General features: G+C 42.2%; 55 protein-coding genes (2 of these 55 only partly in view). 24 read left to right on the top strand and 31 right to left on the bottom strand.

Features of this window, described 5'->3' with window-relative positions:
* The 3 genes from secA to GVN16_RS04650 form a co-directional block, all read left to right on the top strand.
* A protein-coding gene (gene secA, locus GVN16_RS04640) for a preprotein translocase subunit SecA (RefSeq protein WP_166562685.1) crosses the window boundary here: on the top strand, positions 1-774 show its end. It extends 2,541 nt beyond the left edge of the window; 774 of the gene's 3,315 nt are visible here — the last part of the coding sequence; the start codon falls outside the window, past its left edge; it ends in the stop codon at positions 772-774.
* Between the two features lie 160 nt (positions 775-934).
* Complete coding sequence (nadA, locus tag GVN16_RS04645) at positions 935-1,906, top strand: quinolinate synthase NadA (protein ID WP_166562686.1); 972 nt, start codon at positions 935-937, stop codon at positions 1,904-1,906.
* 133 nt (positions 1,907-2,039) lie between these two features.
* On the top strand, positions 2,040-2,768 hold the full coding sequence (locus tag GVN16_RS04650; RefSeq protein WP_166562687.1) for a 3'-5' exonuclease: 729 nt from the start codon (positions 2,040-2,042) through the stop codon (positions 2,766-2,768).
* 48 nt (positions 2,769-2,816) lie between these two features.
* On the opposite strand, the gene GVN16_RS04655 is transcribed toward GVN16_RS04650, so the two are convergent.
* Genes GVN16_RS04655 through GVN16_RS04665 form a run of 3 tightly spaced genes read right to left on the bottom strand, consistent with a single transcriptional unit; the run spans position 2,817 to position 5,605 of the window.
* The gene (locus GVN16_RS04655; RefSeq protein WP_166562688.1) at positions 2,817-3,686 is read right to left on the bottom strand and encodes an FKBP-type peptidyl-prolyl cis-trans isomerase; all 870 of its coding nucleotides are present in this window, start codon (positions 3,684-3,686) and stop codon (positions 2,817-2,819) included.
* A complete protein-coding gene (locus GVN16_RS04660) occupies positions 3,683-4,528 on the bottom strand; it encodes an FKBP-type peptidyl-prolyl cis-trans isomerase (protein ID WP_166562689.1) in 846 nt (281 codons plus the stop codon). The genes GVN16_RS04655 and GVN16_RS04660 overlap by 4 nt, the downstream gene beginning before the upstream one ends.
* Positions 4,529-4,555: 27 nt before the next feature.
* Positions 4,556-5,605: a bifunctional oligoribonuclease/PAP phosphatase NrnA gene (locus GVN16_RS04665; RefSeq protein WP_166562690.1), complete on the bottom strand. Its 1,050-nt coding sequence runs from the start codon at positions 5,603-5,605 to the stop codon at positions 4,556-4,558.
* Positions 5,606-5,745: 140 nt separating this feature from the next.
* On the opposite strand from GVN16_RS04665, the gene GVN16_RS04670 reads away from it, so the two are divergent.
* Positions 5,746-6,165, top strand: coding sequence for a nucleoside-diphosphate kinase (locus tag GVN16_RS04670; protein WP_166562691.1), 420 nt, complete (start codon positions 5,746-5,748; stop codon positions 6,163-6,165).
* A gap of 112 nt (positions 6,166-6,277) precedes the next feature.
* Positions 6,278-7,867, top strand: a complete 1,590-nt coding sequence (gene treA / locus GVN16_RS04675) for an alpha,alpha-trehalase TreA (RefSeq protein WP_310587413.1) — start codon at positions 6,278-6,280, stop codon at positions 7,865-7,867.
* 73 nt (positions 7,868-7,940) lie between these two features.
* Here the strand turns inward: treA and GVN16_RS04680 are convergent, their stop codons facing one another.
* From GVN16_RS04680 to murF, 3 genes are all read right to left on the bottom strand, one after another.
* On the bottom strand, positions 7,941-8,378 hold the full coding sequence (locus GVN16_RS04680; RefSeq protein WP_166562692.1) for a DUF5606 domain-containing protein: 438 nt from the start codon (positions 8,376-8,378) through the stop codon (positions 7,941-7,943).
* Positions 8,379-8,455: 77 nt separating this feature from the next.
* Positions 8,456-9,160: an SDR family oxidoreductase gene (locus tag GVN16_RS04685; protein ID WP_166562693.1), complete on the bottom strand. Its 705-nt coding sequence runs from the start codon at positions 9,158-9,160 to the stop codon at positions 8,456-8,458.
* A gap of 21 nt (positions 9,161-9,181) precedes the next feature.
* On the bottom strand, positions 9,182-10,465 hold the full coding sequence (gene murF / locus GVN16_RS04690) for a UDP-N-acetylmuramoyl-tripeptide--D-alanyl-D-alanine ligase (RefSeq protein ID WP_166562694.1): 1,284 nt from the start codon (positions 10,463-10,465) through the stop codon (positions 9,182-9,184).
* A 72-nt stretch (positions 10,466-10,537) separates the two neighbouring features.
* Between murF and GVN16_RS26275 the strand changes: the two genes are divergently transcribed.
* On the top strand, positions 10,538-11,035 hold the full coding sequence (locus GVN16_RS26275; protein WP_310587414.1) for a methylated-DNA--[protein]-cysteine S-methyltransferase: 498 nt from the start codon (positions 10,538-10,540) through the stop codon (positions 11,033-11,035).
* 2 nt (positions 11,036-11,037) lie between these two features.
* Here GVN16_RS26275 and GVN16_RS04700 read toward each other — a convergent pair whose 3' ends face one another.
* Positions 11,038-11,883 (bottom strand): AraC family transcriptional regulator, encoded by an 846-nt coding sequence (locus GVN16_RS04700; RefSeq protein ID WP_166563114.1) that lies wholly within the window; start codon positions 11,881-11,883, stop codon positions 11,038-11,040.
* Between the two features lie 42 nt (positions 11,884-11,925).
* Positions 11,926-12,870 (bottom strand): glycosyltransferase family 2 protein, encoded by a 945-nt coding sequence (locus GVN16_RS04705; protein WP_166562695.1) that lies wholly within the window; start codon positions 12,868-12,870, stop codon positions 11,926-11,928.
* 214 nt (positions 12,871-13,084) lie between these two features.
* Between GVN16_RS04705 and GVN16_RS04710 the strand changes: the two genes are divergently transcribed.
* Both GVN16_RS04710 and GVN16_RS04715 read left to right on the top strand, forming a co-directional pair.
* The gene (locus tag GVN16_RS04710) at positions 13,085-14,224 is read left to right on the top strand and encodes an acyl-CoA dehydrogenase (protein ID WP_166562696.1); all 1,140 of its coding nucleotides are present in this window, start codon (positions 13,085-13,087) and stop codon (positions 14,222-14,224) included.
* 325 nt (positions 14,225-14,549) lie between these two features.
* Positions 14,550-15,473, top strand: a complete 924-nt coding sequence (locus GVN16_RS04715; protein WP_166562697.1) for an AraC family transcriptional regulator — start codon at positions 14,550-14,552, stop codon at positions 15,471-15,473.
* Between the two features lie 28 nt (positions 15,474-15,501).
* On the opposite strand, the gene GVN16_RS04720 is transcribed toward GVN16_RS04715, so the two are convergent.
* From GVN16_RS04720 to lpdA, 6 genes are all read right to left on the bottom strand, one after another.
* Positions 15,502-15,906 (bottom strand): hypothetical protein, encoded by a 405-nt coding sequence (locus tag GVN16_RS04720; RefSeq protein WP_166562698.1) that lies wholly within the window; start codon positions 15,904-15,906, stop codon positions 15,502-15,504.
* 85 nt (positions 15,907-15,991) lie between these two features.
* Complete coding sequence (locus GVN16_RS04725) at positions 15,992-17,374, bottom strand: alkaline phosphatase (RefSeq protein WP_166562699.1); 1,383 nt, start codon at positions 17,372-17,374, stop codon at positions 15,992-15,994.
* Between the two features lie 231 nt (positions 17,375-17,605).
* Positions 17,606-18,469: a M48 family metallopeptidase gene (locus tag GVN16_RS04730; RefSeq protein ID WP_166562700.1), complete on the bottom strand. Its 864-nt coding sequence runs from the start codon at positions 18,467-18,469 to the stop codon at positions 17,606-17,608.
* 100 nt (positions 18,470-18,569) lie between these two features.
* The gene (locus GVN16_RS04735; RefSeq protein WP_166562701.1) at positions 18,570-19,871 is read right to left on the bottom strand and encodes a DEAD/DEAH box helicase; all 1,302 of its coding nucleotides are present in this window, start codon (positions 19,869-19,871) and stop codon (positions 18,570-18,572) included.
* Positions 19,872-21,824, bottom strand: a complete 1,953-nt coding sequence (locus GVN16_RS04740) for a hypothetical protein (RefSeq protein ID WP_166562702.1) — start codon at positions 21,822-21,824, stop codon at positions 19,872-19,874.
* Between the two features lie 114 nt (positions 21,825-21,938).
* Positions 21,939-23,330, bottom strand: a complete 1,392-nt coding sequence (lpdA, locus tag GVN16_RS04745; protein WP_166562703.1) for a dihydrolipoyl dehydrogenase — start codon at positions 23,328-23,330, stop codon at positions 21,939-21,941.
* Between the two features lie 256 nt (positions 23,331-23,586).
* Here lpdA and GVN16_RS04750 point away from each other — a divergent pair, with 256 nt between their 5' ends.
* Both GVN16_RS04750 and GVN16_RS04755 read left to right on the top strand, forming a co-directional pair.
* A complete protein-coding gene (locus tag GVN16_RS04750; protein WP_166562704.1) occupies positions 23,587-24,324 on the top strand; it encodes a phenylalanine 4-monooxygenase in 738 nt (245 codons plus the stop codon).
* A gap of 85 nt (positions 24,325-24,409) precedes the next feature.
* Complete coding sequence (locus GVN16_RS04755) at positions 24,410-26,677, top strand: GH92 family glycosyl hydrolase (protein ID WP_166562705.1); 2,268 nt, start codon at positions 24,410-24,412, stop codon at positions 26,675-26,677.
* Positions 26,678-26,749: 72 nt separating this feature from the next.
* Here GVN16_RS04755 and GVN16_RS04760 read toward each other — a convergent pair whose 3' ends face one another.
* Entirely contained in the window at positions 26,750-27,229 is a 480-nt protein-coding gene (locus GVN16_RS04760; protein WP_166562706.1) for a GAF domain-containing protein, read from the bottom strand.
* Positions 27,230-27,334: 105 nt separating this feature from the next.
* Between GVN16_RS04760 and GVN16_RS04765 the strand changes: the two genes are divergently transcribed.
* Positions 27,335-28,270, top strand: a complete 936-nt coding sequence (locus tag GVN16_RS04765; protein WP_166562707.1) for a carbohydrate kinase family protein — start codon at positions 27,335-27,337, stop codon at positions 28,268-28,270.
* A gap of 109 nt (positions 28,271-28,379) precedes the next feature.
* Entirely contained in the window at positions 28,380-29,324 is a 945-nt protein-coding gene (locus tag GVN16_RS04770) for an N-acetylornithine carbamoyltransferase (protein WP_166562708.1), read from the top strand.
* Between the two features lie 81 nt (positions 29,325-29,405).
* Here the strand turns inward: GVN16_RS04770 and GVN16_RS04775 are convergent, their stop codons facing one another.
* From GVN16_RS04775 to GVN16_RS04790, 4 genes are all read right to left on the bottom strand, one after another.
* Positions 29,406-32,858, bottom strand: coding sequence for a pyruvate carboxylase (locus tag GVN16_RS04775; RefSeq protein ID WP_166562709.1), 3,453 nt, complete (start codon positions 32,856-32,858; stop codon positions 29,406-29,408).
* Positions 32,859-33,078: 220 nt separating this feature from the next.
* Positions 33,079-33,726, bottom strand: coding sequence for a NeuD/PglB/VioB family sugar acetyltransferase (locus tag GVN16_RS04780; RefSeq protein WP_166562710.1), 648 nt, complete (start codon positions 33,724-33,726; stop codon positions 33,079-33,081).
* 2 nt (positions 33,727-33,728) lie between these two features.
* Positions 33,729-34,628 carry a hypothetical protein gene (locus tag GVN16_RS04785; RefSeq protein WP_166562711.1) on the bottom strand — a complete coding sequence of 300 codons (900 nt, stop codon included), beginning with the start codon at positions 34,626-34,628 and terminating at the stop codon, positions 33,729-33,731.
* A 1-nt stretch (position 34,629) separates the two neighbouring features.
* Complete coding sequence (locus GVN16_RS04790; protein ID WP_166562712.1) at positions 34,630-35,490, bottom strand: DUF58 domain-containing protein; 861 nt, start codon at positions 35,488-35,490, stop codon at positions 34,630-34,632.
* Between the two features lie 150 nt (positions 35,491-35,640).
* Here GVN16_RS04790 and GVN16_RS04795 point away from each other — a divergent pair, with 150 nt between their 5' ends.
* The 3 genes from GVN16_RS04795 to GVN16_RS04805 all read left to right on the top strand — a co-directional run bounded on the left by GVN16_RS04795 (position 35,641) and on the right by GVN16_RS04805 (position 37,859).
* Positions 35,641-35,958 (top strand): DUF4296 domain-containing protein, encoded by a 318-nt coding sequence (locus tag GVN16_RS04795; protein WP_255490222.1) that lies wholly within the window; start codon positions 35,641-35,643, stop codon positions 35,956-35,958.
* Positions 35,959-35,964: 6 nt separating this feature from the next.
* On the top strand, positions 35,965-36,693 hold the full coding sequence (locus GVN16_RS04800; protein ID WP_166562714.1) for a polyprenol monophosphomannose synthase: 729 nt from the start codon (positions 35,965-35,967) through the stop codon (positions 36,691-36,693).
* 77 nt (positions 36,694-36,770) lie between these two features.
* The gene (locus GVN16_RS04805) at positions 36,771-37,859 is read left to right on the top strand and encodes a Gfo/Idh/MocA family protein (protein ID WP_166562715.1); all 1,089 of its coding nucleotides are present in this window, start codon (positions 36,771-36,773) and stop codon (positions 37,857-37,859) included.
* A gap of 107 nt (positions 37,860-37,966) precedes the next feature.
* Here GVN16_RS04805 and GVN16_RS04810 read toward each other — a convergent pair whose 3' ends face one another.
* The 6 genes from GVN16_RS04810 to GVN16_RS04835 all read right to left on the bottom strand — a co-directional run bounded on the left by GVN16_RS04810 (position 37,967) and on the right by GVN16_RS04835 (position 42,964).
* Positions 37,967-39,421, bottom strand: a complete 1,455-nt coding sequence (locus GVN16_RS04810) for an alpha-L-fucosidase (RefSeq protein WP_166562716.1) — start codon at positions 39,419-39,421, stop codon at positions 37,967-37,969.
* A gap of 370 nt (positions 39,422-39,791) precedes the next feature.
* Entirely contained in the window at positions 39,792-40,340 is a 549-nt protein-coding gene (gene atpH, locus GVN16_RS04815) for an ATP synthase F1 subunit delta (protein ID WP_229244056.1), read from the bottom strand.
* A 41-nt stretch (positions 40,341-40,381) separates the two neighbouring features.
* The gene (gene atpF, locus GVN16_RS04820; RefSeq protein ID WP_166562717.1) at positions 40,382-40,876 is read right to left on the bottom strand and encodes a F0F1 ATP synthase subunit B; all 495 of its coding nucleotides are present in this window, start codon (positions 40,874-40,876) and stop codon (positions 40,382-40,384) included.
* A gap of 95 nt (positions 40,877-40,971) precedes the next feature.
* The gene (gene atpE, locus GVN16_RS04825) at positions 40,972-41,235 is read right to left on the bottom strand and encodes a F0F1 ATP synthase subunit C (protein ID WP_166562718.1); all 264 of its coding nucleotides are present in this window, start codon (positions 41,233-41,235) and stop codon (positions 40,972-40,974) included.
* Between the two features lie 77 nt (positions 41,236-41,312).
* Entirely contained in the window at positions 41,313-42,362 is a 1,050-nt protein-coding gene (atpB, locus tag GVN16_RS04830; RefSeq protein WP_166562719.1) for a F0F1 ATP synthase subunit A, read from the bottom strand.
* Between the two features lie 398 nt (positions 42,363-42,760).
* The gene (locus GVN16_RS04835) at positions 42,761-42,964 is read right to left on the bottom strand and encodes an AtpZ/AtpI family protein (protein ID WP_166562720.1); all 204 of its coding nucleotides are present in this window, start codon (positions 42,962-42,964) and stop codon (positions 42,761-42,763) included.
* A 280-nt stretch (positions 42,965-43,244) separates the two neighbouring features.
* Here GVN16_RS04835 and dnaA point away from each other — a divergent pair, with 280 nt between their 5' ends.
* The gene (gene dnaA, locus GVN16_RS04840; protein ID WP_166563116.1) at positions 43,245-44,666 is read left to right on the top strand and encodes a chromosomal replication initiator protein DnaA; all 1,422 of its coding nucleotides are present in this window, start codon (positions 43,245-43,247) and stop codon (positions 44,664-44,666) included.
* On the opposite strand, the gene GVN16_RS04845 is transcribed toward dnaA, so the two are convergent.
* The 4 genes from GVN16_RS04845 to GVN16_RS04860 are packed head-to-tail and all read right to left on the bottom strand — an operon-like array spanning position 44,667 to position 47,609.
* A complete protein-coding gene (locus GVN16_RS04845) occupies positions 44,667-45,662 on the bottom strand; it encodes a hypothetical protein (RefSeq protein WP_166562721.1) in 996 nt (331 codons plus the stop codon).
* A gap of 1 nt (position 45,663) precedes the next feature.
* Complete coding sequence (gene coaE / locus GVN16_RS04850; RefSeq protein WP_166562722.1) at positions 45,664-46,254, bottom strand: dephospho-CoA kinase; 591 nt, start codon at positions 46,252-46,254, stop codon at positions 45,664-45,666.
* 4 nt (positions 46,255-46,258) lie between these two features.
* Positions 46,259-47,257: a glycosyltransferase family 2 protein gene (locus GVN16_RS04855; RefSeq protein WP_205748785.1), complete on the bottom strand. Its 999-nt coding sequence runs from the start codon at positions 47,255-47,257 to the stop codon at positions 46,259-46,261.
* A gap of 7 nt (positions 47,258-47,264) precedes the next feature.
* Positions 47,265-47,609 carry a YbaB/EbfC family nucleoid-associated protein gene (locus GVN16_RS04860; RefSeq protein ID WP_166562723.1) on the bottom strand — a complete coding sequence of 115 codons (345 nt, stop codon included), beginning with the start codon at positions 47,607-47,609 and terminating at the stop codon, positions 47,265-47,267.
* Positions 47,610-47,732: 123 nt separating this feature from the next.
* Between GVN16_RS04860 and GVN16_RS04865 the strand changes: the two genes are divergently transcribed.
* The 8 genes from GVN16_RS04865 to GVN16_RS04900 all read left to right on the top strand — a co-directional run bounded on the left by GVN16_RS04865 (position 47,733) and on the right by GVN16_RS04900 (position 57,090).
* The gene (locus GVN16_RS04865; protein WP_166562724.1) at positions 47,733-48,956 is read left to right on the top strand and encodes a M20/M25/M40 family metallo-hydrolase; all 1,224 of its coding nucleotides are present in this window, start codon (positions 47,733-47,735) and stop codon (positions 48,954-48,956) included.
* Between the two features lie 106 nt (positions 48,957-49,062).
* Positions 49,063-49,446 (top strand): CoA-binding protein, encoded by a 384-nt coding sequence (locus GVN16_RS04870; protein ID WP_166562725.1) that lies wholly within the window; start codon positions 49,063-49,065, stop codon positions 49,444-49,446.
* 91 nt (positions 49,447-49,537) lie between these two features.
* Positions 49,538-51,964, top strand: coding sequence for an endonuclease MutS2 (locus GVN16_RS04875; RefSeq protein WP_166562726.1), 2,427 nt, complete (start codon positions 49,538-49,540; stop codon positions 51,962-51,964).
* A 175-nt stretch (positions 51,965-52,139) separates the two neighbouring features.
* Positions 52,140-52,352, top strand: coding sequence for a PspC domain-containing protein (locus GVN16_RS04880; protein WP_166562727.1), 213 nt, complete (start codon positions 52,140-52,142; stop codon positions 52,350-52,352).
* A gap of 265 nt (positions 52,353-52,617) precedes the next feature.
* A complete protein-coding gene (locus tag GVN16_RS04885; RefSeq protein ID WP_166562728.1) occupies positions 52,618-53,493 on the top strand; it encodes a hypothetical protein in 876 nt (291 codons plus the stop codon).
* 328 nt (positions 53,494-53,821) lie between these two features.
* Positions 53,822-54,919, top strand: coding sequence for a saccharopine dehydrogenase C-terminal domain-containing protein (locus tag GVN16_RS04890; RefSeq protein ID WP_166562729.1), 1,098 nt, complete (start codon positions 53,822-53,824; stop codon positions 54,917-54,919).
* A gap of 3 nt (positions 54,920-54,922) precedes the next feature.
* Entirely contained in the window at positions 54,923-55,822 is a 900-nt protein-coding gene (locus tag GVN16_RS04895) for a DUF1338 domain-containing protein (RefSeq protein WP_166562730.1), read from the top strand.
* 146 nt (positions 55,823-55,968) lie between these two features.
* The gene (locus tag GVN16_RS04900) at positions 55,969-57,090 is read left to right on the top strand and encodes a YhcG family protein (RefSeq protein ID WP_166562731.1); all 1,122 of its coding nucleotides are present in this window, start codon (positions 55,969-55,971) and stop codon (positions 57,088-57,090) included.
* 4 nt (positions 57,091-57,094) lie between these two features.
* Here the strand turns inward: GVN16_RS04900 and GVN16_RS04905 are convergent, their stop codons facing one another.
* Both GVN16_RS04905 and GVN16_RS04910 read right to left on the bottom strand, forming a co-directional pair.
* Positions 57,095-57,289, bottom strand: a complete 195-nt coding sequence (locus tag GVN16_RS04905) for a PspC domain-containing protein (RefSeq protein ID WP_166562732.1) — start codon at positions 57,287-57,289, stop codon at positions 57,095-57,097.
* A gap of 75 nt (positions 57,290-57,364) precedes the next feature.
* Positions 57,365-57,671: the 3' portion of an iron-sulfur cluster assembly accessory protein gene (locus GVN16_RS04910; protein ID WP_166562733.1), read on the bottom strand. 20 nt of this gene lie beyond the right edge of the window; the window shows 307 of its 327 coding nt (coding positions 21-327); its start codon lies beyond the right edge, outside the window — the gene reads right to left on this strand; the stop codon is at positions 57,365-57,367.

Here is a 57,671-nt window from a genome sequence, read left to right on the forward strand (position 1 = left end):
AATCGCAATTACGATGAGTTTGAAGTAAGAAGCATGCAGAAATTAGGCTTCCAGCCTGAAATCAGCAGGGAAGAATTCAACAAACTGGGCGACAAAGTAACAGAGACACTTTACAACCTGGCTGAGAAGCACTATAAAATCAAGAACGATGCCATCAGGGCCAATATCGTCAATGTGCTTAACAATGTCAAAAACGACAGACAGATACAGTCAGACGAGCCGTTTATGGCAGTTGTAAGCGACGGCAATCAAAGTATTGCGGTATTCTGCGACATCAAAAAAACGCTTGAAACCGAAGGTCGTGAGCTGATCCTCGAAATGGAAAAAAGCATCACTTTAGGACTGATCGACCAGGAATGGAAGGAGCACCTGAGAGACATGGACGACCTGAAGCAATCGGTACAAAATGCCTCTTACGAACAGAAAGACCCTTTACTGATCTATAAATTTGAAGCCGTCGAGTTATTCAGAAACTTCCTGAACAAAGTCAACAGCGATACGGTAAGCTTCCTGGTCAAAGCGGGAATTGCCGAACTGAGATTCCATCAGTCGTCACCGGTGAAAGTCGATAAGCCGAAATTGTCAACCAACCGTGCGGATGAAGATGGGGAGTCTTCAGGAGCAGTGATGCTTGCCCCGGCAAAATCTCAGAAAGTAGCCAATAGAAATGACAAAGTGAATGTCCAGTACAGAGACGGTTCCGTTAAAAAAGATGTCAAATTCAAATATGTTGAAGAAGACGTCCTGAGTGGCAACGCCGTTTTGGTGGATTAATTTTCTATAAATCCTTTAAAAGACCTTCTGGATTTATCCGGAGGGTCTTTTCTGTTCAACACAATTGGCAAGGCTTAATTGTACTGATTCTAAAGTAGCGGAAGGACTGTTTTGAATCAATTTTTGGGGTTATTTTTGTTCATTAAATAACAGAGCTTCTATGTCCGATACCTTAATAACAGAAAAAATAGATTACGTAGCAGAGATTGCACGGCTGAAGAAAGAGAAAAATGCCGTCATTCTTGCTCATTACTACCAGACAGCCGACATACAGGATGTAGCCGACTACATTGGCGACAGTCTGGGTTTATCACAACAGGCAGCTAAAACCGAAGCCGACATCATCGTTTTTGCCGGAGTAAGATTCATGGCAGAAACAGCCAAAATATTGTCTCCAACAAAGAAGGTGGTCTTACCTGATATCAATGCGGGCTGCTCACTGGAAGAATCAGCCCCGGCTGATAAATTCAAAGCATTTAAAGATCAGTATCCTGATGCCCTTGTCATTTCATACGTCAACTGTTCTGCTGAGCTGAAAACCCTCACGGACATTGTATGCACAAGTACCAATGCCGTAAAAATCGTTGAAAGCTTACCGAAAGACCAGCAGATCATCTTTGCTCCTGATAAAAACCTGGGGGCCTACATCAATCGTGTAACGGGAAGAAACATGATCCTGTGGGATGGGGCCTGTATGGTACACGAAACTTTCTCAGGTAAAATGATTCAAGACCTTAAGGTCAAGCATCCGGCGGCCCTGGTCATTGCCCACCCTGAAAGTGAGCAATCTGTCCTTGATCATGCTGATTATATCGGCTCTACCACCGGATTGCTGAAGTATACCATAAGTAATCCTAATAATGAGTTTATTGTCGCTACAGAATCAGGCATTCTTCATCAGATGAGAAAAGCCTCTCCTGGCAAGAAATTCCATGTGGCCCCTACTTCAAGAAACGGACATGCCTGCAAAGCCTGCTCAGACTGCCCGCATATGAAGTTAAACACCATGGCAAAACTCTATTATTGCCTGAAAGACGAAACTCCGGAAATTATTCTGCCGCAATCAATTATTGAGGCGGCTCAAAAGCCTATCGAAAGAATGCTGGAGATTTCTGCTCAATTCGGATTGTAATCCTTTTTGAAAAATAATATTTAAAAAAGCGGCTACGGGCCGCTTTTTTGTTGAATTAATTGAAATAAAAGTTTTCTTGATAAATTCATAATTGTTTGCTTATTTACCGACTGCAAACTTAAACCCGCTCATTATGCAAAACCTAAACCAGCAACTTAAAAACACCTTGTTTATTGACATTGAAACGGTGTCCAGCCATGCTTCATTTACTGAAATGGATGACCGGAAGCAAAAGCTATGGGAGAAAAAATCTTCTACATTTAAAAGCGATACAGATAAAACTCCTCAGGATTTTTTCCAGGAAAAGGCAGCCATTTTTGCCGAATTCGGAAAAGTCATTTGTATAGGCATGGGGGCCTTTTATGAAAATAAGGAGGGTGAACTTTGCTTTAAGGTCAAATCACTGGGTGGCGACGATGAGAAAGCCCTCTTAATCGATTTTAAGAACATCATTGAAGACCATAAATCAAAAAAAGACCTCATCCTTTGTGCCCACAACGGAAAGGAATTCGATTTTCCTTATTTATGCAGGAGAATGCTGGTCAATGGTATAACCCTGCCGCATATTCTGAAAATATCAGGAAAAAAGCCGTGGGAAATTAACCATGTTGATACGATGGAGCTATGGAAATTCGGTGACTATAAGCACTTCACTTCCCTTGATCTGCTTTCTGCCATCTTTGACATACCTTCCAGCAAGTCCGAAATAGACGGTTCTGACGTAAACAGGGTGTATTATGAAGAAAAAGATCTGGAAAAAATACAAAAATACTGCAGGGCGGATGTAGTGGTATTGGCTCAGCTTTTTCTGAAACTCAACGGAGAGGGCCTTATTCCTGAAGAGAGAATATTTCAATCTTAAAAAAAATGCCGGAATTATTTCCGGCATTTTCTGTTAGTATCTGTCCTGTTATTTTACACTGACAATTTCAATATCAAACATAAGTGGCGTATAAGGTGGTATTTTCCCATCCTGAGTACCTGTCGTACCATATCCAAGACTTGATGGGAACACAAACCGGGCTTTCTCTCCTGTTTTCAATTTTTTAACACCTTCTTCAAAACCGGCTACGACCTGGCCAACTCCCATGTTCAGATCAAAAGTTCCTGCATTAAATGATTTCTCCGTTAAAAATTTTCCATCATACTTAAGATTCACAACACTTTTATCTGTAATAGCAGTTCCCGTCGGATTTTCAGCATTTAAACGTATTATTCTCAATCCCGAAGCTGTCTTTTCATTTACAGTCAATTTCTTCTTAAAAACATACTCATCTATCCTGTCATCTTCAGACACCAATTTTACAACTTCGATATCGGCCCTGATCACTGCCCAATTGGGTACCCCTGCCGGTGGACTGTCCTGATAGGCAAGATATCCCGGAATTAGAAACACTCCTTTTTCACCTTCCTTCAAGGTAAAAAGAGCCCTGAGAAAACCTTCGAAACCCTTACTTAGAAAAAAGCTAAATCTTGTAGAATCACTCTGAACCTTCTGTTCAATTACTTTCCCGTCCAAGGTGGACAGTTTATAATTGATATCAAGATCATACGCGACACCCGTAGCTCTTCCACCGGGATTTTCTTGCGTAATCTGATAGTATATTTTAAGATCCGTTTTTATATAAGGTTCACCGCTTTTAGCAACATAAGCATCTATCTCTTTTTCATTGTCTTTGATAGATTTCTCAACGTCACCTTCAATAAACTTACCTAAACAAGAACCAAGAATAAAGGGTAAAGCAAGAAGAATAACCCAGGATTTTTTGTTTTTCATCATTTTCTAATATCAATTAATTCAATTTCAAATACCAAAGATGTATTTGGAGGAATAACTCCACCTGCACCTTGCTCGCCGTAAGCCAGTTTAGAAGGGATCACGAATGTACTTTTACCACCTTTTTTCATGGTAAGAAGTGCTTTGTCCCAACCCGGAATAACCGCTCCTGATCCAACAACAAATGTAAACGGCTCGTTTGGAGCAGACTGATCGAAAGGTTTTCCACCTTCCATAAACTTACCTATATAATTAACTATAACGCTGTCACCGGCTACAGGCGTTGCCCCGGTGCCTATTTTATTTTCAGAATACTGAATTCCATCAGCAGTTTTGATCGGATTTTTCAGATTTTTAGCTGCATATTCATCAACAAATTTGCCTTCGTTGACTTTTTTATCGTTCATTTCTTTTTCGAACTCTTTCATGGTCTGGATTTTTCTCATCTTAACCGTGAATTTCAAATCACTGCCTTTCGTTACGCCCGGAGGAAGCGGCTGCTGAATTTTAGTAAATAATGAGTCGGCACTTACCAGGACAGTGGTACTGTCGCCTTCAGCAATATGGAAAAGGGCGTTTTCAAACGAGCCTTTGAACTGACCTTTCTGAAGAGGCACTTTGAAAGGCTGTCCTTCTTTATATGTATCTTTAAAAACTGAGTCAATCGAAGATTTAATCACTAGATCAAAGGTTAAAATATCACCTTCTTTTCCGACTTTTTTAGAATCACCTTCCTCATGTATCTGAAGACGATCCCCGTTCTCCGTTTTGGTTACTTTGAACTGATCACAAGAAAGCAAGGCTACGGCCGCAAACACACCTAATACTGAATTTACTAATTTCATTGATTATTTATTTTAATGATTCTAAAACTATGATTTTGGTTGGGACAATAATTGATTTTTATAAAATGGTAACAAATTTAAGAACTTTTGCTCAGTTTCTTCTAAATTAAGATCCGACTTTCCTCCGGCAGCATTATGATGTCCTCCCCCGCTGAAATGATCACGGGCCAGCTGACTTACAGAAAACTCATCCACAGACCTGAAAGAGATTTTGATCATCTGGTCTTTTTCTATGAATATGACGGACATCACCGCATCCTTGATAGATAAACCGTAATTGACAATACCTTCTGTCTCCCCGTTTTTTGAATTGTACTGTTTGAGTTCACTTTCAGAAATCTTCATATAAGCTACCCGGTATTCAGGCAGATATACCATCTTTTTGCTCAACACATATCCCAGAAGCCTGAGCCTGTCAAATGAATTGGTATCAAACAGGTCGCGGTTGATTTTGTTGGGTCTTACTCCTTTTCGCAGTAACTCTCCGGCTATCCTGTGCACTTCAGGGCCTGTACTGTCAAATTTAAATGACCCTGTATCGGTCAATATCCCCGTATAGAGACAATTGGCAGCATCAAGACTGATTCTACCGGTAAGGTCAAGGGCTTCGATAAGCTGATAAACCAGCTCGCAGGTAGAAGAGGCCAGCTCATTCCAGAAAACAAAATCAGCAAACTGATCCGGCTCCTGGTGATGGTCAATCAGGACCTTAACGGCAGATGAATTACGGACAAGCTCTTCCATGTCTTTAAGCCTCCCCAATGAAGAAAAATCAAGACAAAAAATGGCATCGGCCTCACTGATCAACTGTCTGGCTTGCTCTTTGGCAGAAGACTCAAAATTCAAAACGTCTTTAACCCCCGGCATCCATCCCAGAAAATCTGTATGGTCTGTAGGGCTTATTACCGTGATCTTGTGAATATCGAATGATTTGAGAAAAAAATACAAACCCAGGGAAGAGCCAAAGGCATCTCCATCAGGATTTTGATGGCTCGTAATTACAAATTTACCAGGATTATTCAGTAATTTATAGAACGCATTTAACCTCTCTTCACTCTCCGTAAAAAATCTTTTCATATACAAAATTTTCGGAGACAAAGTTACGAAGGTTATTTTGTAAACGAATTTTTAATGCACCTAATTTTAGAAAACGCTGATTGTTACATTGATTTTAACTATTTTTGCATACTTTTTTATTAATCAAAACCAAAAGAAAGATGGCGAATAACAGAACTTTCACTATGATAAAACCACATGCCGTTGCTGATAATAACGTAGGTGGAATAATTAAACTAATCGAAGAGGGTGGTTTCAGAATAGTGGCAATCAAAAAACTTCAGTTAACCCCGGGACAGGCAGGAAAATTCTATGAAGTTCATAAGGAAAGGCCTTTTTACGGTGAACTTTGTGAGATGATGTCTGAAGGACCTATTTTCCCGATGATCCTTGAAAAAGATAATGCGGTAGCAGATTTCAGAACACTGATCGGATCAACGGATCCTGCAGAAGCAGCTGAAGGCACCATCAGGAAAGTATATGCTAAATCAAAAGCTGAAAATGCGATACACGGCTCAGATTCTGATGAAAATGCAGCTATAGAAAGTTCGTTCTTCTTTTCAGAATTAGAAAGGTTTTAATGGCTTTTATTGTTTAGCGAGGTCTCTGTGATCTCGCTAAATCAACTAATTCCAGCGTAATTAACTCTCCTTGAATACTCCCGGCTTTTTATAACCAACTAAAGATATTACTGTGTTAAAAAACATTTCACTCTGCTTTTTTTTAATTCTGTTTATTTCATGCGGTGAATCTGTAAAGAAGAAAGAATACAAATCTCCGGACGAAACTTACGGAAAACTCTTTGAAGACGTACAATTAAAAGCAGTATTCCCCGATTCAAAAACTTTTGCCGATGGCATTCCGCTCTACAAACCTGAAGATATTCTGAAGGCGTACGAAACCGAAAAAAAACAAAGCGGGTTTGACCTGAAAGCCTTCGTTTTAAAAAACTTCAGGTTCTCCAAGCCGGACACCAATTCAGTCAGTATTACTACTGACAGCTCTGTCGCTAACCATATCAATGCCCTCTGGCCTTTACTGACCCGTAAACCTAAAGACGACGGAGGAAGCCTTATTCCGCTGAGAAAAGAGTATGTAGTGCCCGGCGGAAGATTCGGAGAAATTTACTACTGGGATTCTTACTTTACGATGTTAGGACTTCAGGCCGCCCGCAAAGACACGCTGGTGGAAAACATGGTGCTTAACTTCGCACAGCTGATCCAGGATTTCGGACACGTCCCTAATGGTAACCGCTCTTATTATCTCAGTCGCTCCCAGCCCCCTTTCTTTTCTCTTATGGTGGAGCTGCTGGCTGAGATGAAAAATGATGATCAGATTTATGTAAGAAATACCGCCCAGCTTCTTAAAGAGTACCAGTACTGGATGGCGGCAGAATCTAAAGAAGAAGCCATAAAACAGGCAGAAGCCAAAGCCACCAACCATAAAGCTTATCGTAAAGCCGTTTTCCTGAAAGACGATCAGTTACTTAACAGGTATTACGACGAATCGGATACCCCGAGACCGGAGGCCTATAAAGAGGATGTAAAAACAGCACTGAAATCAGGAAGAGACAAAAAAGATGTTTACCGCCACCTGAGGTCCGGTGCCGAATCTGGCTGGGATTATTCTACAAGATGGTTTAAAGATGAGCAAAATATCACCTCTATACATACCACAGAAATTATCCCTGTTGATCTAAATGCCCTGCTTTATCACCTGGAGATTGTCCTCGCGAAGGCTTATCGGGTAGGCAAACAGGAAACTTATGCCAAGAGCATGGAAACCCTGGCGGCCAAGAGAAAGGCTGTTTTCGACACCTATTTCTGGAATGAACAAAAAGGCTTTTATTTTGACTACGATTTTGAGGCAGGAAAACAAAAAGACGTTTATTCACTCGCCGCTGTTTATCCTTTGTTTATGGGGATTGCCTCTCCGCAGCAGGCAGAGAAAGTGTCACGAGTCCTGGAAAAGAAATTCCTGATGCCGGGTGGACTAACCACCACCCTGACAAAAAGCGGACAACAGTGGGACGCTCCGAATGGCTGGGCACCTTTACAATGGATAGCGATTCAGGGCCTCCGTAAATATCAATACCGTGAGCTGGCCAATGAAATCAAATATCGCTGGGTACAAAACAATCAAAGGGTTTATAAAAACACCGGAAAACTGGTGGAAAAATACAACGTGGAAAATGTTGCCCTCAAAGGTGGTGGCGGAGAATATCCGCTGCAGGATGGGTTCGGCTGGACCAACGGGGTTCTGCTTCGTCTGCTTTCTGAATAAAAAACGTATGCCTTTGTAAACAAAAAAGGGTTATTGCCAATGTGACAATAACCCTTTTTTACTTATTCATTTCTTATTTCTCCGCTTCAGCTTCTTCAGAAGCAGCCTTCACTTCAAAAATTTCAGGCAAATTCTTTGACAAAAGATTGTACCACTGAATGATCTTCTTCACATCTGTGTGATATACTTTCTCGCGGTCATAATCAGGCATGATCTTCTCAAAGAACGAGAAGACATCTTTATTTGAAACCGTTTTAACATCTATTTCTACCTTCTCCCCATGCAATTCCCTGATTTTAAAGAAAATATCGGACAATGGTGTAGATTTATTATAATCTTCACTGTAGATGGATATTTCTTTCAAAACCGAGACTTTGGCATTGGCATTCACCATCTCACGTTTCTTTACGTCATCCAATGACTCAACGATGACACCGGTTCTTCCCGGCTTTACAATCCTGTACAATCCCGGCTTGCCTGAAATATTAGCTATCTCCTGTAATAATTCCATATTTATTTATTGATTTTTCTAAAAACGACGCAAAGTAAGCAAAAAATTAGCTGCTTTTGAAATATAATTATCTAAGATCAGATATCGCCCAGTTGAGGCCGCATGATAATTTCCTCAATAACAACACTGTCAGACAACGAAAAAGCCGACCAGATGGTAGCTGCAACATCCTCAGGCTGAATAAATCTTTCAGACGGTAAATCAACTCCCGCCCATGAATTTGTCAGGGTGGCCCCCGGCATTACGGAACTCACCTTTACCCCGAAAGGCTTGAATTCTTCTCTCAGGCTTTTACTGAATCCCAGTAAGGCAAACTTGGAGATGGTATAAGATCCGCCATTGTCGTAAGCTTTAAGACTGGCGATGGAACACATATTGAAGATATAACCTTTCTTTTGCTCCAGGAACTTCCCGGCCAATGAACGCGTCAGATGATAAGCACTGTAAAGGTTCGTACTGATCTGTTTTTCAAGCGTACCCTCCTCTTCCGAAATGATGTTTCCCTGGACAAAAACACCGGCGTTATTTACCAACACAGCAATGGGCGACTGTATTTTCTTCACAAACTCACCAAACTCAAGCACCTCCGCTTTATCAGCTACATCAGTCTTTTTGATGAAACAATTGACCTGATACTTACTTTCAATATCAGATTTTAAATCTTCGAGGTCTTGTTGTGACCTGGCACAAACCGCCACATCGTAACCCTGCTGTGCAAATTTTTCGGCCAAAGCTTTTCCTATTCCTTTGGTACCTCCTGAAACAACCACCAATTCACGCATAAAACTTATTTTAATTCGATATTAAAGAAACCTCACCACACTTTCAAGACCCACTCCCCTGGAACCCTTGATCAGAATGCAGGCGTTTTCAATTTTTTTATCCTCCAGCCAGTTATGTAACGAAAATTTATCTGTAAAATAGTACGCCTGGGGCAAATGGACCAGGGCATGTTTCATATTCTCTCCATATAAAACAACCAAACCGAAATTGCCTTCTGCCACCAGCCTGCCCAACTCGGCATGTTCATGGTCTGAATATTCTCCCAGCTCAAACATATCCCCCAAAATCACGACCTTCTGTTTTGAGGTCTCCAGGTTAATAAAGTTTTTCAGCGAGGCCGCCATCGAAGACGGATTGGCATTGTAAGCATCCATAAACAAAGAGTTTGACCCTTGTTCTATAATCTGTGACCGGTTATTATCCGGATTGTAGCCGGCTATGGCTTCACAGGCGTCTTCTTCAGGCACTTCAAAGTGCAATCCTACCGCAAACGCTGTCTGCATATTTTCAAAATTGTAATACCCAGACAGGTGCGAGAAATAGGTCTTATCTCCTTTGGTAAAGCTGATCCTCGGACTTTCATGCTCCAGTTTCAAAGTATGATCATCAGATCCGTAATAAACGATCTTGTCAAAACTCCGGGTAGATGCCATATCCAGCAAAACCGGGTTTTTATCATTGATAAACACCGTCCCGTGATGATGCGAAAGAAAATCGAACAACTCCCCCTTCCCTTTTTTGACGCCTTCAACACCTCCGAAGCCCTCCAGATGTGCTTTGCCTACATTGGTGATAAAACCATGGGTGGGCTCACAGATATTACAAAGCATCTCAATTTCCTTCTGATGATTGGCCCCCATTTCTACCACCGCCATTTCACAGTCGTCCTTGATAGAAAGTAAGGTCAGGGGCACTCCGATATGGTTATTTAAATTACCCTTTGTAGCGTAAACCACATATTTTTTTGACAAAACACCCGACAAAAGCTCCTTATTCGTCGTTTTCCCGTTAGATCCGGTAAGACCGATGACAGGAAATGCAAAAGTCTTCCGGTGAAAATTTGCCAGATCCTGAAGGGTTTTCAAAACATCTTCAACGACAATAAATCTTTCATCAGCTGCAAATTCTGCCTGATCAATGACCGCAAGACCTGCACCTGCCTCCAATGCCTGTGCGGCGAATTCGTTGGCATTGAATTTATCACCTTTCAAGGCAAAAAATATAGAACCGGGTTCTATTTTCCTTGTGTCGGTTGAGATCCCTGATGAATTTTTAAACTTAGCGTATAATTCTGATATGCTCATTTCTTATTATTCTCTTTTCAAAACCAAAGTTCAGGGTTTTTGCTTAGATTCGTATTAAAATTCATCAAATAAGTGGAAGAAAAATTTTCAGCCTGTTTACTTCAGAAACATTTTAAGATTGAAGTGCTCACCAACTCCGATGCCGTGCTTGCCATATCTTTTCGTGACCTCGATTTTGCAGAAACTGAACACAACCGGGAACAACCTGAAATTCTTAAATCAGCACTTCAACAACTTTCTGAATATTTTGACGGACAAAGGGAGGAATTTGACTTTAAAATAGCTCCTGAAGGTACCGATTTCCAGAAAAAAGTATGGGATGAACTCCTCAAAATACCCTTTGGAAAAACCATCAGCTACAAAGAACTCGCCAAAAGACTCGGAGATGAAAAAGTGATCAGGGCTGCAGCGTCTGCCAATGGTAAAAACCCGATCGGCATCGTCATTCCCTGCCACAGGGTCATTGGAAACTCAGGAGACCTGGTGGGTTACGCCGGGGGACTGAGCCGTAAAAGAGCATTGCTGGACCTGGAAAACAGTGTGAAGAACGGTGTTCTGGAATTGTTCTGATTTCAGAGTTTATTGGGTGTCACCCCAAAATGACTTTTAAATGCTTTGATGAAATGCGACACGCTGCTATAGCCGGTGGCCTCAGAGACTTCCATTACGTTGGCATCCCTGGTTTTCAGAAGAAATGCGGCATGTTCCAGTCTTTTATTTTTGATCCAGATGCCCGGTGACACTCCGAATTCTTTTTGAAAATCCCTTTTAAAAGCAGAAAGACTCCGTCCTGACATCCTCGCCAGCTCATTCAGATTAAAAGGCTTCAGATAATAGTTATTGATCAGATATTGAAGATCCGTTTTCTGTCCGGCATAGATGGAAAACAACAATATCTTCAGTTGATTTTTCTGGTCAAACTCCAGTAAATGCAATAAAAGCTCCTGGAGTTTGAGTTTGAGAAACTGATTCAGGTAAATGGTTTTCGACTTAAAATAAGGCAGCAATGACTCGACATATTTCCCGAAAGTCTCATTTGAACTTAAGGTAAGCAGCCTGCTCATATCTTTAGGGGTGGAAGAAATATCTTCAAAAAGTTCGAGGTGCTGGGTCACAAATTCCTTCAGCAATTTCTCATCAAAGAAAAATACCAGGCTTTTATAAGACTCATTGATTGACTCCGACATCAGGTAATATCCACGGCGGATAAAAAGCACGTCCCCTTTCTTAACCCTTACTTCCTGGTCGGGGCTGCTGAATATCTTGTCCCCCTCAATGACATAAATCACTGCGTTTTCTTCAAAAAAGACATCATTTTTAGAGGGATAAACATCACTTCTGTAGGCCACAAAAGTAGAATCCTGAATCTTTAAAGACTCAAACTGCTCGGCTTTTATTTCTGACGGGACCCTCAGCATACTTTCTTCCATGTTAGAAAATTCAGAGAACCGGCTGCAGACCTATTTTTTCTCAATCACCTCTTCGATGACAAAAAACGGTCTTCTTTTAACTTCAATATAGATCCTTCCGATATACTCACCCAGAATCCCTAAAATAATCAGGATCACTCCACCCAGGAAATACATCCCCACAGCTAAGGTAGCTGTGCCGGGGGTTTCTCCCGGAGAATGCCCGAAAATCTTAAATCCTATAATCCGGTGAACGATAAAGAAAAAACCTACCAGAAATGAAGGAATAGCGATGATAAAGCCTAAATAAGTGGCCATTCTCAGCGGGAAATTTGAAAATCCGAACAGCCCGTCCAGGGCAAGTTCCATCAGCTTTTTGAAGGTGTATTTCACTTCTCCGGCCGCCCTTTCTGCTCTTTCATACTTCACACCTATCTGCTTAAACCCTGCATAAGCCCGTAATCCACGGACAAACCGTACCTGCTCCGGCATCTCTTTCACAATGGTATTAACAACTTTCCTGTCCATCACACAGAAATCGCCTGAATCCAGCGGGATCTCAATATCTGAAATCCAGGCCAGTATCCTGTAAAAAGCGGCATAGGCAATTTTCTTAAAAAAGCCTTCCTTTCTTTTAGTTCTGACAGCATATACCACATCATATCCTTCTCTCCACTTATCCAGGAACCGGTGCAATTCTTCCGGCGGATCCTGCAAGTCACCATCCATAATAACTACACAATCACCCTTAGCTGACTGAATTCCCGCGGAGATAGCGGGCTGGTGGCCAAAATTCCTGGAAAGCTTAATTACCCTCACACAGTCATCAGCAGCTGCAAACGACTTCATTATATCAAGGGAGTTGTCTCTGGATCCATCATCTACCAATACAATTTCGTAAGACTCTCCCCATGAAGGAGCTGCGTTTTTCAATCTTGAATAAAGGTGCTGGAGGTTTTCTTCTTCGTTAAATATGGGTATAACTATCGAAATCATGTATTAGATTTTATAATATTAACTGCAAATCTACTTGGTTTAGATCAATTTTAGTAATCTTCCTTTCAATCAATTGAACAAATTACAAAAAAATAAACCGGGAAAAGTCAAAACCTGCCCCTATTTCTTATATTGTTATGCTTGCATACTATTATTTTGAAATGTATATTTGGAAAGTCAACGCTTAAAATCAAAACATTGAATTAACTAATTTATGGATTTCACATTATCAGAAGAACACATTTCTGTACAGCAGGCGGCGAGAGACTTCGCTCAGAACGACCTTTTTCCAGGTGTTATTGAAAGAGATATTGAAACCAGATTTCCGGCAGCCCAGGTAAAGAAAATGGGTGAGCTCGGCTTTATGGGAATGATGGTTTCACCGGAATACGGTGGTGGCGGTATGGATACGCTCAGCTATGTGCTGGCCATGGAAGAAATAGCCAAGGTTGATGCGTCAGCCGCCGTGGTTATGTCTGTTAACAACTCATTGGTGTGCTGGGGACTTGAGAAATACGGCACAGAAGCCCAGAAAACAAAATATCTGACGCCTCTGGCTTCAGGCGAGGTCATCGGAGCATTCTGTCTGTCAGAACCCGAAGCGGGCTCGGATGCGACATCGCAGAAAACAACCGCTGAAGACCAGGGTGACACCTATTTATTAAACGGGACAAAAAACTGGATCACCAACGGCAACAGTTCGTCCATTTACCTGGTGATGGCTCAGACGCACCCTGAACTCAAACATAAAGGAATCAACTGCCTGATTGTAGAAAAAGGCTGGGAAGGCTTTTCTGTTGGAAAAAAAGAAGACAAAATGGGCATCCGGGCTTCCGATACCCACTCCCTGATGTTTTCTGACGTAAAAGTACCTAAGGAAAACAGGATCGGTGAAGATGGTTTCGGTTTCAAATTCGCGATGGGTACGCTCAACGGCGGAAGAATCGGCATAGCAGCCCAGGCCCTCGGGATAGCGGCGGGAGCTTATGAACTGTCCGTCAAATATTCAAAAGAAAGAAAAGCCTTCGGAAAATCTATTTCCGAGCACCAGGCCATTCAATTTAAACTGGCAGATATGCGGACGAGAATCGAAGCCGCACGATTACTGGTTTATAAGGCAGCGAGAGTAAAAGACATGGGGCATGATTATGTAGAAGCCGCCGCGATGGCCAAACTCTACGCCTCAGAAGTGGCGATGTGGGTGACCACTGAAGCCGTACAGATTCACGGAGGATACGGATATGTCCGCGAATACCATGTGGAAAGAATGATGAGGGATGCCAAAATCACCCAGATTTACGAAGGGACTTCTGAAATTCAAAAAATGGTCATAGCCCGGGAAATATTAAAGTAAAAACATAAAGTATTGTACTATTTTGATGGGGGAGAAATCCCCTTTTTTTTGTTTAAAATGATTATTTCTATGTTTTTTACTAATTTTTTTGTACCCGTTAAATAAATTTTTCAAGGTATTTATAAGACTTTTTATAGAAAAAACCGCATTTTTGATACTAAATATATGATTTATTAAACATCCTCCATTAATATTACACTTGCATCTTAAAAAAAATTTATTAGATTTGTACAAACTAATTTGTTTTTTCGTTGTTATTACTGTTAATACATAATATCGATAAACTACTTTACAAATAAGCCATTAATATTTAAACTCTTTATATATGGAGGATTATAATAAAATATTAGAATCACTAGGCGTTAAGTTTGGCAAAGCCAGACATATTAACATTCTCCAGCCTATCACTATCAAAAGTTTTTATGACGTTGAAAATACCCTCCTGGTACTTTATAACGGAGATGTAAAACTTGAAGGTGTTGACGAGAAAATTGAACCGGGAGACATGCTGTTTATTCCGGGTGGTAAAGCCGCCACAATCACTTATGGTGTGGGTGAGCCGAAACCTATCTCTTACGAAGAATTCATGACCCGTCGTGAGCACTATTTTGAGCCCATGACCGATCCATCTGAAATAGGAAAAGTAAAAAACTCCTGCGGACTGATCGCTTTTGAAGCCAAAGTTTTTGACTCTGTCAACTTCTTTACTTCTCTGGATATCCCGCCGTTTTTTATCCATAAAAATACCAAACTGGCTAACCTGATCAAAGAAATCCTGATTGAGGACTTTACGGATGAAGCCGGACGCGGAAGGGTAATTTCCAACAAAACAGAAGAAGTTGTTATTGAAATCGTCAGATTTATCCTGAGAAACAGGATGTTTGTGGAGCAACTGGCCACCAACAGTACCTATTTCAAAGACCCGCGTTTGATCGACATATTTACTTATATCAAAAATAACATTGATGGTGATTTGTCAAACAAACAACTTGCGAATGTAGCCAACGTTTCTGAAGATTATGTAGGTCAGTATTTCAAAATGCTTACCGGTATCAATCCTCAGGACTACATCGAATACCAACGTATGGAAGCGGCTGTTACTTTGCTGAGAACAACGAAGAAAAGTATCAGGGCCATTGGTTCGGATGTCGGATATAAAGACACAGCGTATTTCTGCCGCAGGTTCAAGATGATGTTCGGTATACCTGCCGGAAAAATGAGAAGAAGAGAATCATTGATGATAGGATAATTGAAAGCCGGATATTTTCCGGCTTTTTTTATTCATGGAGAATACCGTCTTTCTCCAGCATCCGGATATGGATAATGTTTTTATCACTGATACTGTCAGGCACAAAGAGATAACGCTTATCAAAAAGCTTATTATCGGCCTGATAACTCACCCAGTATTCATTATTGAGATGAAACACCCCCTGGTCAATGATTTCAATTTCCTGAAACCCCAGGGCAGGCACTTCCTCAAAAAAATGTCTCAGAACACTGGTCTTTTGTTCCCCTTCTTTTGTATCTCCAAAACCTGAGGAGGTAACGAGCACATTCTTCAGATCAAAATCATTTTTATTCAGCAGGAATACCTTCCATAAATAAGTACCGTCAAAATTTTGCTCCCTGGCCACAGCCACACAAACATTTTTTACTTCCGGAATTTCAATGTCGTTTTTCATGGTGCAAAAATACAAAAAGCAACAATGAAAATCATCGTTGCTTTAAAGGACTTAAACCTATTTTACGAAAATCTAATTTAATTTTTCAGCTTTTAACTTCTGTTGCGGTCAACATCAGTTCGTGTAAATCAGTATTTTTAACAAAAGAATTCAGCAATTCACTTCCAGGACCGAAGGCAGCCAGTTCTACAAAATCACCGGAGTGGTCCATTGAAGCCCAACCTATGGAAGTATGCGAAGACTGGATTTTAGCCAGTTTTTCAAAGGGCAGTTTCTTCGGATTATATATACCGTTTTCTTCCACGCCGGCATAACTTTCAAGTAAAGACCAGGCATTCTGAGGTTTGATCACTATCCCCTGGGCATATTCTATTCTTTCAATGACCTGCGAAACAGAAGTATTCACATTAATTCCGTTCAGTATCCAGTCGTTGGTATGTTTAAATTTCTGGATTTTATCGAAGTTTTTCCCACTGAAAAGCCCCGGATTGGCATTGCCATGATCTGTAGTAATGATTACCAGCGTTTCTTTATCCGCTTCTGCAAAATCAATCGCTACTTTTATGGCTTCATCAAAGGCTATCTGGTCATAAAGCAAGCCTCCTGTGTCATTTGAATGGGCAGCCCAGTCTACTTTGCCCCCCTCTACCTGTAGAGCAAAGCCTTTAGGATTACCCTTCATCTGGTTGATGGCAGCCAGTGTCATCTCTGCCAGTGTGGGGATATTTTCCTTCAATCGGGCATCCTGCTGATGATCAAGTGTAAAAGGTAAGCCGCTTTCACTGAAAACAGCCATTACCGGAGCACCCTGCTTTATTTTATTCATCTCTGCCTTTGATCTGGCTACCTGGAATCCCGCAGAAGTATATTCAGAGAACATATCTCTTTTATCCTTGCGTTTGTCGGCACTAAAAACCTCTGTTCCTCCACCCATCATAACATCAAAACGCAGTTTCATGTATTGATCAGCAATTTCATCCATACTGCCGCGACTCTGGCTGTTGACACAAAAACCCGCGGGGGTGGCGTGGGTGATCTGAACAGTCGTAACACAACCCACAGATTTCCCCGCGGACTTAAATTTCTGAAGAATGGGTTTATACTCCTCTCCGTTGGGGCCAATATTGAGCGAACCGTTGTTAACCCTTTTACCTCCTCCCCAGGAAGAACTCGCTGCAGCAGAATCCGTCACCAATGAATTAGCTGACGCCGTATCCATCAAAGCCCTTTTCACCCTGTTGTCCTTGTATAACTGAATCCAGGTACTCGTTTTGCCGAATTGCTGTTGCAGTAATAAATCGGCCATATTAAGTGTTCCGGTACTCATCCCGTCACTGACCAGGAAAATCACATTTTTTGCTTTATTCTTTTTGGAAGGCTTATCAAAAGCACTGACGTTCAAAGGGTTGACAAAAGCAGCACCTGTGGCAGCCAAAGCCCCTTTTCTAAAAAAATCTCTTCTTCTCATGATATCGTTAAATCGGGTATTGAATCAGATTTGTTCCGAGGAAGAAACACAGAAGAAGGATAATATTTTTTACTTCATCGGCTTAATCACATCCGGAGAACAATAATGAGTCAAAATTACCACGATATTACAGATAAACCGGGGACAGAAATGGTTCTTAATGATATGATAATATGGATTCTCTGATCGGGACCTCCGGTCGGAAAAAGAGAATATTAAGGAAGAGAAGGATTACTCGGGCTTTCTGAAAATGCCTTTAGGGTCGGCTTTTCTGCTCAGCAGCTCTGTCAGGATATCGAGACTGACTTCTTCGGGAGCATGGTTATAGCCCTTATGGAAATTCTCCCAGGCTTCATCCAGCTTGTTTTCGACAATATTCGCAACCGTCAGCTGCATATAAGCATTGGTATATTCGGGCTGAATGGCTACGGCTTTATAAAGCAGTTCGTAGGCTTTAATGAGATCTTCAGGAGAAGATTTTTCAACAGAGCAGGAGATGTATACGGTGGCCAGGTCAACCATCAGGCTCACATTAGGCTGATCATTGATTTCAATGCCTCTTTTCATCCATTTGGCAGCTTTCTGAGCACTGCCGCTTTGGTATTCTACCACGCCGAGCCCCCAGAAGGCATCAGGGTTTTCATTGTCAAGTAACCAGGCCAGGTTAAACCGGTGAATAGCCAGGTTTTTGTTCCCCTCAGCCAGGTATTCCCAACCCATTTTAGCAAAGAAATCGCTAGCTTCTATCCTGTTTTTGAAGTTCTTGTCACAATCCGAAATAAACATCTGGTCTTCCAGCTGTTGGTTTTCAGTTTTCAGATACTCTCCGAACAAGGGCAGATAGTTAATGTCCACACCCGCAGGAGCAAGTTTGTTAACCACCACCACATCATACGATTCGGAAGTTGAGGTTCCTGTGTTGCTCTGTTTAGACTTGGGAGCAGACGGAACCGTTGCCTGTGAAGCAGAAGAAAGTGCGTTTGAAGACGGCACAAGAACAGCCTTATTCGAAACCACACTGGACTTCAAAACGGCTTGTGAAAAACACAATACAGGGATTTGTGCTATGATGCACACATACAAAACTCTTCTCACTGTGATCTTGCTGTTGGTTATGCAACTTTAAAACGCAGTACCTGCAAAAATATTTAAAAAAATTGAATTTTATCAAAAAAGTCAACCTGTTTTTAAAACTTTACTTTCTTTTTCTATGACTTTTTGAAGTCTTCTGTTTCGGTTTCGCTCCTATTTTGTATTTCTTTTCATGAAACGCCCCTCTAAAGTCCGGATCATCCTTCTTTCTCTGGGCGTCAATCTCCCTGAGCATCATTTGTTTTTCCTCTACAGGGGTTTCAACGACCTCCACCAAACCCGGGATCTCTTCCAACGGAATGGTGGTTCTGATGATTTTTTCGATCTTGGCCAGGTGATATTCCTCGGCAGGTGTCATAAAAGTAATGGCCTCACCTTCGTGATTGGCTCTTCCGGTCCTTCCCACCCTGTGTACATAATCTTCATAAATGACCGGCACGTCAAAATTGATGACGTGACTCACCTCGTTGATATCAATCCCCCTGGAAGCCACGTCGGTAGAAACCAGGATTTTGATCTTGCCCTCTCTGAAATCATCTATGGCATTGATCCTTGTATTCTGACCTTTATTGGCATGAATGACCCTGACCTGATCCTGGCTCAGGACCTTCCTCTCCAGAAACTTATGTATGTTATCAGCAACAGCCTTGGTTCTGCAGAAGATAATGGCTCTCGGAATATATTCATTATCAATCAGATGCTCCAGCAAATTGATTTTTGTCCTGAAATTAGGCACTTTAAACAATCGCTGGCTCACTGTGGTGGCCGTGGTAGCCTGCGGTGTGATTTCTATTCTTAATGGGGCTTCCAGAAACTCCTCCGACAGCTTTTCTACCCTCGGTTGAAAAGTGGCTGAAAACAAAAGGTTTTTCCTTTTTCTCGGAATGATCTCGAGAATCCTCCTGATCTGCGGCATAAAGCCCATATCCATCATTTTATCAGCCTCATCCAGCACCATGTATTGCAATTGCTTGGTGATGATTTCGCTTTTAAGATAGAGGTCCATAAACCTCCCGGGCGTAGCCACGATGATATCGACTCCCTTTTGCAGGATTTCTATCTGTGTTTTAGGGCCCAGGCCACCATAAATAGCCACATGGCGGATGTCTGTGTATTTACCGAGATCAGAAATAGCCGCATCAATCTGCATAGCCAGCTCACGTGTGGGTGCCAGAATCAGACAGCGGGGATCATTGCCCTGGGCATATTTGATTTTCATCAGCAAGGGTAAAAGATAAGCCGCTGTTTTTCCCGTGCCGGTTTGTGCAATTCCCAGCACATCATGCCCTTGCATAATAAGCGGAATCGCCTTTTCCTGGATCGGAGTAGGCTCGGTATAACCCAGCTCTTCAACAGCCGTTAAAAGTTGTTTGTTTAAATCAAAAACTGAAAATTTATTTTCCATCTATTTTATTTCTTCTAATGATACTTTAAACTCCCGCTCAAATCCCCAAGACTGATTGGAAAAAAATCTCATACTAACAATCTCCGTATTGATAGTACCTTTATAAATATTGAATTCCGCGAATTCTTTGTTGGTGGTGACTTTACGGTTGGCCAATACGCCGCCTCTCAGGATTGAAGGGGGAATACGGTAAGTTTTATGTTGTCCGTCAGCGTAATTAACCTCACATTTTAAATAAGGGGGCTGAAAAAACAACCGGGCCAGTTTACCCAATATACTGTATTGAACATCCGCCTTCAGGTAAATCAGTTTTGCCCTGGTCGGAATGTATAATTCTTCATTGAGATTTCCTGTTTTGGTTTTCTTTGAAAGTTCTTTTACGGCCAGGCTATCCGATTGCCTGTCAAGTCTTTCAAATACGAACAAAGTATCCGACTGAATAGTTACAGTATCTTTGATGGCATATTTTTTAAACAGGGCCAGGTAAGCACCTTTATCCACCCAGATCGGATTCTGTTCCCTGAAATCACTGACAGAAGCGAGCACAATTTCGGGGGCACCGGCCGAGAAATATTTCTCTTCGTTTTTAAAGGCCAGCCAGTCGCTGTTGGCCTGGTAAGACTGAATAACCGGCCTGGAGTTGTATTTGAGGCGGTTAAAGAAGATATAGGACACTTCCCATGGCATGATATCCACAGACTTGCTGCCAATCCTATTCAGTACTTCCTGAGGGAGTTTTCGTTGCTCATTGAAGTGCTCATTTTTAAAATTATTCTCATAGTCATAATTAAAGAGAGCACTGAAATAATTTACAGGATTTTTATATTTAATGGCTTTAAAAACTGCCGAAGGGCGGGTAGCTTCTGCCGATAGAGCAGCAGGCAGCATGAATCTGTAGTATTCTTTCACGTTATAACCTGCCATCGAAAACCTCACAAACTGGGTAGCAAGCAACTGCACCGCCAACACCGTCACAAACAATACGGCCCTCTGACGCTGATCGGTTTTAAGGGCAAAAAGATAAATCAGCAAAGCCAATGGCGGCATAAAAAGGAAGAATCCGAAAATGTTATAATGTCCTACAGCGGTATGGGCTTGCTTAAACATCAGGAACCAGCTCAGACTGATCAGCAGATACAGATAAAGGTTATCCTTGAAAGATCCGGAATTTCTGATCACAAAAACAAAGACAAAAATGACAATCAAACTCTCAAATGCCAGGAGTATATATAGTTCAGCCGGCTTCAGCAACATGGCCGCCATGGCATCCTGGTACGCATCTATGATCTTTAAACTGGCTTGTAAATAGTGATACAGGTCCACATGAAGCAATATGCTTAATCCGAAAATCAATCCGGTCAGAGCCACGATCACTACGACCACCGTGAGTGTTGAGAAAACAGAAACGATCCTGAAATAAGCCAGTGAAACCAGCAATAATCCTAAAGCGATCATGCTGAGGTTAACTTTGATGAAGAAGATCAGCACAACGAATATCATGCAAAGCAAAAGGGCCGCTGTCACCCTGGTTATTCTGGCATACATCAGCCAGAACAACAGGAAATAAAATAAGGTAAAGGAAATATCTGCAATAAAACCCCACGGCAGCAAGACTACCACAGCAAACAAAGCCACCCATTTCCATTTATCCCCTGCTTGCTGCATGGCCAGCCTGATGATGAACAGGAAATTAAAAAGAACGAAAAGCTGAAACAAAAATGAAAACCACGGAGATACACTTTCAGGCAAAGCCAGGGTATTGAGGTAACCCAGTGGACCATAATTAAAAATAAAATCCTTCCCAAAAACATAGCCTTCGTTTACAGCCATCACCAGCGAAACCCACCATGAAGGGTCAATTCCGGGTTCTCCGTACAGATAAGGCATGGTAGTAGAAAAGAACAAAATCGAAAAAAAAGCTAAAAAGAGATTTTGTTGATTTTGGGGTCTCATTGGGACAAGTTTTTAATTTATAAAAGCAAATTAAAATAAATAAACCCTGACAAAAAATAATTTCATCAGGGTTAAGATTATTTTCTTAAGAACAAAGTATTAAATGTCAGCCTGTTATAAGTGAATCACCTCACCATAAGCCGCCGCTGCTGCTTCCATAATGGCTTCAGACATGGTCGGGTGGGGATGCACAGATTTTACGATTTCCATTCCGGTTGTTTCCAGGTTTCTGGCCACCACAACTTCAGCGATCATCTCCGTTACGTTTGATCCGATCATGTGACAACCTAACCACTCTCCGTATTTTGCATCAAAGATAACTTTCACGAAACCTTCAGGAACTCCGCCAGCTTTGGCTTTTCCGGATGCTGAGAACGGGAATTTACCTACCTTGATTTCATATCCGGCTTCTTTGGCTGCTTTTTCAGTATATCCTACTGAAGCAATTTCAGGTGAGCAGTAAGTACAGCCAGGAATGTTCTGATAGTTCAAAGGACGCGGATGGTGTCCTGCGATTTTCTCCACGCAGATGATACCCTCAGCAGAAGCTACGTGAGCCAAAGCTTGTCCCGGAACCACGTCACCGATGGCATAATAACCCGGCATGTTGGTTTCGTACCACTCATTTACCAGGATTTTACCCCTGTCAGTCGCAATACCCACATCTTCCAGACCGATGTTCTCGATATTGGCAGCCACTCCGGCAGCAGATAATACGATATCAGATTCGATGGTAATTTCGCCTGTCGGCGTTTTAACGGTCGACACACAACCTTTACCGCTGATATCTACTTTCTCTACACTCGAGTTGGTATAAATTTCGATTCCGAATTTCTTGTACTGTTTAGCCAGTTCTTTTGAAACATCTTCATCTTCCACAGGGACGATGTTCGGCAAAAACTCAACGATGGTTACCTTGGTACCCATGCTTGCATAAACATAGGCAAATTCCACTCCAATCGCTCCTGAACCAATGACAACCAATGACTTAGGCTGTTTTTCAAGGCTCATGGCTTTACGGTATTCTATTACCTTTTCTCCGTCGATCGGCACATTCGGCAACTGGCGGGCTCTGGCTCCGGTAGCAATGATAATGTATTTACCTTCCACCACCGAAGTTTTACCATCGGCAGCAGTTACTTCTACTTTTTTGCCGGGTTTCACTTTTCCGTACCCTTCGATGACATCGATTTTGTTTTTCTTCATCAAAAACGTTACTCCTTTGCTCATTCCGTCGGCTACTCCGCGTGAACGCTGGATAACAGCTCCGAAATCAGCTTCGGCACCCTGAACGTTAATTCCGTAATCTTTGGCGTGTTGAATATATTGAAAAACCTGGGCAGACTTCAATAATGCTTTCGTCGGGATACAACCCCAGTTCAAACAAATACCTCCCAAATTTTCTTTCTCAATTACCGCTACTTTTAATCCAAGTTGTGAAGCCCTGATTGCGGTTACGTAGCCACCAGGACCACTTCCGAGAATAACAACATCATATTGTGCCATATCAAAATAAGTTTTACTTGAAAAAATCTGGTGCAAAACTAGTCAATTTTTAGTAATTATTTAAATCCCGTATAAATTAATAGCCCCTGCCGTACAATATCAACCACGAAAAATACCGGATCAAAAATCAACCTTAAATCAGAATATTTTTATCACATTTTTTCTTTGAAAAATGAAACATTTATTTAATTTTGCCATATAATTGTCATAACAATATTTATTATAACAATTATATCATTGATTAAATTCTAAGGCGATGACACAATCCTATGATACTTACACCAGCCATGACCATGCGGTATGGAAGACGCTTTTCGACCGTCAGGTTGATCAGTTGAAAACCCTTGCCTGCAAAAGTTACCTGGAGGGTTTAAAGAGAATCGGGTTTAAGTCTGAAACTATTCCGGATTTTGAAAAAGAAACTTCCCCGGTTCTCAAAGCAAGTACGGGCTGGCAGGTGGTGGTGGTCAAAGGCCTGGTATCTGAAGCAGAATTTTTCCAGCTCATGTCCCGGAAACTCTTTCCTTCATCCCGCTGGCTTCGCCGCATGGACCAGCTTGATTACCTGGAAGAACCTGACATGTTTCATGATACTTTCGGGCATTTACCTTTGCTGACCAATGCCGATTTCTGCAGCTTTCTCTTAAAATTAAGTGATATAGCATTAATATATATTGAAAGTCCTGAAGCCATAGAACTTGTCAAAAGGTTGTACTGGTTCACGGTAGAATTCGGCCTGATCAAAGAAGACCATCAGATCAAAGCCTACGGTGGCGGATTGATTTCTTCTATCGGTGAATGTGACTATGCTATCCACAGCCATTTGCCGGAAAGAATTGATTTTAACCTGTTTAAGATCCTCGACACCCCTGTCAAAATAGATGAATACCAGAAACAATATTTTGTCATTGATTCTTTTGAGCAATTGTTTCAGTCGCTCGGAGACTTTGAGTCCATCTTATCCGAAAGAACAGGCGTCGGGGCCCTCAATTAATCAGGACTCAAAGAACTGGCGTTTCAAAGTTATTTGATATTTTTGTGCGTTTCAATCTTACGAACTGTACAAAAACACTCTTCAAATGTTCAAAAAATATTTTTTACTGGCAGCAATAGTACTTCCTCTCTATGCCTCGTCTCAAAGCACCCATCCTGTCGATTACGTCAACACCCTCATGGGTACGGCTTCCAAGCACAGTTTATCTACAGGCAATACCTATCCGGCGATAGCCCTGCCCTGGGGAATGAACTTCTGGATGCCTCAAACCGGCAAAATGGGTGACGGCTGGGCTTACACTTATGATGCAGACAAAATCAGGGGCTTCAAACAAACCCATCAACCCAGCCCGTGGATCAATGATTACGGTCAGTTTGTGATCATGCCGATAACCGGCAAGGCCCGTTTTAAAGAAGACGAAAGATCAAGCTGGTTTTCGCATAAATCTGAAACTGCCAAGCCTCATTATTACAGTGTTTACCTGGCAGACCATGACGTGACCACGGAAATCACTCCAACAGAAAGAGCCGCAGCCATGCGGATCACTTTCCCGCAAACAGATGATTCTTATGTGGTGATTGATGCCCTCGACAAAGGGTCCTACATCAAAGTGATCCCGGGTGAAAACAAAATCATAGGCTACACCACCAAAAACAGCGGCGGTGTTCCGGCCAATTTCAAAAACTATTTTGTTATCCAGTTTGATAAAAAATTCAAGACTACCCAGATCTGGGACGGAAAAGGCCTGACCGGCAAAATATCTGAATTATCAGACAACCACGTGGGTGCCCTGGTAGGATTCAGCACCAAAAAAGGAGAAAAAGTAAACATCAGGGTGGCTTCTTCATTCATCAGCTTTGAACAGGCTGAACTGAATCTTAAAGAACTCGGCAACGACAATTTCGACACAGTCAAAAACAAAGCTGAAAAAATCTGGAACGAGAACCTTAACAGGGTAAAAGCCGAAGGTGGCAGTATTGACCAAACCCGTACTTTTTATTCCTGTTTATACAGGACCATGTTGTTTCCAAGGAAGTTCTATGAAATCAACAAAGAGGGCAAAGTGGTTCACTACAGTCCTTACAACGGCGAAGTCTTACCGGGTTATATGTTTACCGACAACGGTTTCTGGGATACTTTCAGAGCGGTTTTCCCTTTCTTCAACCTGATGTATCCTTCGCTGAATGCCGAAATCATGGAAGGCCTGGCCAATGCCTATAAAGAAAGCGGCTTTTTGCCGGAGTGGGCCAGCCCGGGACACAGGGACTGTATGATCGGATCCAATTCCGCTTCACTGATTGCCGATGCCTACCTGAAAAGAACCAAAGATTTTGACATTACCACCCTTTATGAAGCACTGCTTAAAAACAGTGAGAATGAAGGCCCGCTGAGCTCAGTCGGCAGAAAGGGAGTGAAATATTACAATGAGCTGGGTTATGTGCCTTATGATGTTAAAATCAACGAAAACGCCGCCAGAACCCTGGAATATGCCTACAATGATTTCTGTTTATACCAACTAGCTACTGCTTTAAAGCGTCCGCAGGCAGAGATTGACCGTTTTGCCAGACGCTCCCAGAACTACAGGAACCTGTTTGACCCTTCTACCAAACTGATGAGAGGCAAAAACCAGGACGGCACTTTCCAGTCTCCGTTTAATCCATTCAAATGGGGCGATGCCTTTACAGAAGGAAACAGCTGGCACTATACCTGGAGTGTTTTTCATGACATCAAAGGCTTGTCAGGTTTAATGGGTGGTCCAAAAGGATTTGTCAGTATGCTGGACTCTGTATTTGTCGTTCCGCCGGTTTTTGATGATTCTTATTACGGTTTTGTGATCCACGAAATCAAAGAAATGCAGATCATGAACATGGGTAACTATGCCCACGGAAATCAGCCGATCCAACACATGATTTACCTGTACAACTATGCAGGCGAGCCATGGAAAGCCCAATACTGGTTAAGAGAAGTAATGAACAGGATGTACAGCCCGACTCCGGACGGCTATTGCGGCGATGAAGACAACGGACAGACCTCCGCCTGGTATGTTTTCTCTGCGATGGGTTTTTATCCGGTAACACCAGGTACAGATCAATATGTTCTGGGATCTCCCCTGTTTAAGAAAGTGACCCTAAGCCTCGAAAACGGCAAGAAAGTCACCATCAATGCCTCGAACACGAGCGACAAAAATAAGTATATCAGGGACCTGAAAATCAATGGTGCGGTGTCTACCAAAAACTGGCTGAGCCACCAGAACCTGATGAAAGGAGCAGTGATTGACTTTAACATGTCACTTGTACCTGTTAAGACCAGGGGCGTTAAAGAAGCGGATTATCCTTATTCATTTTCGAAGTAAAGAAAAAAAGCACTTTTGCAGAACAAAAAAAGAGAGACCTTGACGGGTCTCTCTTTTTGCTATAATTGTACATTACTTAGACAACAACCCAACCACCTTCTCCAGCCACTCTGCATCCACTTCAGAGAAATCGTTCAGGGTGTCGCTGTCCACATCCAGCACAGCAATGATATTCTGATCTGTATCGAAAACCGGAACAACAATTTCAGATTTTGAAGCCGATGAGCAGGCAATGTGGCCCGGGAAAGCCTCCACGTCGGGTACGATGACCGTTGCTCCTGTGGTATAGCAATGTCCGCACACACCCCTGTTAAAATTAATCCTCGTACAGGCAATGGGCCCCTGAAACGGCCCGAGCACTAACTGATCCTCCTTAACAACATAAAACCCTACCCAAAAGAAACCAAAAGCTTCTTTTAAAGCTGCAGCCACGTTGGCCATGTTGGCTATCCTATCCTTCTCTCCATCCAGAAGAGACCGGACCTGAGGCAATATGGCTTCATAAATTTCCTTTCTTTCACTCGTCTGAGGCACCCACAAAGTTTCTGACATGTTGATAATTTTGAAGTAATTTGAAAACAGGATTCAAAAATAGTTATAAATTTGATGTCTCTGAATCCTGCCTTATAAATTACCGGATACTTTAACCTTAAAAGCATGAACGACCGCAAATATGCCCTCCTCGCCGTAGGAGAGCTCCTCGCAGATTTTATCGGCACGGAAATCACCGAAAACATAGGAACAACAAATATATTTGAACGTTTCCAGGGCGGAAGTCCCGCCAACCTGGCCTACAATATGTCCAGGCTGGGAGCAAAAACTGCGGTTGTAAGTTGTGTCGGGAATGACAACCTGGGAAAATTCCTCGTCAGTGAAGTTTCCAAATCAGGCCTTGAAACCCGCCATATCATTTTTTCAGACGAAGTACCCAGCAGCCTGGTATTGGTTTCGCGGACTACAGGCACCCCGGACTTTATACCTTACCGGATGGCAGACAGGATGCTTTATCCGCACCATATTCCTGACGAATTGTTAAGCCAGTCAGCCATTTTTCATACGACCTGCTGGCCGCTGAGTATGCAACCATCACAAAATACCGTTCTGGATGCGGCAGCAAGGGCTAAAAAAGCCGGATGCCTTCTGAGTGCCGACTTAAATTATGCAGAAAAAGTGTGGCCTGACAGAGCCGAGGCCCATAAGGTGATCAAACAATATTTATCCTACGGGGCTATCATCAAACTGAGTGAAGATGATGCAGAAAGGTTTTATGGAGAAAAGGTGAGCACTGACCGGATTTTTGAAGATTTTCACGATTGGGGAGCCACATTGGTTTGCCTCACGCTGGGCTCAAAAGGCAGCCTGGTTTCTGCTTCCGGAGGCGAAACACCTGTCAGAACACCGGCTAAGCCGCTTCAGGTAGTCGACGCCACCGGTGCGGGCGATTCCTATTGGTCGGGTTTCCTGATGGCTTATATTGATCATCAAAACCTGGAAACCTGTGCTGTGGCCGGAGCCAATATGGCCGCCATCAAATTATGCACCCTTGGGCCGGTTAAAGATGCTGTGGACAAAAAACTGCTTTATGTTAAATAATCTTTATTGTTTGAGGGGCAATTCCAAATATTTGTTTGAATAAATATGATTTACCCCTACATTTGTTCGGTTTTTAGGTACTCTTTTTATTCGTCTATTTCAATTTGTAATGAAACACTTTATTTCACCGGATGACATTTCGGATGTGCAGGAATTAATCAGGGAGGGGTTAGCTCAAAAAGAAAATCCATTCAAAGATCAGCAACTCGGCCATCAGAAAACCATAGGACTTCTGTTTTTTAATTCCAGCCTCAGAACAAGACTGAGCACACAAAAAGCCGCCTCAAACCTCGGAATGAACGTCATGGTCATGAATGTAGGTTCCGATTCGTGGCAACTTGAAATGGAAGACGGGGTGATCATGGACGCGGGAAAAGCCGAGCACATCAAAGAAGCTGCCGCCGTCATCGGACAATATTGCGATATTATCGGCGTAAGGGCTTTTGCCGAACTGAAAGACCGGGAATACGACTACCGTGAGGTGGTGATGGAGAAATTCAGACAATATGCTGGAGTGCCCATCGTAAATCTTGAATCAGCTACCAGGCACCCTTGCCAGTCGCTTGCTGACCTTATCACTATAGAAGAACTCAAGACCAAAGCCAGACCAAAAGTCGTTCTGACCTGGGCACCTCATTTTAAACCGCTTCCCCAGGCCGTAGCCAATTCATTTGCCGAATGGGTCAATCTCACAGACTATGAATTTGTGATCGCGAATCCCGAAGGCTATGACCTGTCAAAAGATTTCGTCAAAAATGCCACTATAGTACATAACCAGGAAGAGGCCTTCGCCGGGGCTGATTTTATTTATGCCAAAAACTGGTCTTCTTATGAACAATACGGCCAGGTGCTTACCCAGGACCCTGCATGGAAAATTACCACTGAAAAAATGGCGTTGACCGACAATGGTAAGTTTATGCACTGCCTTCCGGTCAGAAGAGGCCTGAAAGTCGACGATGCTGTGCTGGACAGCCCGGCTTCTGTCGTGATTCAGCAGGCAGGCAACCGCGTCTGGTCTGTACAGGCTGCTCTGAAAAAGATATTGGAAGGCTGAGATCAGCCACTGAATTGATATTAAAAGATAAAGCCCTTCCGAAATTTCCGAAAGGGCTTTACTGTTTTATAGAGGTAAAAATTATTTCTTCTCCACTTCGATGACAAAGTCATCCTGTTCTACAACTACTCCTTCCTGAAGCACTATTGCCACCACGGTTCCTTCAAAAGGTGCAGCCACAATCGATTCCATTTTCATGGCTTCTATCACAAAAAGAGGCGTATTTTTAGTGATAATGTCTCCCTTCTTAACCAGGATTCTCGAAATCCTTCCCTGAAGCGGTGCACCGATCTCTGAGTCTTTGCTTACTTTCTGATTTCTCGGACGGGTCACCTGCTGTGATTTATCCCTCACCTTGATCTTCCTGGTCTGACCATTCAGCTCAAAACTCACAATCCTGTTACCTTCCTCATCAGGATCGGTCTGGAACAAATAACGAACCAGGATCGTCTTTCCTTCATCAATATGGATCAGGATTTCTTCGTTTGAGTTCAATCCGTACCAGAAAGCTTTGGTCGGGATGATGCTTACATCGCCGTATTCTTCCCTGGCGTTATAGAAATCCTCATATACTTTCGGATACATTTTATAGCTCAGGTAATCCAGGAAGCCCTCGTTATTCGGGAACTGCTTGTCAAAAGCGGTAAAATCAGCATCAAAATCAATTGGTTCCAGATGAGCGTTCGGTCTTTCGGTATAAGCCTTCTCTCCTTTCAGAATGATCTGCTGAAGCTCTTTCGGCAGCCCACCATAAGGCTGACCCAGGTCTCCTCTGAAAAATCCTTTAACAGACTCAGGAAACGACAAGGCCTCTCCTCTTTTGAATACATCTTCTGCATCGAGGTTATTCGAAGTCATAAACAAAGCCATGTCACCCACTACTTTCGACGAAGGCGTTACTTTGACGATGTCTCCGAACATATCATTCACTACACGGTAATTATGCTTCAGTTCTTCAAATTTATCGCTCAATCCAAGAGAAATCGCCTGAGGCTTCAGGTTGGAATATTGTCCGCCCGGAATCTCATGATCATACACCTCAGCTGTTCCGGCTTTCAATCCTGATTCAAAAGGATAATATATTTCCCTGACATCCTCCCAATAGTTCGAGTAGGCGTTCAGTTTTTCAAGATTCATTTCCCCTGCCCTTTCATGTCCCTGCATCATAGCCACCACAGAGTTGAAGTTAGGCTGTGAAGTAAGACCTGACAGGCCACCCAACGCACAGTCTACCACATCCACTCCGGCTTCGATCGCCTTCAGATAAGTAGAAGATTGTATCGAAGAAGTATCATGGGTATGCAGGTGGATCGGAAGATCAACGGCTTTCTTCAGTTCTCTGACCAGTTGTTCAGCCGAATACGGCTTAAGCAAACCGGCCATGTCTTTGATCGCAATCATGTGAGCTCCCGCATCTTCCAGCTGACGTGCCATGTCAATGTAATACTGAAGGGTATATTTCTGCTGCTTAGGATCAAGCATTTCGCCTGTATAGCAAATGGCTGCCTCAGCAATAGCGTTTGTTCTTTCTTTGACGGCCTTGATACTCACTTTCATGGCATCCACCCAGTTGAGTGAGTCGAAAATCCTGAAAACATCAATACCGTTTTCCCACGATTTTTCTACAAATTTCTCAATCAGGTTATCCGGATAGGCTGAATAACCCACGGCATTGGAACCCCTGAACAGCATCTGAAGCAGCATATTCGGCATCGCTTCTCTGAAACTCTGCAGTCTTTTCCACGGACTTTCAGTAAGAAAACGCATCGCCACATCAAAAGTAGCCCCACCCCATACTTCCATAGAAAACAACTGCGGGAAGTCTTTGGCAAAACCTTCCGCCACAGCCATCATGTCCTTGGTTCTGACACGGGTAGCCAGTAATGACTGGTGTCCGTCTCTGAAGGTAGTATCGGTATAAAGGATCTGCTTTTCGTTTTTAACCCACTGGGCAAACTTATCAGGCCCCAGTTCAGTAAGCAGCTGTTTTCTGCCTTTAGGGTATTCCTGGAAAACATCAAAAGCGGGCACTTTCGGTGTTCTGAAGTTTTTCTCTTTATTACCTCCGACATCCGGATTACCGTTCACAATCACGTCACCAAGGTATTTCATGGCACGGGTTGACCTGTCTTTGGCTACTTTCAATCTCAAAAGTTCAGGGTGGCTCTCAATAAAAGAAACCCTGGCTTTTCCCTGTGCAAATTCAGGGTGATTGATCACATTGACCAGAAACGAAATATTACTTTTCACCCCCCTGATCCTGAACTCAATCAAAGCCCGTGACAAACGCTCACAAGCTCCTTTCAAAGTCCGGCCTCTTGAGGTTACTTTAACGATCATCGAGTCAAAGTAGGGTGAGATTTTCATACCCGGATACGCAGAACCTTCATCCAGACGGATCCCGAAACCTGCGGCGTTACGATAAGCAATCATCGTTCCGAAATCAGGTTTGAACCCATTTGAAGGATCTTCCGTCGTGATACGGCACTGGATGGCGTACCCTCTCAAAGGCACTTCATCCTGGTTATTGATATAAATACCGTTATCAGACAATTTATAACCCATCGCTATCAAAAGCTGGGTTCTTACAATGTCAATACCTGTTACTTCTTCTGTGATGGTATGCTCAACCTGGATCCTCGGGTTAACCTCAATGAAGAACACATTCTCCTGACGATCTACCAGGAACTCAACGGTTCCGGCATTGGAGTAGCTCACTTCATTACCTATTCTGAGGGCATACTCATACAATTTCTGCCTGGTAGATTGCTGCAGCCCGAAAGAAGGAGCTACCTCAACCACTTTCTGGAAACGGCGTTGTACGGAGCAATCACGCTCATACAAGTGAACCAGGTTTCCGTGGGTATCACCCAAAAGCTGCACTTCAAGGTGCTTGGGCTCTTCCACAAATTTCTCAAGGAATATGGTATCATTACCAAATGCATTTTTAGCCTCGTTCTTCGCTTCTGAAAACGCCTTCTGGAAATCATCTTCAGTTCTGACCACTCTCATACCTCTTCCTCCACCGCCGGCCACAGCCTTGATCATGATCGGGAATCCGATTTCCTTTGCCTTCTCCAGGGCAAATTCATAACTGGTCAGTTCGCCTCTGAAATCAGGAATCATCGGAACACCCGCTTTTAAAGCGAGGTTTTTTGCGGCTACTTTATCTCCCAGTGCATCCATGGCCTCAGGGGTAGGTCCAACGAAAATGATGCCTTCTTCACGGCAGCGACGGGCCAGGGTTACGTTCTCAGAAAGGAAACCATAACCAGGATGTATGGCATCAACCTTTTTGATTTTAGCCAAAAGGATAATACCCTCAACATCCAGATAAGGCTTAAGCGGATCTTCGTCTTTTCCTATCTGGTAAGCTTCATCTGCCTTGTAGCGGTGCAGTGAATAACGGTCTTCGTAAGTATACACAGCGACAGTGGTAATACCCAGTTCTGTGGCTGCCCGCATGATACGGATGGCGATTTCACCCCGATTGGCTACTAATAGTCTTTTTATTGGTTTGATGTACTCCTTCATTTACTTAAAATTAATGAATGAATTTTGGGAAAAAGGTTAAGAAAACGCCTGAAAAGGGCCTCACGAAAAACCCTCCAAGTTATAAAGAATATAAAAGTAGTTTTATCAAATTGTAAAATAATATTTTGTATTTCTTAGAATAATTAAATTTTAGTTCGGAAAATCAAAATTATTACCCAATTAATAAAAAAAACTTATTTAGCAATGATACCCCATTAAATCAATCTTTCTTCGCCTTGATGGCCACAGCAGGATTCCCGAAAACCGTTTCTCCGTCACCTACATTTTCTATGACCACAGAACCAGCCCCGATTCTGACATTTTTCCCTACTTTTATGCCTGAAACGATCACCGCTCCCGATCCTACAAAAACCCCTTCCCCGATTTTCACTTCTGTATTGATAATTGCACCCGCTCCGATCTCCGAGAAATCCCCGATTTCGGCAAAGGCATCGACAATGGCCCCCGCATGGACTACCGTGTGGCTTTTGATTTTAGCTCCCGGTCCGATAAAAGTTCTGGCAGCAATAAGGTTGCCGTGACCGATTTCCGAGTCTTCAGCCACCGAGGCTTTCGGGTGCACAGCATTAACCGGCATGGTCTTTCTCCGCTCATTCAGCATTTCTACCAGCTTCTGTTTTTTACGCTTATGATCTATCGCCACAAAAGCCTCAGTCTTATTGCCTATGATCTTCAGAAAACCATCATCATCAGGACTTCCCAACACCATCACATCACTGATTTCTGTGTTATGAAGCTCTTTATTTTCATCCAGGAAACCATACACCAGCACATTATTACTATTAAAAATATCCAGAGCTATCTTCCCTAATGTACCTGCTCCAAAAATTACGACCGGATTTTCCATTACTATTTGTTTAATTTTTCTTTAAAAATACTTCTTTGCTTTTTGAATATATCCGAGGCCACATCAAACATGATGTGGAATGCAAACGGAATCTGTGTGGAAATCACCCCGCCGTAAATCGCCGAATCAACTTCTTTCAAAGCATCTTCAAGTCTTTCGTTGGGCATTTGTTTTAATATCTCCTGTGTGGTCAGGGAGGTAAACGGCTTTTGTTCCAGCCACTCAATATGTTTTTTCCAGGATATGACGGCCTGGCTGATTCCTGCCACATCTGCCGGATTCCTGGTAGATTTTTTAAAACTCACGACAAACTCTCTGTGCTTACGGTTAAAAAGCCAGAGACGGTACTGAATTGAAATAAAATTACCGAAAAGAAAGAGAAACCCTCCGGCGATCAGCAGCACAATCAGGAGGTAATATAAAATCTTCGGATAATCAATATCTTCATTGACTTCTGAGTAGCGGAGATTGGCCCTCAGGTTTTCATTTTCAAGGTCTTTGTCTTTTACCATTTCCTTAAAAAACACAGAATCAGCTTCGCCGAAAAGTTTCAGGCTGTCACCGTCACCCAGGATATAAACCGGCAGCCGGAGCCGCTGAATACTGTCAATCTCATAGGATACCAGGGAATACACCACACTATCGAGACTTTTCCCTCCCTGGGTTTTGGTCGTAATGAAGGTTTCGCTGACAAACCTGAACGGCGAAAAATCATACGTTGAGTCCGGGAAAAAAACGTCCTGGGAAGGATGGTGCAGGTAGCTCAGAGAAAAATTGATGGGCTTACCCACACTCAGGCTGTCCTGCAGAAAAACACCTTTCGGTTTTTGAGCATAGGCCGTCAGCCCTGTTATGAAAAACAAGGCTGTCAATATCCGGCATGTCAATTCCCGTTTTTTCATATTATTTTCTGACCCTGAACAACTGGATTAAACTGGCTACATAATCTTCGCCCGATTCGATGGCAAGATAATTGGCATTATGTTGTTTGCAAAGCTTCTCCAGGCGACTTTGATTGTTATCAAAGACTTCCTTCATTTCTCTTTTGAAAAACCTGGAAGAAGTATTGAGCCAGACCGTTTGCTTGGATTCTTTGTCATACACCGGGATGATCCCCAGGTTAGGCAACTTGATTTCCCGTTTGTCAAAGATATGCAACACCACCAGGTCATGTTTTCTGGCCAGGGCTTTCAGGTTGTGCTCATAATCCGTATCCAGGAAATCAGAAATCAAAATGATCACGCTTTTTCTTTTAAGCATGTTCAGGGTAAAGTAAATCGCGTTGGAAAGACTTGTTTTAACTGAAACGGGCGTCAACCTGAAGAGTTTCATAATAAACTCGTAGGCATGCTTCATCCCGTTTTCGGGCTTGATATACAATTCCTTCTGATCTGAAAAACAATATAAGCCAACGTGACTCGACTCTTTGATGGCTGATAAAGCCAGCACTCCGCAGATTTCTTTGGCTGTATCGATTTTCAGCTTCCCGGCTTTCCCGATGTCCTGAGAACCGCTCACATCCAGCATAAAAAACACCGTCTGCTCTTTCTCTTCCTTAAAAATCTTCACATAAGCCCCGTGTCCTTTGGCCGTTGTGATCCAGTCGATCGCCCTCACATCATCTCCATACTGATAGGTACGAAGATCGCTGAACTCCAGTCCTGTCCCCTTAAAAACAGAGCTGAAATTCCCTCTCATCTGGGAATTAACCGCCTTCCGGATCTTGATTTCGTACTTATTTAATTTCGATATAATATCCCTCACAACTGTGTTTTTCGTTTGACCGAATTAAGGTTTTTTAATAACAATAATAGAAAAACTATTCATTTTTCGCGTACATTTGTGCAATAATCTTAGTCCTTTAAGAAAAAACACAAATTGAAAATTCGAGGCTTAAAATTACTAATTATTTCTTTGTTTCTGGTCAGTTGTGGTAAAAGTCCTCAGAACTCTTCCAAACAGATTGACAAAAAAACCATGGCTAATATCATCGCGGAACTTCAGATCGTCGAGGCGAAGGTCAGCAGGTTAAATTTCCAGGGCGTTGATTCAGCCAAAGTCGCCTTCAATCATTATCAGGAAAAGATTTTCAAAAAGTACAAGATTGATTCTGTCACCTACGGCAATAACTACCGGTATTATTCTGAAAAGCCTGCCCTGTTTATAGAGGTTTATGACGATGTAGTTAAAATACTAGAAAGCAAAAGGGATACCGTCAAAACCAAAAAATAACGATCAATGGACAATCTGGTTATCATACCTACCTACAATGAAATAGAAAACATAGAAGCCATTATCCGCAAAGTTTTGAGCCTTCAGGAGCCTTTTCATGTCCTGATCGTAGACGACGGCTCACCCGACGGTACAGGATCAAAAGTAAAAGAACTTCAGGAAGAATTTAAAGGACAACTGTTCATAGAAGAACGGGAAGGCAAACTGGGCCTGGGTACCGCCTATATTCATGGATTCAACTGGGCCCTGGAGCGTAATTACAATTACATCTACGAAATGGATGCCGATTTTTCCCACAACCCTGAGGATCTCGTTCGCTTATACCATGCCTGTAAACATGACGGTTACGAGGTAGCCATCGGTTCAAGATATATCAAAGGGGTCAATGTCGTCAACTGGCCTATGGGCCGGGTGCTGATGTCTTATTTTGCCGGTGTATATGTCAGATTCATTACGCGTATGCCCATCATGGATCCTACAGGAGGTTTCATCTGTTATTCGAAACATGTGCTTCAGACCATCCCGCTTTCCAAGATCGCTTTTGTAGGCTATGCCTTTCAGATCGAAATGAAATTCAATGCTTTTCTATATAAATTCAGGATCATAGAGGTACCTATTATTTTCACAGACCGTACCAAAGGAGTCTCCAAAATGTCTTCCAAGATATTCAGGGAAGCCATTTTCGGTGTTATTATCATGAAAATCTGGAGCTTTTTTAAAGATTTCAAAAGATAATATTATTCAGAAACCACTCCTTTTGACTTCAGGATATTTATTCGTAATTTCAGGAATTATTTATTCAACTGAAAACTATGAATACTGAAAGAAGAAATTTTCTTAAGACAGCGGGATTACTGGCCACTTCAGCCGTTTTTTCTCCCAACACCCTTTTACATGCCACCAAAGCCCCGAAAACCAAACTGGGTGTGGCCCTCGTTGGGCTTGGCTATTACAGTACCGACCTGATCGCCCCGTCACTGCTCAAAACGGAGCATTGCGAGCTCAAAGGTATCGTAACCGGCACCCCTTCAAAAATTGAAACCTGGCAAAAGAAATACGGCCTAAAGGATTCCAATATCTATAATTATCAGAATTACGATAAAATAGCTGATAACCCCGAAATCGATGTCATTTATGTCATCCTTCCGCCTTCCATGCACAGGGAGTATACCGTAAGAGGAGCCAATACCGGCAAACATATCTGGTGTGAAAAACCAATGGCCCCTTCTGTGAAAGATTGCCAGGCGATGATCGAAGCCTGCGAGAAAAACAAGGTAAAGCTGGCCATCGGATATCGTTGCCAGCACGACCCGAACATCCAGGAAGTAATGAAAGTAGCGAAAGAAAGACCTTTCGGGAAGGTAAAACTGATTAACTCGGCCGCCGGGTATTTTGATGCCCGAACCAACCACTGGAAACAAAACAAAGCCTTGGGTGGCGGTGTGATGGGTGATATGGGCGTTTATGCCCTGCAGGGAGCAAGACTGGCCGCCGGCGAAGAACCTATCAGTGTGCTGGCAAGGGCTTCTACCACAAGACCGGACATTTATCATGAAGTAGAAGAAACCATGATGTTTGAGCTCGAATTTCCGGGTGGGGCATTGGCTGCCTGCCAGTCCAGTTTCGGTATCAACATGAACCATCTCCAGGTCAACTATGAAAAAGGATGGTTAAAAATGGAACCTCAATCCGGCTATGGCAACAATAAAGGAAGTATATCAAACGGCACGATCATCAATTATCCGCTGGCAAGCCAGCAGCCGAAGCAAATGGATGAAGATGCCCTGTCTATCCTCAACAACAAGCCCATGCTGGTGCCTGGTGAAGAAGGATTAAGAGACATCAAAGTAGTGGAAGCCATCTATAAATCGGCCAGAACCAATTCACTGGTTAAAATCTGATCTATAATAAAGGGAGGCTCTGAAAACCAGACCTCCCTTTATTGAATTATTTATAGCTATTTTACCTTCAAAAATACCCCTTTTTCCTTTCATCCTTTTCTCCTCATCTAAAACAAAGCAATCTCAGACAAGACCGGACAGGCTTTCGAATCAAGTATTTTGATTCTCACGGATTCCGTTTCAACAGAATCTATTTTCACAATCCTTTTGTACCCGATCGTTGTTTCCCTGGCGACCTCCTTCCAGGACCCGCCTTGTTGCACTTCAACAGAAAAAGATTTAATACGCTGACCAAGTCTGATGTATTCCTGCAATGTAACATAACTGATCTTACGGACAGATGGTAAAGTAATCACCAGTTCAGCTCTTTTTACATCATCCGGTGCCGCCCAGTAAGTTCCTGTCTTACCATCGGTCAGATTACCGGCCTTAAAGGCTTTATTCTTGCCTCTTACAGCATTGGCGTACACTTTTGAACCCTTTGCCAGGTTGACTTTAAATGCCTCGTCCATGAGCTTCTTCCAGCCCTGTAATGAAGCCACATCATTTTCATGAATCAAGCCTCTCCTGTCCGGCGGAATATTCAGTAACAAATTCGATCCGCGACCTACCGATGACAGGTAGATTTCAAAAAGTTTCTCAGGAGATTTTACTTTGGCGTCTTCTTCCGCATGATAAAACCATCCCGGGCGGATCGAAACATCGACTTCAGCCGGTATCCAGTTTTTACCGTTCTCATGCCCGGTGTTCAGCAGATTTTCTATTCCTGCTTTTCCGGCGTACAGTGTATCGCTTGTAATATTATTCCAGTTGGTTCTTCCGGCTACACCCCTTTCATTACCTACCCACCTGATATCCGGACCGGCATCGCTGAAAAAGATGATTTTAGGTTCAATATCCCTTACAATTTCGAGGGTCCTGGGCCAGTCATAGTAGGTAGCTCCCCTGATACTTCTTTTCTCACGCTTTCCTCCATAGTATCCGTCTCCTCCATTAGCACCGTCAAACCACATTTCAAAAACAGGGCCGTAAGCCGTAAAGAGTTCTTTTAACTGGTTTCTGTAATATTCCACATAAGCCGGTTTACCATAGTCAGGATGGTTACGGTCCCATGGAGATAAATATATCCCGAATTTCAATCCATATTTTTTACAGGCCTGCGACACTTCTTTGACCAGGTCCCCGTTCCCGTTTTTATAGGGACTTGCCTTAATGCTGTGTTCTGTAAATTTACTTGGCCACAATGTAAAACCATCGTGGTGCTTACAGGTCAGAATCACAGCCTTTAAACCCGCGTCTTTAATCACTTTCACCCATTGATCGGCGTCCAGAGCCGTAGGATTAAATATCGAAGGGTTCTCATCTCCATAACCCCATTCTTTGCCGGTAAAAGTATTGGTGGTAAAATGAATAAAAGCATATTGCTCCATTTCATGCCAGGCGATTTGTTTTTCGGTTGGAACAGGCAAGATAGCCGCCGGTGCACTGGTCTTTGTTGTCTTACAGGCATTTAAAAACAGTAAAAAACAAAGGGATGAAATAAAAATGAAAGGTTTCATCATGATAAAATCCGGAGTTTAAGGTGAATAATGAGTCGGCAAATTAAACAGAATAAATGATTTCTGGCACAATCGGAGAAGGGAAAGAGGAAGAAGCCAGCCCGGCGTGACCTTCAGAGCCAGGCCCAGGTAACGGCGTCGGACGGAGAGAAAGAATCGTGCGGCTAACTCTTACTACACGGAAGGCTTACGGGGCTATTGAAATGCTTTTACGGATATACAAAAGAAGAAGAATATAATCCACGCAAATTCATTCAGCCATTCAAAACCCACTCATTCAAAATTACAAAAAAACAGGATGGGCTAAAAAAGAAAAAACCTCCGAAACTACGGAGGCATTTCTCAACTTTATAGCCATGAAAACTAATATTTTTTAATTTAACGAAAGTTTTAATTCATTTATTCTTTTTCTCACTGATGTATCAATTTGCTTGTCACCAACTTTCAAAAGATACCCTCCGATTAAGTTCTCGTCAATTTTTTCTTCTAATTCAACTTTTTTATCAATCGCATCTGAAACCAATTTTACAAATGCATCTTTCTGTTCTTTTGTCAATTCACTGACAGTAGTCACAGAAACTTTCTGAATACCCTTCTGTTCATTATAAATATTATGAAACTCCTTGGCAATCGAATAGATCAGTTTTTCTCTGTTCTTTTTAGTTAAGACGTGAAAAATTGAATAAGTCACATTATTTACACGATTTTCGAAAATATTTTTCAATATTCCTAATTTTTTATCATGTCTTACAATAGGATTACCCATAACCGTCAAAAAAGCACGGTTTTCCTCACACACTTTTACAAAAAAAGCCATGTCTTCATTAACCTCGTTAACTACTCCCCTTTCGTTTGCCAGGTCAATCAAGGCCTTGGCATATCGGTACGCAACAATTGAATCTGACATAATTATATTCATCATGCCGGATAACCTGGGTTGTCCGGCTTATAAGTAATTTTAAATTAGTTAAGTTTAGCGTCTGACATTAATTCAGAAACCAGAGACTGTTGAGATTTTTTATCTGAAAGCTCTTTACGCAAAACTTTCTCTGCGATTTCGATAGACAATACAGCCACATCACTTTTAACCTGTGCAATCATCGCCGCACGCTCCTGCTTCAATGCCTCACGCGAATCGTTAAGGATTTTAGCACTTTCTGAAGATGCTTTATCTTTAGCTTCTACGAGCATTCTGTCAGCAGCTTCTTTGGCTTCTTTGATGATCTTATCACGTTCTATTCTGGCTTCAGCGATCAATTTCTCATTGTCAGCTTTCAGTTTAGCCATTTCGGCACGTGTTTCTTCGGCCATTCTTAAAGCAGAGTCAATCTCTCCTTCACGCTCTTGTAAAGCCCCGATGATTCCTTTCCAGGCATATTTTTTAAGAATAAGAAACAAACTTAAAAAGACTACGATTTGCCAAAGTAATAAACCAGGACTTGGTAACAGTAATTCCATTATTTTAGATGTATATTATGAATTTGATCAATTTTAAAAACTGAAAAACCGCTCCGACACCTAATGTGAACGGAGCGTTTTTTTTCTGTAAGATCTTAGTACAACAACAAGATCAATAAACCTACAACAACACCGAAAAGTGCAACGGCCTCGATAAGGGCTGCAATAATCAACATCATTGTCTGGATTTTTCCTGCTGCTTCTGGTTGACGGGCAACACCTTCCATGGCACTACCACCAATTTTACCGATACCGATACCAGCACCAATTGCTGCTAAACCTGCACCAATACCACCGCCCATTACGGCCCAACCTTTACCTTCCGCTACAGCTTGAAGAATAATGTTTAAAATAGACATATCTATTAAATTTGTACCCTTATCCCCACATAAAGGTGTAATTTATATCGTCCGCCCCTGGGGGAGGGAGGTTTGTATTAATGTCCGTGATCTGCTTCGTGGTGTTCTTCAATGGCACTACCGATGTACATTGAAGTCAGCAAAGTAAATATAAACGCCTGGATAAAGGCAACCATGATTTCGATTCCACTCATAAACAAAGTAAAAACACCCACACCGGCACCGATAACGAAGCTCTTGAAAACAAAGATCAGTCCCAATAAACTCAGGATAATGATGTGACCACCCGTGATGTTGGCGAATAACCGGATACACAATGAAGCAGGCTTCATCAGGACACCGATAAATTCAATGATCCAGAATAAAGGATACATCACCGGTGGTACTCCTGTCGGAGCCACAAGGTGTAACCAGTAATGTTTGTTGGCACTGAAGTGTACAATGATGAATGTCAGGAATGCCAGCACGAGAGTAACGGTAATGTTACCCGTAAGGTTGGCAGCACCCGGTAACAGACCCATCAGGTTATTGACCAGGATAAAAAAGAACAATGTAAGTAAGTAAGGAAGGTATCTCTGGTACTTGGGACCGACGTTCGGCTTAACTACCTCATCTTTGATAAATACAATAACCGGCTCAAAGAAAGACTGGATACCTTTCGGTGCTTTTCCTTTGTTCGTAGTGTAGCCTTTCGCCACAGCAAAGAAAATCGAAAGAAGAATAACGGTGCTCAGTAATAACGAAGCTACGTTTTTAGTGATCGACAAATCCCACACTTTGGTATGGTGATCCACTTCACCGGCTTCATTTACTTTATAAATATGATGATGATCAAGCTTGAAGCCATTGTAAACACCTTTATTTTCGTCAAATCTTGCAGAAGAGAAAACAGCCAGTTTACCTTCAGAAATCAAAATTACCGGAAGAGGTAGTTTAAGGCTATGTGTAAATTCCCATCCATGTTCATCGGTGATGTGGTGCATGATCATCTCACCCATGTTAAATTTCTCCTCAACGTGCTCTTCTGTCTTGGCACCATGATTTTCATGAGATTCATCGTGCTGAGAATAAGCCGTGAAAATAGAAAGTACTGATAATGAAAGGATAAGTAAAATATGTTTGAACATGTTCTTTAAAATTGTAATGCGTATAAATTGTCCTCTTCTTTAAAAACGCCGCAATTTACGATATAAATTTGAAATTTCAAAGATTGTAAAACATAAATAAAGTGCAAAAAAATTACCTACGAAAAGAAACGGCTTTTCAACCTTAAAATAAAGTTCCAGGGCGATAAAAACGATGGTGAGCACAAACCGGATTATGACGGTAGAAAGATAAAATTCAATAAATTTTTCCCGATTATTCTTCATTCCCTGCTCTGTCAACAAATTAAACAAATAATCTATGGCCACAAAAAAGGCCAGAATTATCCATTTCTGAGGATGCAAAATTTTAGAAAACCCAGCAACTTCAGCTAAGAAAAATACAATTATAAGTATTAGCGGTAAAATTATCTTTTTTATCATTATTGTTTCGGCAATTGCCTGATCACATTATAAATACTTGCAAAAATAAACAACAGGGAAAATAAAATTGTGAACAACGGAAAATCCCACCCGGTTTTTTTGTCAATCCAGATTCCCAGCCAGATTCCCAAACCGATGGTAAAAAGCATCTGGAATCCTATCTGGGTATATTTTAATCCATTGTTTTTCTGATTATCTTCCATCTCCTTTGGCATTTTTACGGCAAATGAGACCGTTAAATAAATATTTCGGAACTCCTCAAAATACCTGCATAGAACTTTTCGGTGTGTCGTCTTTTAATTTAAGAGCAAAATTAGCTCATTTAGTTGGATTAAATCTAGGTCACCGGAAATGATTAATTTTTGCTCCGCAAAATCAGAAAATTTTTACATTGCAGGGGACTTTTTTTTTCTTAGTTTTGTAGCCCCTTAAAAAAAGGCATTGTTTTTTTACTGAAGAATTTGACTAAAATATCATCCGGTGATTTCTAAAGAGGCAGAAATAGTTTGGCAAAATTGCCTGAAGGTAATTCGCGAAAATATCACTGACCAAGGTTACAAAACTTGGTTTGAGCCTATTATTCCGTACAAGCTGGTCGACAAAAAACTGATCATCCAGGTGCCGAGTCAGTTCTTTTACGAATGGTTGGAAGATAACTATGTTAAAATCCTCAGAAAAGCCCTCGACTTTGCCATCGGGCAGGACGGACAGCTGGAATACTCAATCATCATAGACCGCGGGAATGTTAAAAATAACCAGCCGGCACTTTCTATTGATGTTCAGAAAAATAACCAGAGAAGACCGGATCATAACAACCAGGTAGCCTCCGCTACTATCAAGAACCCGTTTGACCTCAAGGGCCTTAATTCTACCCAGCAGGATTCTTTCCTGAACGGAAATTATACTTTTGATAATTTTGTAGAAGGAGATTGCAACAGACTGGCCAGGGCGGCGAGTTTTGCGGTGGCACAAAAGCCCAGCACTACCTCATTTAACCCCCTGATGATCTACGGAGGGGTAGGATTAGGTAAAACGCACCTCGTTCAGGCCATCGGAAATTACATCTCAAGGAACTCTGTCGAACAAAGATTCGTGCTTTATGTTTCATCAGAAAAATTCACCAGCCAGTTCATCAACTCCATCAGGGAAAACAGCCTGCAGGATTTCATGTCCTTTTACATGCAGGTGGATGTACTGATCCTTGATGACGTTCAGTTCTTATCCGGAAAAGAAAAAACACAGGAAACATTCTTCCATATATTCAATCACCTTCACCAGTCGGGCAAACAGATCGTGATGACCTCAGACCGGCCGCCAAGAGAACTTGCCGGCATGGAAGACCGTCTTCTTTCCAGGTTTAAGTGGGGCTTAACTGCTGATTTACAGACACCTGACCTCGAAACCCGCATTGCCATTATTCAGAACATCGTAGAAGAAGAGAATGCTCATATAGATGATGAAGTTATTGAATACCTGGCTCATTATATTGATACCAATGTACGTGAACTGGAAGGCGTGGTGATCTCCCTGATCGCCAATGCTTCACTGACCCGTTCTAAAATAGACCTGGACCTCGCCAAAAATACAGTTAAGAATATTGTGGAAGAAACTGAGAAAGTCGTCTCAATGGATACCATCATTGATGCCATCACGGATCAATATAATGTTAAGGTAGCAGACCTCAAAGGCAAGACCAGGCTGAGGGATGTGGTTCTTCCCAGGCAAATCGCCATGTACCTGGCCAAGGAAATGACCAATTTGTCATTAAAAGCAATTGGCTACCACTTTGGAGGCAGAGATCACAGCACGGTTATTCACGCCATTCAAACCATCAATGACCTGATCGATACCGACAGGGAAATTGCCAAGTCTGTTAAAGAACTCAAAATGAAGTTCAAGAAATAATCACATTTCGAAAAACAACTGCAGTGCCTGCTGGTTATCCCATTTTTTTTCTATCCTGTGCAGACTGTAAGTGAAAAGGCAATTGACTTTGCTTTTTCTGAAGAACCTGATCTTAAAATCCGAACGGTTGTATTTCCTGGAACGATAAAATTTATCGCCGTAAATCTGGTTGAAACCGTCACCCGCATAGAAAGTATTCTTAAAAATAAACCATTTCTTTTCAACCAGCAGCTCATTGATAAAGCCGTCCGGGGTTTCCAGTTGATTCAGTGCCCTGGCCCGCTGATAGCCCGATGCCCATCCAAAACCCACCATCAGTTTATCGAGTTTTAAAAACTTTTCCTTTTCAAATCCGATTTTCAGGATATTGGCCCCGTTGTCATGTAAAACATCATTAGGAGTTCTTACAGAGGCAAAGGCATCATGCAGCATACTGAACTGATTTTCAGCAAAGACCGGCCCAAGCTGGTATCGTGCTGCCAGGCCGAACAGAAACTGCTCCTTGTTTTTTTCTGTCTGCCGGCTCACCCAATCCAGCCAGAACTTCAGACTCACCCTGCTTTTTTTGTACTTAGCCATAAGGCCCTGCACCGTCGGGCGGAAATACAAAAGCGTATCTGTAAGCAACAGCAAAGAATAATCGGCCATGTCGTCTCTTCTTGAAAAAGATCCGAACTTAAAGTCGATGGTTTTCCCTCTGTAATTGTAATAGATTTCAGGAGTAAAGTTTTTTGAGGTAATTGTCCCTCCAAATTCATACAAGGTATTGATCCCTGCCCGGAAATAATGAACGGAATCGATGGTTTTTGATAAATAAGGAGTAAACCTGAAACCGAATATGGTTTGCGGATACTGGTATTGATATTGGTATTCCCGGTTATCGGCAAACGCGTGGAAATGAATCCCGCCTTTAACCTGTGAGAACCCGGCCTGCGTCATCAGCAACTGAATAAAGAGGGAAATTCCGACACAAAAAATGATGCTTTTCCCTGACATTTCAGATTTGATTAAGGATTTGGCGATGAATGTCCAGTATCTGGGGTATCATTAACGTCACCTCGTCATTATAGACGATATAATCAGCGATGGCATTAAATTCTTTTTCGGATTTTTGATTTTTAATGATGGCCTCAATCTCACTCAGCGACCGCTGGGGGTCTCTTTGTTGTATTCTCTGAATCCTGAGAGCATCCGGAGCAGTTACCACAATCACCTTATCCAGGCCATTCTGCTCGCTGGCAGCATTCATGAGAGCGGCTTCTTTAATTACATACGGAGACGGAGCGGATTTTTCCACCCAGTTTTCGAAATCTTTTCCGACAGCCGGATGAACGATCTGATTGAGCTGCGAAAGCAATGATTTGTCTTTAAAAACCTGTGAGGAAATGAATTTCCGGTTGTATTTACCATCCTGATAAGCTTCTTCACCGAAAACCAAGGTGATCTGCCGGACAATGTCCGGATCGTTTTCAATCAAAAACCTGGCCCGGGAGTCGGCATCATAGACCGGCACACCAAAGGACGAAAAAATCTTACAGGCTATGCTCTTGCCACTTCCTATTCCTCCGGTAATACCCACTTTCAGCATTTCATTAGGGGATTAGTTCTGAAAATTTCCTGATTTTTTTATAAAAATAAAGCCAGATGATCGATTTCGGAAACAATTCCTCATAGGCGAGAAATCTTTTACTCCTGTTTTTCATCAGATAGGGAATCATGGCATAGAAAGCAAAATGTGCTTTAATCACTGCCCAGATGTCTTTAACAGTTCCTTCTTTCAGATACCTTAAACTTGAAACGCCATCCAGTATCAGCCTGAAGAAAATAATCGGAAATAAAACGCCGGCAGGCACATTTTTAAAGATCATGGCCAGGTTATTCCTGTAATTTAAGAAGGTTTTGTACGGATTACTCTTCTGCAGAGTGCCCCCGCCTACATGATAAACCACAGATTGAGGAAAACAATATACTTTATGACCTTCGTTCTTTATTCTCCAGCATAGGTCCACCTCTTCCATATGGGCAAAGAAACGGGCATCAAAACCACCAAAAGATTTGTAGACGTCAGCCCTGATAAACAAGCAGGCCCCTGTTGCCCAGAAAATCTCCATCTCCCGGTCATACTGCCCGGTGTCTTCCTCACAGCTGTAAAAAATCCTGCCTCTGCAAAACGGATATAGCAGAAAATCAAGAAAACCACCGGAAGCTCCGGCATATTCAAAATGATTTTTGTTTTTGTAATCGAGGATTTTAGGCTGGGCCGCAGCTATTGCCGGGTCGTTGTCCAGTTTAGTGATAACCGATTCAAGCCAGTTTTCGGTGACCTCCACATCTGAATTCAGCAGGACAAAATAAGTAGCGTCAATTTGTTTTAAAGCTTCGTTATAGCCCCCTGCAAATCCATAATTCTTTGCCAGCTTTATAACATTTACCTCAGGAAAGCTATTTTTCAGGAAGTCAATTGAGTCGTCTGTGGAAGCATTATCAGCCACAAAGACATCCGCGTTTTTAGAATGGGTAATAACAGAAGGTAAAAAAAGCTCTAAAAAAGCTTTTCCGTTAAAATTGAGAATAACGACTGCTGTTTTCAATCGGTCATTATTTATTAAAGAGATTTCCTAAATCCATACCGGGAATAGAAGGTAACATCCCCTCGGTCATTTTTTGCATTTCGGCTTTTGATTTTTGCTCTACTTCTTCCAATGCCTTATTAACCGCCGCAACGATCAGGTCCTGTAAAATGGCTACTTCTGAAGCATTTACAATGTCAGGTTCGATTTCAAGTTTCAGGACCTTCTTCTTACCATTCACCGTAGCTTTTACCATACCGGCACCGGCCTCTCCTTCCGCAATAATATCTTCAAGTTTATCCTGGGCTTCCTGCATTTTGGCTTGCATCTCCTTCACCTTACCCATCATGCCCATCATATCAAACATTCCCATAACAAAAGTCATTTATTATTTAATCCACAAAAATAAAGCTAAGAATCCGTAAAAAGAATTTTTATGATAGAATTAAAATACCTTACCTTTGTGTAGAATCATTATAAATAAGCAAACGGCAATATGAAAAAAATATGGACTCTGGCTCTCCTTGTTTTTGTTATCCAAGGGGCGTATTCTCAAAAATTTGATGCTTCTCAGGTTAAAAATCATATCGTTTACCTGGCCTCAGACAAACTGGAAGGGCGAGGTACGGGTTCGAAAGGAGAAAAACTTGCGGCAGAATATATCATCAAACAATTCAAAAGTCTCGGACTTAAACCGGCGGGAGATAAAAACGGCTTTTTACAGGAATTCCCGGCAAAAAAAGGCCTTCCTCCAAAGCAATCATACGTTCAGGCGGCCAATGTCATAGCTTATCTTGACAACGGAGCAGATAATACCATCATCATCGGTGCTCACTACGACCACCTCGGCACAGGCGACCAGGGAAGTTCATTAAAGGCTAACTCGGGCGGGGAAATCCACAATGGTGCAGATGACAACGCCTCAGGCGTGGCCGGGATGCTGGAGCTTGCCAGGTATTATGTAAAAAATGAAATAAAAGAAAAGAACAATTTTCTTTTCATAGGGTTCTCAGGTGAAGAGTTGGGACTTGTAGGTTCCAAGTTCTTTGTCGACAATCCGACCATTGATCTCAAAAAAGTAAATGCAATGATCAATCTTGATATGATCGGCCGCTACAGAACAGACAAAGGGGTTTCAGTGGGTGGCTATGGTACTACCAGTTTCTGGGGCACGATTGTTCCTGAAATCACCAAAAACCTCAACATTCATCATACGGTTGATTCTTCGGGTATAGGGCCGTCAGACCATTCATCATTTTATCTGAAGGATATCCCGGTATTGTTCCTCTTCACAGGCGGTCACCAGGAATATCACAAACCGACTGATGATTCGGACCTTATTAATTATGAAGGTGAGGTTTTGATGCTGAATTTCCTGACAGAAGTGATCGCGAAACTGGATGCTTCCCCGAAAATTGATTTCAAGAAGGTAGCGACTCCGCATTCGGGTTCTACTCAAACCTCGTTTAAAGTAACATTGGGCGTGATGCCTGATTATTCATTCAGCGGAGACGGATTAAAAATAGACGGTGTAACAGAAGGAAGACCGGCTTCAAAAGCGGGATTTGAATCCGGAGATGTTCTTCTTGAGCTGGGCGATTTTAAGATAAAAGATGTTTACGGATATATGGACGCTCTTTCAAAACATGAAAAAGGACAGACTGTAAAAGCAAAAATCAAAAGAAAGGATGAAATTCTGACCAAAGAGGTGACTTTCTGATAAAAATCCCCTTTTATCGTTCACAGGTATTTAAACTATTCATAAAAAGAAACTGTTTGTAAATTATCAACAGTTTCTTTTTTTAATTTATAGCAGCCATTATTTTATGAACGGTACGAACGAAAAACACAATCTTAAAACATTAATCTTAGGTGCTTCCATTAAACCGGGCCGGTATGCCCTTCTTGCCGCCAACAGTCTCCACAGGCATGGTCATGAAACGGAGCTGGTAGGCAGAGACTGCGGTGAAATCAACGGGGTAAAAATCAAACAGAATACATTGGGGATTAACAAAATCGATACCGTCACCCTTTACCTTAACCCCGCCAACCAGGAGCCCTATAAAAACTTCATTTTTGACCTCAAACCGAGAAGGGTGATTTTTAATCCGGGAACAGAAAATCCTGAATTTGAGAAAGAACTCATCGAAAAAGGAATTGAGGCTACCGAGGCCTGTACACTCGTTTTGCTTTCGACCAACCAGTATTGAGCATTAAATCTTTTGGCTTTGAGGAACTTAGTTTAACTAAATCCCGAAACAAAAGCTTAATTTTGCTATGTATTTACCTTTATAAAGTCAGATGCTTTATCCAAAAAATATTGAACAAAAACTCGGTTTTGATAAAATCAGGGAACACATTGCCAATGAATGCGTCAGCCTGCTGGGCAGATCTTTCGTTGACAAAGTCAGGTTTTCCGACAATTTCGAACAGGTTAAAAAACTTATAGATCAGACGGCAGAATTCAGGCTTATCATTCAGCTGGAGAATTCTTTCCCGACTCAAAATTATCTTGACGTCAGTGATTCGTTAAAAAGAGCGGCTATTCCGGGGACATTCCTGGATGAGGAGCAATTCTATGATATCAAGCTCTCACTGACCACTATTCAGAAGATCATTCATTTCTTTAAGAACAAAGAGGATGAGATTTACCCCAACCTCAAGGCATTGAGTAAAAACTCGATCCCTGAAAGCAATCCGGAGGGCTGGGGCTGGCTCATTTCTGAAATCGACAGGATCATTGACGAAAGAGGCAAAGTCAGAGACAATGCTTCTCCTGAGTTATATGAGATAAGGAGAAAACTGGCCGCTGAACAGCAATCTGTCAGAAGAAGCCTCGAAAGGATATTCAGAACCGCCAGAAACAGCGGGTGGATCGGTGATGAAATGTCTTTAACAGTCCGTAACGGCAGACTGGTTATTCCTGTACTGGCAGAACATAAACGCAAACTGGGCGGATTTGTTCATGACGAATCTTCTACCGGGCAAATGGCCTTTGTAGAACCTGCAGAAGTGCTGGAAGCCAATAACGAGATCAGAGACCTGGAAATCAGGGAACGGAGAGAAGTCATCAAGATACTTGAAAAACTTACGGCTTTTATACAACCTCATGTGCCCGAATTACAGAAAGCTTATTTCTTTCTTGGTCTGATGGACTTTATCAGGGCCAAAGCCAAGTTTGGAGAAAAAATAGAGGCCACCTCTCCCCTGCTGGTAGATGAACAACTCATTGACTGGACAAGAGCCAGACATCCTTTATTATACCTTGCTCACAAAAAACTGAACAAGGGCATTACCCCGTTAAATGTCAGGCTTGATCATGAAAACAGGATCCTGATTGTATCCGGGCCCAATGCCGGGGGAAAATCAGTAATGCTGAAAACCATAGGGCTGATTCAGTATATGACGCAATGCGGACTGCTGGTGCCCGTATCACCGGATTCTAAAATCGGGATTTTCAGAAATCTTTTCATAGATATCGGGGATGAGCAGAGCATAGAAAATGATCTGAGTACCTACAGTTCTCACCTCACCAATATGAAGCAGTTTCTTAACTTTTCGAACAGGCAGACTTTGTTCCTGATTGATGAGTTCGGAACAGGTACTGAGCCCACTCTCGGAGGAGCCATTGCAGAATCGATTCTTGAGCAACTTCAGAAATCAAAAGCCCTGGGCGTGATCAACACACACTACACCAATCTGAAGGTGTTTGCTGATAAAAATCCGGGACTGATCAACGGAGCCATGAAGTTTGACGGCGAAAACCTGGAGGCTTTGTATGAACTGGAGATGGGCAAGCCCGGTAGTTCATTTGCCCTCGAAGTAGCCCAGAAAATAGGCCTTCCTGATTTTGTGATCAAAAATGCCAAGAAAAAACTGGGTAGTCAGCAGGTGGATTTCGAGAAACTGCTGAAAGAACTGGAAATAGAGAAAAAGGTCTTCTCAGAAAGGAATCTTGAATATGCCGTTGAAAACCAGAAGCTGAAACAGAAGATCGAACAATACAACGGTCTGAAAGATTTCCTGGATACAGAGAAGAAAAGGATCATTAATGACGCCAAGGATCAGGCCAAGAATATCCTCAAAGAGACCAACAAGAAGATTGAGAATACGATCAGGGAGATCAAAGAAAATAAAGCCGAAAAAGAACTGACCAAACTGATCCGCGAAGAACTGGTCAGTTTTGAGAAAACTGAACTGAAAGCGGAAAAGCCGAAACCTGAAAAAGTAAAGAAAGAGGAAGAGTGGAAGAAGTCAGAAGGGGAAATCGATAAAGGCAGCTTTGTCAAAATAAAAGGTCAGGCTACCATTGGCCATGTGCTGGCTATGAAAGGTAAGGATGTAGAAGTGGCGATAGGTGAACTAAAAACGACCATCAAACTTAACCGTCTTGAAAAAGTAAGCAAGAAAGAATATAAAGATGCCGTCAAAGAATCTCCCAAAGCCAACCTGGCCGGCCTCGACATGAATGAGAAGATGTCGAACTTCAGCTTTAACCTGGATATCCGTGGCAGAAGAGGTGAAGAAGCCCTGGGTCTGGTCGATGACCTGATGGACGATGCCATCCTCCTGGGATACCCGGAAGTGCGGATTGTCCATGGAAAAGGTGACGGTATTCTCAGAAATCTGATCAGAACACACCTCAAAACCTACAAACAGGTAGGCAAAATGACCGACGAACATGCCGACAGAGGTGGTCCGGGTGTTACTATAGTGGAAATGAAGTGACTTTAACGACCTGAAAGTCACTTTCTTTTTTTGTGCTCCATAAAAACAACCATTCTTCAATAATTCTCACCACTCATGTACTTTGCATTGCATAGTACCTTCTATTCTTTGTAGTTTTGAATCATCAATCTGACAGACAGATTGCTTAGATTAAAAAAAATAAACAAATAATAAAATGAAAAAGCTATTTAGAATCAAAGGTACAGAATCAATGTTGGGTGGTGTTGCAGCCGGTTTGGCCGACTACTTCGGAATTGACGTTACACTGGTAAGGGTTTTACTGGTAGGTGCGTTTTTCACCCCGATGCCGATTGTTCTCATTTACCTGATCCTGTGGGCGGTAATGCCTTCACGTTCAGCTTCTGAAACAGTGATCATTCCTTCGTAAGACATTACATTCTGAAATATTCAAAGCCTTTCGTCATTATGGCGAAGGGCTTTTATTTTTTGAAGCAATCCCTTAGCTTTGAATTCAAAATACCAGAGCTATAGAAATTCAAAGCCGTAATCACCGGAAACTTATCCTCGAGAAATTCCTCAGCCCTGAGGTCAGAAACTTTCTGAATACGATCCATTGGGGCAGCAAAGGAACCGTCTACATCCGGCCTGTCAGTGAAAATACCGCTGGTCTGTTATATCAGCCTCATGTGTTTGTGCTGAAACAGGACCGGGAAATTCTCGCAACAGTACTTGCCAATCTTTATCCGGTCACATGTGATGAGCTCAAGGCTGAGGCTTTTTATTTCCGGTATTTTGCTTCATCCCCTCAGTACAGGGGTAATGTGTTTGTAGCCAGAACCAGTACTTTGGTCATTGACTGGATGAAGAAGAATTCTTCAGGGAAAACACTGTTTTATGCCTACCTGGAAAAGAAAAACTTCCAATCCTCCAAACTGGTAGCCAGCCTGGGATTTGAAGTAATAAGAAATACCTCTACATATGGATTCAGCCGCTTTTTCCCTAAAAAAGACACGAGAGTACAGAAAGTTTTGCAAGCCGGGGAAAAAGAATCTGTTATTGATTTGCTGAGAGACTTTTACAGGCACCACAGCATGGTCAATTTCAGCAGTATTCATAACAACGATAATTACTTTGTGATCAGGGAACACGGGGAGATCGTCGCCGGTGTCCAGGCCGTTAAATCAAGATGGATTGTTCAGCAAATGGAGGGCTGGTCCGGACAACTGATCATGAAAGCTGCTCCTCATATTCCTTTTATCAACCGCCTGTTCAACCCTTCCGATTTCAATTTTGTGGGTTTTGAAGGCATTTATTTTAAAGCAGGCAGAGAAAAAGACCTGATGCGGCTTTTCGAACATATCCTGGCCGAATTCCAGGTCAATGCCGGTCTTTTCTGGCAGGATGTGGCTTGTCCCTACAATTTAAAAAATGAAGCACTGGGCCTTATTAATAAATTTGTGGAAGGCACAGGTTCTTCTTTAATGGTCCATTTTAATGAGACCGGTGACCAGGAAAAGGAGCTTATAAAATCCCTCCCCGTTTACATCAGTTGCTTTGATTTTGTTTAAAGCTCGCCAAATATTCTTCAATTCTCTGGTGATTCAGGGATGCTTTCATTATATTCGCAATATCTAAATGCATCATACATTGTTTAAAGATCTAAATTTCTTCCTTGCACGACTCGCCTACCTTCGTAGTGCCTGTTCGTTTGTTCCTGATACCCTGCTCTGAATTCATCTGACTCAGCTTAAAGCTGATTAAGAATCTGTTTTATTAAATTTCTATCATCGTTCTTTTGAACAGAGCGGGATTTTTTGTGTGTGCCTGAGTTTGCAGCACAACGGATTATATTTCAAAATCGCAGCTCACAGGGGCTGTCAATAACATTAATTAAACATGGACAAGCATAAATTTAAAGAAGGAGATCAGGTTTTAGTCATAGGAATGGGCAAGGTAGGCTCATTGGTCGGTGTGTTGCTGAGCAAGAGATTTAAAGTGACGGGACTGGATAAAAACAAACCGCACTATACTTTCCCCTTGCCTTTCGAAATCGTACAGGGGGATGTTTCAGATCTGAGTTTTATGGAAAACCTGCTGGGCGATTTTGCCGCTGTGGTTTCCTGCATGCCTTATTACCTTAATCTTCCGATAGCACAGATCGCCCACAAAAAAGGTATTCATTATTTTGACCTGACAGAAGATGTGCCTACGACACAAGCCATCCGCGAATTGGCAGAAACGGCAGAATCAGTGATGGCCCCTCAGTGTGGGCTCGCTCCCGGGCTTATTGGAATTGTGGGGGCAGACCTTTGCAAAAGATTCGACAAAATCAGGGATATTGAATTGAGGGTCGGGGCATTGCCGCAGTTTCCCAACGGACTTTTGGGTTATTCCTTTACCTGGTCACCTGCCGGGGTGATCAATGAGTACATCAACGACTGTGAGGTCATTCACAATGGTGTCAAGAAAATGGTGCCTGCTCTTGACGGTGTTGAAAAAATATACATCGGTGGTGAAGAATTCGAAGCTTTCAGTACCTCGGGAGGTCTGGGAACCATGTGTGAGACCTTTGAAGGCAAGGTAGACACCCTGAACTACAAGACCATGAGATATCCCGGTCACGCCAAACTTATGCGGTTCCTGATCTATGAACTGATCATGAAAAACCGCAGAGAGCAACTGGAAGAAATACTGACAGAAGCCAAGCCTCCGGTTCAAGAAGATGTGGTGTATGTGTACGCCGTGGTAGAAGGCTGGAAAGACGAAAGGATTAACAGGGAAGAATATTACAGGGCATTCAAGCCGGTCGAGATCGATGGTATCAAATGGAGGGCCATCTCCTGGACGACAGCGACTTCCCTTGCAGCCGTGATTGAGATGGTGGCGGACGGTACGCTTCCTCAAAAAGGTTTCCTGAAGCAGGAAGAGATATCTTTTGACGCTTTCCTTGAAACCTCCAACGGCCAGTTTTTTGTTGAAGATCAAACCAATTAAAATATGAAAACAGAAGCCTTAAAAATTGTCATGGACGGATTGATGCGTCGGTACACCGAACGTGTGCCTGACGTCAAAAAAATAACTTCTGCGATGGTAGAAGCCGGATTTATCAATTCCCCTGAAGACATAGAAAATGACCATGTGGCTTTCAGAACCATGGGCGTAGAACATCTGGGAATCCAATCTTTTGAAAAAATATTCTCCTATTACGGCTATGAAAAGCGGGATTACTTTCATTTTGAAGGGAAGAAGCTGAATGCTTACTGGTATGCTCCTCCACAGCCACATTTCCCGAGGATATTTGTGAGTGAATTAAGAGTAGACGATCTCTCTGAAAAGGCACAGAAAATTATCAGGAGTTACACGGATGAAGTCAAATCTGACCCTGCCGATGCCCTGGATCTGGACGATGCCTTATCTGTAGATGTTTTTCTCCATCATCCGCTCTGGCGTACACCCACCTGGGATGACTATGAAGCACTTCAGCAGGAAAGTGAATATGCTGCCTGGGTGATTTACAACCGTTATTACCTGAACCATTACACGATCAGTGTGCATAACCTGCCTGCAGGGCACGGGGACATTTACAGGTTTAACGCGTTTCTGGAGTCTATCGGAATAAAACTGAACGACTCGGGAGGAAAAGTAAAAGTAAGTCCGGATGGTGGATTACTGCAGAGCTCTACGGTAGCCGAAATGATAGAAGCTGAATTTTCCGACGGATCAACACATGAGATATCAGGCAGTTATGTAGAATTTGCAGAAAGGAAAGTGCTGCCTCAGTTTCATGATTTACCCACTGGTGAGATAAAAAGAGAACACAGGCGGGATGGTTTTGAAACCGGTAACGCAGATAAGATATTCGAAAGCACGTTTTCGACGCAGACGGGGAAGAATTAAATTTTAAGGTGTCTGGTTTTCCCAGACACCTTAAAACATATTGACCAATCCTTCATTATTGTATTTTTCTAAATATCATCCTATATTTAGACTCAGGAAATCATACACTTTTGACTTTCTTCCACAAACTTAACTGATCGATACACATGACAAATTCTACGACACCGGAACAGGATGTTTTTCATCAAATTGTTTTGCTGATAGAACAATCCAGAAACCGCACATTTAACAAAATCAATGAAGAACTCATTTTGCTCTATTATCAGGTTGGTGAAATAGTTTCAAACAAAGTAGCTGAAGGCAACTGGGGCGATCAGACTGTCAATAGCTTAGTGGAATTCATAGGCAAAAAATTACCCAGGCAAAACGGCTTCAACCGAAGAGGATTATACAGAATGAAGCAGTTCTTTGAGACTTACTCGCTACAAGGCTTTATGTTACCTTTAACCCCTCTGATACAGAGTTATTTCAATGAAAATAAGAACCTTACAATTGTGTCGGCAGTGCCGACACAATTAATGTATACAACAGAACTCCATCAAAAATTCATACTTGGGATTTTGACTCAAATTACCTGGACAAATCATCTTGAAATTTTATCTTCCACTAGCTCTTCTGAAGAAAAATTCTTTTATCTCGTACAATGTATAAAAGAAAAATGGTCAATGAGAGAACTAAGACGACAACTTTCAAGCAGCTATTTTGAAAGAACATTTCTCGCCAAAGAATTTGTGTCGGCACTGCCGACACAAATTCATCATAACTTTTTAAAAGATCCTTACATTTTTGAATTCCTTAATTTACCTCAGCATCACTCTGAAACAGACCTTGAGAAGGCTCTTGTATTAAATCTTCAAATGTTTATTCTCGAAATAGGAAAAGGGTTCAGTTACATGGGCAGTCAATATAGATTACAAGTGGGTAATAAAGATTACTATTCCGACTTACTCTTCTACCACCGGGATTTACAATGCCTCGTATTGTTTGAATTAAAAGTCCGGGAGTTTGAGCCCGAGTTTTTAGGTAAGCTAAATTTCTACCTGGAGGCTCTTGACCGGAATGTCAAAAGAAAACATGAAAATCCCAGTATAGGAATTTTACTGTGTAAAGGAAAAGATAATGAGGTAGTGGAATATGCCATGGCAAGAAACAACTCTCCTACTTTAATAGCTGATTATCAAACCCAGCTCATTGACAAGAGGGTATTGGCAAACAAACTACACGAATGGACAGAACAGCTTTCAAGATTGCATAAAACTGATATCTGAAGCATTAAACCTCCTCTTTGGGCATCACAAAAACCATCAGGATATAAACAAGAATAGGAGAACCTACACCTAAAATTGTAGCAATAACCACCAGAATCCGGATCAGTGTGGGGTCCAGAGAAAAGTATTTAGCCAAACCTCCGCAGACACCGAAAAACATTTTATCAGAGCCGACCACTCTTGTCAGTTTCTTTTCCATGCGTTTTTTTAAGACAAGATACAAAAAAAACGTGCCGGTCAGGTACGCTCTTAAAAAAATCTTTATGTAAAGTTATTAAACGGCAAAACTCTCTCCGCAACCGCAGGTACGCGAAGCATTCGGGTTTCTGAATTGAAATCCTTTTCCGTTTAATCCGTCAGAAAAATCAAGCTCGGTTCCCAGAAGATATAACAGACTCTTTTTATCAACAAAGATCTTAATTCCCTTATCTTCAAAGATATGGTCTGTTGAGCGTTCTTCTCCGTCAAACTGAAGGTCATACATCAGTCCCGAACAGCCTCCACCTTCTACAGCTACCCTGATGCCATGGTTTTCTGTTTTACCTTCCTTGAGTTTAAGCTCAATAATTTTATCTTTCGCC

The sequence above is a fragment of the Emticicia sp. CRIBPO genome, from assembly GCF_009905725.1.
GTDB lineage: Bacteria > Bacteroidota > Bacteroidia > Cytophagales > Spirosomataceae > Leadbetterella.

Excerpts from the sequence above, each read along its gene's own strand:
- GVN16_RS04650 (WP_166562687.1), top strand. The coding sequence starts at position 2,040 with ATGCAAAACCTAAACCAGCAACTTAAAAACACCTTGTTTATTGACATT.
- GVN16_RS04890 (WP_166562729.1), top strand. The coding sequence starts at position 53,822 with ATGGACAAGCATAAATTTAAAGAAGGAGATCAGGTTTTAGTCATAGGA.
- atpF (WP_166562717.1), bottom strand. The coding sequence starts at position 40,876 with ATGGAATTACTGTTACCAAGTCCTGGTTTATTACTTTGGCAAATCGTA.
- GVN16_RS04660 (WP_166562689.1), bottom strand. The coding sequence starts at position 4,528 with ATGAAATTAGTAAATTCAGTATTAGGTGTGTTTGCGGCCGTAGCCTTG.
- GVN16_RS04800 (WP_166562714.1), top strand. The coding sequence starts at position 35,965 with ATGGACAATCTGGTTATCATACCTACCTACAATGAAATAGAAAACATA.
- atpH (WP_229244056.1), bottom strand. The coding sequence starts at position 40,340 with ATGATGAATATAATTATGTCAGATTCAATTGTTGCGTACCGATATGCC.
- GVN16_RS04665 (WP_166562690.1), bottom strand. The coding sequence starts at position 5,605 with ATGAAAAGATTTTTTACGGAGAGTGAAGAGAGGTTAAATGCGTTCTAT.
- GVN16_RS04770 (WP_166562708.1), top strand. The coding sequence starts at position 28,380 with ATGAAACACTTTATTTCACCGGATGACATTTCGGATGTGCAGGAATTA.
- GVN16_RS04870 (WP_166562725.1), top strand. The coding sequence starts at position 49,063 with ATGAACGGTACGAACGAAAAACACAATCTTAAAACATTAATCTTAGGT.
- GVN16_RS04680 (WP_166562692.1), bottom strand. The coding sequence starts at position 8,378 with ATGGAATTATTACAGGAGATAGCTAATATTTCAGGCAAGCCGGGATTG.
- GVN16_RS04805 (WP_166562715.1), top strand. The coding sequence starts at position 36,771 with ATGAATACTGAAAGAAGAAATTTTCTTAAGACAGCGGGATTACTGGCC.
- GVN16_RS04750 (WP_166562704.1), top strand. The coding sequence starts at position 23,587 with ATGACACAATCCTATGATACTTACACCAGCCATGACCATGCGGTATGG.
- GVN16_RS04755 (WP_166562705.1), top strand. The coding sequence starts at position 24,410 with ATGTTCAAAAAATATTTTTTACTGGCAGCAATAGTACTTCCTCTCTAT.
- GVN16_RS04765 (WP_166562707.1), top strand. The coding sequence starts at position 27,335 with ATGAACGACCGCAAATATGCCCTCCTCGCCGTAGGAGAGCTCCTCGCA.
- GVN16_RS04845 (WP_166562721.1), bottom strand. The coding sequence starts at position 45,662 with ATGTCAGGGAAAAGCATCATTTTTTGTGTCGGAATTTCCCTCTTTATT.
- atpB (WP_166562719.1), bottom strand. The coding sequence starts at position 42,362 with ATGTTCAAACATATTTTACTTATCCTTTCATTATCAGTACTTTCTATT.
- atpE (WP_166562718.1), bottom strand. The coding sequence starts at position 41,235 with ATGTCTATTTTAAACATTATTCTTCAAGCTGTAGCGGAAGGTAAAGGT.
- GVN16_RS04785 (WP_166562711.1), bottom strand. The coding sequence starts at position 34,628 with ATGAAAAAACGGGAATTGACATGCCGGATATTGACAGCCTTGTTTTTC.
- GVN16_RS04875 (WP_166562726.1), top strand. The coding sequence starts at position 49,538 with ATGCTTTATCCAAAAAATATTGAACAAAAACTCGGTTTTGATAAAATC.
- GVN16_RS04900 (WP_166562731.1), top strand. The coding sequence starts at position 55,969 with ATGACAAATTCTACGACACCGGAACAGGATGTTTTTCATCAAATTGTT.
- GVN16_RS04895 (WP_166562730.1), top strand. The coding sequence starts at position 54,923 with ATGAAAACAGAAGCCTTAAAAATTGTCATGGACGGATTGATGCGTCGG.
- GVN16_RS04860 (WP_166562723.1), bottom strand. The coding sequence starts at position 47,609 with ATGGGAATGTTTGATATGATGGGCATGATGGGTAAGGTGAAGGAGATG.
- lpdA (WP_166562703.1), bottom strand. The coding sequence starts at position 23,330 with ATGGCACAATATGATGTTGTTATTCTCGGAAGTGGTCCTGGTGGCTAC.
- GVN16_RS04905 (WP_166562732.1), bottom strand. The coding sequence starts at position 57,289 with ATGGAAAAGAAACTGACAAGAGTGGTCGGCTCTGATAAAATGTTTTTC.
- GVN16_RS04880 (WP_166562727.1), top strand. The coding sequence starts at position 52,140 with ATGAAAAAGCTATTTAGAATCAAAGGTACAGAATCAATGTTGGGTGGT.
- GVN16_RS04720 (WP_166562698.1), bottom strand. The coding sequence starts at position 15,906 with ATGAAAAACGACATTGAAATTCCGGAAGTAAAAAATGTTTGTGTGGCT.
- GVN16_RS04655 (WP_166562688.1), bottom strand. The coding sequence starts at position 3,686 with ATGATGAAAAACAAAAAATCCTGGGTTATTCTTCTTGCTTTACCCTTT.
- GVN16_RS04735 (WP_166562701.1), bottom strand. The coding sequence starts at position 19,871 with ATGGAAAATAAATTTTCAGTTTTTGATTTAAACAAACAACTTTTAACG.
- murF (WP_166562694.1), bottom strand. The coding sequence starts at position 10,465 with ATGAGCATATCAGAATTATACGCTAAGTTTAAAAATTCATCAGGGATC.
- GVN16_RS04670 (WP_166562691.1), top strand. The coding sequence starts at position 5,746 with ATGGCGAATAACAGAACTTTCACTATGATAAAACCACATGCCGTTGCT.
- GVN16_RS04760 (WP_166562706.1), bottom strand. The coding sequence starts at position 27,229 with ATGTCAGAAACTTTGTGGGTGCCTCAGACGAGTGAAAGAAAGGAAATT.
- GVN16_RS04725 (WP_166562699.1), bottom strand. The coding sequence starts at position 17,374 with ATGAGAAGAAGAGATTTTTTTAGAAAAGGGGCTTTGGCTGCCACAGGT.
- GVN16_RS04775 (WP_166562709.1), bottom strand. The coding sequence starts at position 32,858 with ATGAAGGAGTACATCAAACCAATAAAAAGACTATTAGTAGCCAATCGG.
- GVN16_RS04780 (WP_166562710.1), bottom strand. The coding sequence starts at position 33,726 with ATGGAAAATCCGGTCGTAATTTTTGGAGCAGGTACATTAGGGAAGATA.
- GVN16_RS04710 (WP_166562696.1), top strand. The coding sequence starts at position 13,085 with ATGGATTTCACATTATCAGAAGAACACATTTCTGTACAGCAGGCGGCG.
- GVN16_RS04700 (WP_166563114.1), bottom strand. The coding sequence starts at position 11,883 with ATGCTGAGGGTCCCGTCAGAAATAAAAGCCGAGCAGTTTGAGTCTTTA.
- GVN16_RS04835 (WP_166562720.1), bottom strand. The coding sequence starts at position 42,964 with ATGGAAGATAATCAGAAAAACAATGGATTAAAATATACCCAGATAGGA.
- GVN16_RS04705 (WP_166562695.1), bottom strand. The coding sequence starts at position 12,870 with ATGATTTCGATAGTTATACCCATATTTAACGAAGAAGAAAACCTCCAG.
- GVN16_RS04685 (WP_166562693.1), bottom strand. The coding sequence starts at position 9,160 with ATGCGTGAATTGGTGGTTGTTTCAGGAGGTACCAAAGGAATAGGAAAA.
- GVN16_RS04810 (WP_166562716.1), bottom strand. The coding sequence starts at position 39,421 with ATGATGAAACCTTTCATTTTTATTTCATCCCTTTGTTTTTTACTGTTT.
- nadA (WP_166562686.1), top strand. The coding sequence starts at position 935 with ATGTCCGATACCTTAATAACAGAAAAAATAGATTACGTAGCAGAGATT.
- coaE (WP_166562722.1), bottom strand. The coding sequence starts at position 46,254 with ATGCTGAAAGTGGGTATTACCGGAGGAATAGGAAGTGGCAAGAGCATA.
- GVN16_RS04865 (WP_166562724.1), top strand. The coding sequence starts at position 47,733 with ATGAAAAAAATATGGACTCTGGCTCTCCTTGTTTTTGTTATCCAAGGG.
- GVN16_RS04740 (WP_166562702.1), bottom strand. The coding sequence starts at position 21,824 with ATGAGACCCCAAAATCAACAAAATCTCTTTTTAGCTTTTTTTTCGATT.
- GVN16_RS04715 (WP_166562697.1), top strand. The coding sequence starts at position 14,550 with ATGGAGGATTATAATAAAATATTAGAATCACTAGGCGTTAAGTTTGGC.